Here is a 57,671-nt window from a genome sequence, read left to right as displayed (position 1 = left end):
GTTCAACACCAAATATAGATGAATTTCAAAAAAATGTGCTACGCAGCTTTGAACAAGCACAAGGTGGATGTATTTATTTACATGGCATAGATGCACTATCTCTATCTCAGCAAAATTTTTTAACTGAACTTTTATCAGCAAGCACAATCCCAGGAGTCGCCGGCCATACAGTAAAAAGTGTTAATAACATTAGATTATTGGTATCAACAACAATCCCACTGTGCAAACTAGTTGAAAACAAACTATTCGCCAATGAGCTATATAAACATTTCAACTTTTTGAATGTAAAAATCCCTCCCCTATCAAAAAGAAAAGAAGATATTCCCCATATTTTAGAAAAACTAATAAAAAAATACGGCTTATTCGAGGAACAAGGTTTTGATGAGCAGGCAACTAAAGCATTATGTGATTATCATTGGCCTGAAAATTACGCTGAACTTGAACGGATCGTAACCCAATTATTGACCTTAGCAGCATCTAACCCTATAAAATTAGCAGATATAGAAAACCATACTCCAGAGATTTTAACAAAAGAGAATCTGCTAACAGCCGATAACAACACCAGCCCTTGTGCCAGTGCAAATTACTTTGATTTAAAAGACAGTTTAATAAACAAAGATTATCAAAAATTTAATCACCTTCATCTGGGGTTACAAAAGGCTTTACACTATTTAGCCGAAAATTATACTGAAAGTATAAGCCTGACCTTACTCGCTAAAAATGTATTTATTAGTCCATCTCACCTGTCATACCTATTTAAACATTACCTAAAAAAAACCTTTAAGCAGATCCTATCTGAATTAAGAATTGAGCGAGCCAAACAAATATTTGCCGCCACACCACTTATTCGTATCACAGATGTATCGTTAGATGTTGGCTTTGGTGATTTAAGTCACTTCGAAAAAATATTCAAACGCTATACCAAAATGACACCAAGAGAATATAAAAGCCGTTATAAAATCAGCTACTGATTGTTTGCTGCTAAGAACTATTTCTAAAAAACTAAAGTATATGCATTTAGGCAGGTTTACAGCATTTATCCGTAATCTACCCCGATAAATACTTAAAAAATATTTATACCATAGCAACACATTAAAGAGATAAAGGTAATCACTTGAGTCAACAAACATCAACAAGCCAATGCAATGCACTTATTGCGCAATATGCCCCAACCATATCTCGTTCAATGTTGGTGCAAGCTACGGCTCAGGCACTAAGTAACGCTGCACATAATGGCACTTTTATTCAACAACAACAAAATATAGTTAGCAACACTAATACCGCATTAAGCACCGCTATGCTCCACTCTATTGGCGCTGCTTATTCAAAAAAATAATTCCGGGTCTTTGTTCATCTCTTTAGCTAAATAGCTGCTGAGATGACCCCCAGAATAACAAGCAAGTTGTTAGCAGTAAGACAACTTAATTTTATCAAAACAAAAAGGAATAAATTATGGCAGCTACAGCAGCAGCTACAGCAGCACCAGGCTCAGCAGTGAATTCACAGGTAACAGATTCTGTTACCGCAGTGAATACCAGCGTTGTTGGTGGTACACCGGCAATGGCTTTGGGTAATTTAATGATGTCCACAAGTCAGGCATTAGGTACTTCTGCGCATAATGCCACAGGAGCCAATCAACAAGCATCAATCACTATGCATGCCGCCACTGTACAAGGCATCAATTCATTGATGGCCATCGGCGGTTCAGTAATAGGCCGAGGTGCAGAAGGTATCTTAGAAAAAGGTTAAAACCAGCATGAACTTAAACGTACATGTTAATCAAGTAATTAACTCACAAAAGTAACTTTAAGGATAAATTATGTCAGTCAATGCACAAATTACCGACTCAATCACTCAGGTTAATACCAAAGTAGTTGGCGAAACACCAGCCATGGCCATGGGTAACCTGTTAATGAGTACCAGTCAGGCACTAAGCAACTCCGCCCATAATGCTACTGCTTCACAGCAGCAAGCACAGATCACCATGCAAGCAGCTACGGTACAAGGCGTAAATTCACTAATGGCCATTGGTAGCTCGGTCATAGGTCGAAGTGCAGAAGGAATTCTCGAAAAGGGCTAATGCCTGATTTGATATAACTAGGCAAGCAACCCTTGCCCTATTTTTAAAACTAAAAGGATATAACCATGGATACAGTAAACGCACAAATCACAGATTCCGTTACTCAAGTAAACACTAAAGTAGTAGGTGAAACACCTGCAATGGCAATGGGTAACTTATTAATGAGTACCAGTCAGGCATTGAGTAATTCAGCTCATAACGCCACGGCTGCACAGCAACAAGCACAAATAACTATGCAAGCGGCAACAGTGCAAGGTGTTAACTCACTTATGTCTATTGGCAGCTCAGTTATTGGTCGCAGTGCCGAAGCCATTATTGAAAAAGGCTAAGCCATTATTAGATGTGACGTGATTTTCACGCCACATCTAATTTCAACAAGATAAGGATAAAAATTATGTCAGGTGTAAATGCACAAATTACAGATTCTATCACCCAAGTAAATACTAAAGTTGTTGGTGAAACCCCGGCTATGGCCATGGGTAACTTATTGATGTCTACCAACCAGGCATTGAGTAACTCAGCTCATAACTCAACGTCTGCACAACAACAAGCATCAATCACCATGCAAGCAGCAACGGTACAAGGTATTAACTCATTAATGTCTATCGGCAGCTCGGTCATCGGACGCAGTGCAGAGAACATTATCGAAAAAGACGACTAAGTAAAGCCCATGCTCCACAGCCAAGTCGTTATTTAGCTTTTATCAGTAAATAACGATTTTTTTGGCTCATGGTTGCACTCCTTAACTATAAATCATGACACTCTGGAACAGGAACAATACTTATGAATGACACCAATACAGCAGCGGAGCCAACTCACTCAGCGATAAATACCGCACAACAGTCTATCGCCCAGTCAACGGCCATTGCATTGTCTGATGCCACCGATAACTTACGAAATCTCAACACGTTAAGCACTACAGCTATAGGAGTAGCCCTTTCTCAATATCTGGAAACAGGTGATGCCAAGTTCAGTAATATTATTGCCGAAGCACAAAATGTGGTAACTCGTGGCGCCGAAAACTTCAGCTCTGTGGGTGAAAAAATAGTCACTGTTTTACACGAAAATGACTAATCGCTCATACTCACAGCGAACGGTCAGGTTTCATTACTGAAAACCCATACCTGGCCATCCTCAGCGCTACTACTATTCATTTATATCTCTGTCACCATATTGCTAAAGTAGACATCAACATTATATCAATAGTCACTTCACCTACTCGTTACCGACAAGATAGGTAAAGGGCTATCACTCTGTCTTTCGTTAACAAATAGTTTCACTTCCTCTGCTGTATTTCCCCGTATTAACCGTAAGTTACGCCGATAAATTAACTTTTTGAAAGAGTATTCTAGTTATTAATTGTTTCAATGACGACAAAGCTATAAAAATCGTCATAGCATTAACACACTGAGGATCAAAATATGAGTGATATCAATGGCGATACGCCTGCAGCGGCTAATCAACAGTTACCAACTGCAACTAATAATCCATTTTCAAATCAACCGACAGGGCTGGTTGAAACAACATTTGCAGAAACCTTAGGCTTATCTATGCATAACGCCATAACCAATCAACAAAGCTCTCAAATGACCACCTCTGCATCCGTTACCAATGCCTGCGCTCGGTTATTGCAAACGCCAACACACATTTCCAGAGCAACTTCTCCCGCGGTAACCGAAAAAGTCGTACCGGTGGCGGTTACAGAAGAAATAGAGCCTGAGAAAAATGTTGAGGATGCGCCGCCAGCAAAGAAGCGATTTAATATTATGGCCATGTTCAAACGAAAAAAAGTAAAACCTAAGCTCGAGGAGTAATAATGAGTAACAAAAAATCAGATAGCTGCTCGCATGAAGAGCAAATGAAAAAAATACTAAGCTTTACTCAGAAACAGCAAGACAAAGCTTCGCAGTTAATCAAAGAAGCAAAGGATAAAATGGCTGATTTTACACCACCCGAGCAGGAGAATGATATTAATGAACAGGCCGATGCCCTAATGAAACGGGTAGATAATGAACTTGATCAAGCCATGGCCGAAGTAAACCGACAAATGGATTTAATTATTACTCAATAACATCAACCTGAGCCTGTGAATACAGGCTCTTAATCATAGCTACACATTAAAGGAAAACAAAATGGCTAACAAAAAAGCAACCGTAAATGAACAAATTACCGACTCAATAACTCAGGTAAATACCAAGGTACTAGGTGATGCGCCAGCGATGGCGATGGGGAACTTTTACACCTCCATGGGACTGGCTCTCGCCAATGCCAATAATAATGCCACCACGTCTCAGCAACAGGCATCAATTACTATGCAGGCGGCAACTGTACAGGGCGTTAATGCATTAGGGGCAATTGGTAGTGCGGTCATAGGCAGGGCCGCTGAAGGCATAGTCGAAAAAGATTAATACCAATAGGATTAATTAATGGTTCAAATTTTAATGAGAGTAAGTTTTCAAGAACAAGGCGCTTAATTGAGCAATAGCTGGCTATTGGGATTGAAAGCAACGATGTTATTGGATAGTTAGGCCATTTAAAAAGATCACTTAGTTAATCTGATTGGTATAAGACCTACGATAGCAACGTTACCAAACAGGAAACACAGCAACTGTTTCCTGTTTGGCCATCTTAAATTATATTTTCACAAGAGAGTAAATTCATGGCTGATAAAGAACTGAAAGAAGTTACTCAAATTATCACCCAATTGAGTGAAGCGGCTATGGCCGATACAGTTGGTCTGCTAATGCAAAATGCCATAACCATCCAGCAAGGCATGCAAACAGTAACCAATGCCTCTGTTTCTTCGTCCTGTGCACTTATTCTTGCTCAGGGTGGTAGTTAATATGCTAAACATCCATGCATTAGCTCCTAGGTAGTGATACTACCATGGCCAACAATGAGGCATTTAGTAAAGCGCAGCAATCAGTAGCACAGTCTTCTGCCATTGCCATACAAGATGCAACCGATAATCTGCGTAACCTAAGCACCATCACGACTACAGCAATAGGTGTTGCCTTATCGCAACTACTGGCTACCGGTGATCCTAAATATATAAAGGTTATCGAAGAAGCTCAAAAAGTTCTAGCAAAAGGCACTGAAAATTTTGCTGATGTCGGAAAAAAATCATCAAAAATTCTAGAAGACTTTCCAAAGTAGTAAAGCCTCAATATTTAACTAACAAATAATCATATCCTTCGCTCTTTAATTACTACGTTAGCCCAAGTTTAGCTGCAACTTTTACCTTACGCTATAGCCTAGAAACCCCAGTTTCTGGGGATATAAACCCATATAAAGCTACACCTACAAATCCATTTAACCGGTGTATTTTTATTATAATTATTTAACAGGAGTTAACTATGTTTCCCATTTTATTTTCTAGAATGCCAATCATTGACAGCAAAACCACTGAAGTATTTGGTTATGAAGTATTGTTACGTAGAGCTGGGGAGTTAACCTTATCAGCTTTTAATAAACAGCCCGCGCTATTCATCAATCATCATAAGCAATTAATAGCTGCTTTACAGAGCCTAGATGAAGAAAATAAAATACGAGAAAAAGGTCAACAGCTCTTTATTAACCTACTGCCTGATCAGTTAATATCACAACAGGGCATAAGCACTGTTGAAGCTTTACAACTAAAGCCCGACTACCCATTAATAATAGAGATCACCGAAACTAGCTTAACTCACAGTCATAGTGAACTTAATGACAGATTGCAGCAGCTGATAGAAAATGGTTGTCAATTGGCCATTGACGACTTTGGCTGCGCCAACTCAAACTTTCTCAGAGTACTGGCACTATCGCCGCACTATATTAAGCTAGATCAGTCTTTTATCCAGAGTAACAACGGCGAATACACAGAGCGTAATAAACTAAAACAGCTGGTAACTTTTTTCCATAATTTAGGAACAAAGGTGATTGTAGAAGGAGTAGAAACAGAACAGCAATACAAACTGGTACAAGGAATCAATGCTGATTACGTACAAGGCTTTTACTTTGGTTACCCAGAGCCTATTTAATACGGCGTAACATAAACGATCTATTGGCGTGTAATAAGGTAAACAATACCAGGCGATACATAAATAAAAAATCCGGCCTGGGTTGGGAGCTCAGGCCGGACAAACACCCTTGAGTTGTCCTTATGCATTGCATATCTCATGAGGCGGCAAGTTATTCGAATTGGGGTATTCAATACTTACCGCACTACTATAGAGTAAGCAATGAAGCCTAACTCGGGCTAAACCTCGAATAATTGATTGCTATTAACGATCGCAGGAGAATATAGGTTTACTGTCAATCAACATTTAATGTCTTTGTATCATTACTAGAAATACACTTCTAGGCGCAGACTTGCTAATAAAACATCTGTAAACTTTGCATCTTCATTTGAAGTGGCATAACCAGCACTTAACCACTGCAATGCAGGAGTTAAAAACATATGCTGATTAAGGTTAATGCGATAATAAGCCTCCCAATTACGGCTGGTATCAACATTATCCCTTTGATACTTACTCAAGTTAAAACCTAAGCCAAAAACGCCCCTAGTTAGCTCTTTATGAAAAGCAATGCCATAAAACTGCCCAACACTTTTTGGATCTACAGTTGAGGTATCTACCTTAGTTATGTTCCTGCCTAACCTAATGTTGAAATCACCGAGCTGCGTAGTCATATCTATACCCGCATAAATACCTGACTGTGTTGGCGCTTCATTGGTATTCTGCCAGACCCCTAAGTTAGCTTGATAACCGTCGTCTTTAGTCACTAGCTCTAAAGCACTAAATGCGCCCTTATGGGAAGCAGAAACCAACAACAAATCCTGGTAATACCCTTCTACTTCCTCCATACCTGCACCACTACTTAGCAGCAATCGATAGCCGGTATTGCCAAAAGCATTTAAGTCTTGAATACGCGCAGATACCGCATAATCAGGAAACATTATTGTCTGGTTATTAATTAGGCCTGCCGATAAAAACTGACTCACCTCATTATTGGCTATCGTACTGGTATCAATCAAGGTAGAAACTTCAGCCAAACCCAACTGCCAATTTCCACCCTCATCGGTAAGTTGGCCATAAACATAGAACTCAGATACCTGGGTACGTTTAGTGGTAGTTCCTGCATCTGAATTTAGCTGAGGAAAGGTCTTACTAACGCCTGAATCTACTGCTGAGCTATTATGCTCCAGCAACATAATTAAGCCCAAGTCATTCAATTGATACTCTAATTCGATATCAATTGAATACAAGGTTTCGGAGGATTCAGTGAGCCTGTCTATTTCATCGTATTTAGCATGATTAACCGACTGGTGGGTGACCGTTAATACCGGCGTTACAGTTAAACCTGAAGCGGCGATACTAGCTTGTTCAGCAACCTTATCTTCTGTAAGTTGTTTTTCTGAGGCAAGCGCAGTAAAAGCCAGCAACTCGAGGCAGAAAATAGCCATTAAAGTGATTCGAATATTTAACACTTAGTTATCCTTAAATTAGTTTAAAAGAATAACTATGTGTTTTTTATCGACAATTCACTTGGTGGTTTTGCTGATAATATGCCGCAAAAGCCTGTATTTATGTTTTACCATGTTGTTGAAGTTTTAACTGTGGGGCTTAATCGCTATTTATCTGCAGTTTATTTTCCTAGGTACAGGTACAGATACAGCTCCATGCACGGAGCTGTACTGTGCAATAAAGGTTAAAATAGTTTAAGAGGTGCAATTTGAAATTACTAGATTAAATGTGCAATGGCCCGATTCAATGTCGAAAAATGAGCCCCCTATTAAACTCAGACTATGTCAGTCACTTAGACAAACAGTGAATTACTACACACCATATTCATTGCTTAACAAACGCCAAAATTATAATGCTACAGGTGATCACCATACTGACAAACTGACTGATACACATCATAAAATTACGATGTTTTACCGCAAAAAGGGCCCCACATACCTGCAAGCTTAAAAATAAAAACCACATTGATATCGCAATCGCCTCAGCGCTTGTTGCCATAAATAATACCCAAAGTTGCGGTAATAACGCCAAGGGGTTAGCAATTGAGCTTGAGCCGATAAAGGCATCAAATCGCTTGTGATGTATTACCGGACTAAGCCATTGATTAAAATAATATAAACAACGTTTACTAAAAGCTTGTTCCGCTGATTTATTAATATAGCCCCTCACATTGTCTGAAACAGAATATAAATCGGCCCCTAGGCCATCAACCTCAGTGCTTAACCACTTGCACGCGCTAATACGTTGCCGACCATAAAGTAATAAATCATCATCTTGCTGGCTTTCTTGCCAGTGATGCGTTTTATTCAGCCATTGGGTATGAGGCGTTAAATGTTCTAGGCTCGTGCTCAGGTAAGTTATTACGGCGTTTAAGTTTGCATCTTTCGTTAAATCAATATGAAAACTAGCATTCATATCTACAAATAACGATGTCTCTGTTGCTTGTTCTATCTGTTGTTCTACAGGCAGGGCATGTTCAAATAAAAAAATAATATTTTTACCCAGTAAACGTGCAAACTCTAGTTCACGTAAACAATATTCAGAGTGTGCAGCATGAGCAGAAAAAATAAAAATAAAGCAGTGGCATTGACGAATAATTTGGTTTATTTGTGCTAAAAAGGCAATTTCTTGGGGAATAGCGGCATTGTCATACCATACGCTATAGTGTTTTTTGGTTAAGCTATCACTCACATGTTTGGCTAAGGTTTTACTGTCATTACGGCCATAAGAAATATAAACGTCATGATGTTTATCAATCACAGGGCTATTTTCAAAAGATTTTTTCCTTTGGTCATTATTCAATAAGTTGACTACACCATCAAGCGAACGACAATTGTAACCGCCATTACCTGCGACTTGCTCACCTATGGTAGTCAGTATTTTACAATCGTTATCACTAAAGGTATCTCCACCGTCTTCACTTAAAAAACAATAAATAGTGCGATCAGGTCGTTTTATACTGTCGTCGATCACTTCGGCCAAAGCATAAAACCCGGTGAGTTTAGGTGTGATCACATACAAACAAAAGTCACTATGACGACGTTCGTAAAGTTCACGATCTAATGCCGCCTCGCTCCAAACTTTCACGACGGGATTAAAATAAGCGATATTAAGTCGAGGAATAACATAACTACGCCAAGATGAGCCATTGACTGTACCACCAAGAAATACTTTCATTATATGGTTCCATTACCCAGTACAGTTTGCCAATCGGCTGCGTTTATAGGTAAATTTTCTAGCCAGTTAGCACCATTAGCACTTACCATTTGGCCTATGGCTTTAAGTGACTTAATTTGATGCGAAGTAAAAAACTGTTCACCTGTTTGTGCTACAAAACAAAATAAAGTTTGTTGCGGACGTTTATTTGAGTCTTCAATAAGTTGTGGAATACAGGCGGGAATTTGCTGATCTTCCCTAGGGCTTATTACATAAAAATGATAATCAATGCCCTGCTCCGTTTTAGGCTTACCGCTAGCTTTAGACATATCAACTTCAGCACTATCACTTTCTGAAGTATTACCTGTAAACAAGTCACCTTCATACTGCCAGTTCACCACTGTCTGCTCATTGAACATTTTTTTTATCTCGCTATTAAGGCTATCAGCAATAAGCATGATATTCATCTTGGCCATCCTAGCTTACTCCCCCTGAATGACTGTCACACAAAGCCGTTTGCAAGTAAGGTTTAAGTAAATTAGCATTTGCTTGCACATAAGGGGCTTGCAGCATTTCATTATGGCTACCTTGTCCCTTCAGTTGTGTTAGCTGTCCGTTGGTACTTTCCGCCCATGTTGGTACAAAAATAGCTTTCATTATTGGATCGGCAGTTAACTGCGCAACCAAATCATTCTTTGGTGAGTTTAAAGTGATCAAATTGGCGTTAATGGCGGTTTTAATCGCCGGCTGTGCCAGCCAATGATGATGGTAATAGGCCATTACCCTCTCATTTATGGTATGTGGTTTCAACCCTTTATTTGTCAACTCTGTTATCGTATTGGCAATCATTTGTTGTTGTAATTCAACAATGTCGGCAGGTAATGTTGCTAAGCGATCACTGAGTTTGAATGCATCTATCATGATAATCTGCACCACAGTATGGCCCAACGATTCAAGTTTATGCGCTACAGCTATAGCTAAATTTCCGCCGCCTGAATAACCCATTAAGGTAATAGGCTTATTTTTACTATGCGATATTATATGTTGGCAATATAAAGCCACCACATCATCACAGTGTTCCGGAAAATGATAAGCAATAAAGCAAAATTCCTTAAGTACTTTTGCTAATTCATGATAGGCATAACCAAAACTACTGGCTGGTGGAAAGCAATACAGAGTTTGCTTTAGTTGTGCATTGTAAGTTACAAAGAGATTGGAAAAATCACCGTTATTGCTCTTGTTATTTACGCTATAGTCTACCAGCTGAGCAAGAGTTGAATTAACGTTGAGTTTATCTAGGGAAACGTCCCAGTTAAGTTGGCACTTCAACTCACTGACTAAATGAATAATACTAATAGAATCAACGCCAAGCTCAAATAAAGTGTCATCCTCACTAGGTAGTTCGGTTAGTGATAGTACCGTTTTTATAATCTGCAATAAAGGCTGATGTTTAGTATTTCCTGCTGAATTAACTTGCAAATTCATCCCTAACTTGGTTAAGGCTTGCCGATCTATCTTACCATTAGCGCTTAACGGTATTTCTTGCAGCAAGTTAATGATATTTGGCACCAAGTACGGCGGTAAAATAGTTAATAACTGTTGCTTTAATTGACTGGGAGTTAACCCCGCATGCTTCATTGCCTCTTGCTGCACATAAGCCACCAACCTTGTTTCCCGCCCTTGTTTTTCTGCTGTTACAATGGCTTGATTAGAGGGAATAAAACGATGGAATGCTTGATCAATTTCACCTAGTTCAATACGATGTCCATGAACTTTTACTTGATGATCTTCGCGACCACAGAAGTGCAATAAACCGGCTTGGTCGACATAGCCCCTATCACCGGTTAAATAAAGTCGACAGTGTGGTTTTTCTTCTTGGTTGATAAATTTATCGTCAGTTTGTTGCCGATCATTAATATAGCCGCGGGCTAAGCCGACGCCAGTAATGGCTATTTGACCGATATCGCCTTGAGGACAAATACGCTTATGCTGGTCGAGAATAAAAACAGGGGTTTCTTGATAAGCTTTACCGATAGAAATCTCAGCTAAATTGGCTGATGACGGCACAACAAACTCGCTCACCAAAATACTTGCTTCTGAGGGACCATAACCATTAATTAACTCAATACCGTAAGGTTGATGTAATAAACGGTCAAATAAAGCAACGATATCGGGCCTTAAAATATCACCGGCAGAAAGAATACTATTAAGACCTTTCAGTTTATAACTTAACTGATATTGCTCAATGTAGCTTAGAAATGCATGTAATAATGAAGGAGCAAATATGAGTTCAGCCACCTGGTAATTTTGCACATATTGGCATATAGCTTCAGGAGCAGCTTGTTTGCCCAAAGGCATAATCGTTAAGCTTCCTTGTGCATAAATCCAGCCTAATAGCTCAAATATCACCAGATCAAAGGTAAGTTCGGTCATTAATAACATGCTCTGGTTGGCAGCAATGGGTCTATTGATTTGTTTGCTCTGCAAACGGTGCTGAATACCAAAATTTTCCAACATCACGCCTTTGGGGCGTCCGGTTGAACCGGAAGTAAACAATACGGTAAATAACCCCGCAGGAGATCGCACTATATTGAGGTTTTCATCACACAGCTTCGGTCCTGAACAAGCTGTGTTTAGTAGTTCCGTGAAACAAATTTGCTTAGCCGACAATTGATCAACATGCTGTTCGTCGGTGATCAATAAACTGGTTTGGGTATCATCAAGGCAGTCTTGATTACGCAATTTAGGCGCATTCAGCGACAACGGCATGTAAGCTGCTGAAGTTTTTAGTATGGCTAATACACAAGTTAGCCAGTCAATTCCTGGCGGCATAAGTATAGCAATAATAGTGTCTGTTCTTACCGAAAAATCATGCTGTAATACATGAGCGATACGGTTGGCTTTGTTGTTTAGTTGCCGATAAGTTATTGTTTTATCAGGTTCATATACCGCTACTTTTTCTGGTTGTAATTGCGCAGTATGTTCAAAAGCTTCAACAATACTCATGTCAATAACTTGTTTTATAGCTGGCGTTGTTACATTATTTCCCGTAAAAGATGGCCAAGCTTTGACATGATTTCTAAGTTGTTTTTTATCTATTTTTCCAGAGTCGAGGTAAGCGAAGGAACTGATCATAATAAATTGATGAGGAATCAAATATGAAGCAAGTGTTTGAGCTAAGTGCTGCTGTATGTGTTTTTGTGTCAGTGCTTGTTCTAATATAGCTGACTGGTGAATATAAGCAGTAATAACATGCCCTTGTGCCGATTTATCATAACTGAGCACAACTAATGAAGGTTTAACCAAAGGTGAAAATGCTTGTTGTATCTCTGGTAATTCAAAGCGATGGCCATTAATTTTTATCTGTTCGTCAATACGGCCGTGATAATACAGATATCCATTTTCAGCGAGATGTACTAAGTCGCCAGTTTTATAACTGCGCTGTCCTGTTTCAACATGGTGATAAAATCGGCTATTATCTTTTATTGAAGTATTCAGGTAACCGTTAGCTACTTGTGTACCCCGAACATGTAGTTCACCCATTTCACCATTACGCACTGGTCGATTTTTTTCATCACAAATAACGAGGGAACCTGGATAAATAGCCTTACCTATAGGCACCCTATTATCATCACTTAAGGTCAGGTCGTTACAATTAAAGTGAGTAATTTCAATGGTGGTTTCCGTTGGCCCATAGGCATTAATCAACTCAATATTTTGTTGTTTAAATAATTTCTTAAAAGTACTAACTGTGTTGATCGTCAATACTTCACCACCCACGATAATACGCTTAAGACTAAACAGTTGTTCAGAAACACTAAAAGCATCAATATAAGCTAACAAAGCATCCAATAAACAAGGCACCATACTCAGTTCTTCACATTGGTATTGTTCAATGACACGGCAAATAACCTGAGGATTGCCTTCGTCACCTTCAGGGATAATGCACAACGTGTTTCCAGAGTGGATCCAGCCCAATAGTTCCCGTATTGATACATCAAAACTTAACGGTACTTTTTGTAGTTCAACACCTCCTTGTTTGACCGGGTAACATTCATTTTTCCATTTTAGATGACGATTCAACGCTTGATGGCTAATTTTTACGCCTTTGGGCACACCTGTGGTACCTGAGGTAAATAATACATAAGCAATATCATCCACCTGATAACATTTTGCTAACGGTCGCAGGCTATTGGTTGACTGATATTGCTGATTAATCTCAATGAATTTTATCTTTGAATTGACGATCATTTTAGCGGAATTAGCGATTACCGCGTTGATCTGCCCCTGAGTGATTTTTTGCCGATTTTTTTGTTCGCTAACCTTAATGCCTAAAGGAACAAATATCGCGTTCAAGTTAAAAATGGCCAACATAGCAACAACTAAGTCAATTGAACGAGGTAAATGAGTCGCAACAGATTGTTGGCTGGTAACCCCTTGTTGCTGCATGTGCTCACTAAGAGCCAATGCCCGTTGACATAATTGCTGGTAGGTGATCTGCTCGTTACCACAGATCACCGCGGTTTTATCCCCATGATGTTTGGTATGATATAAAAACGTATTAAAAAAATTGTCTATATTTTTTTCCATAATGATCTCTTTAAATTAAAATTGGTGGGTGAGCGATAACTGGAGCTGTCTACCTGAAGCTGGAAAACCTTGCTTGAGTGACTTGTTGTTCAAGGTAATTGGATAACGGTATTGGCTATCGAACAGGTTTTTAATGCCAAACTGAATATCGACTGGCCAGTTTAGCCAGTGCTTGCTACTGATCATGCTATCAAGCAGCCAAATAGAATTAGTATGTACTGAACCGTTATCGATGTAGGTACATTTGCCACCATCAGAACATTCAGCATCGTTATATATTTTGTCGATATAGCGGAGTGAAAAACTGAAAGCAACAGCGTTTGATACTTGCTGGCTAAATTTAATATACGCCAAGGATTTTGGTGATAAGGGGACCGCCCCTTTCATGTTCTCTGCTTTTGAATGTTGATGACTAAACGCAAATGAAGCGCCGCTATTTTGGTAGCTTAATTCCACACTAACTTCAATACCGGTAGTGCTGCCACTTTTGGTATCACTATGATAATCATCATCTGAATAACGAAAAACAAGTCCCTTTAATTGATTGTGAAAGAGGCTTATTTGACTATTTAATGCCAGGTCTGTGTCTTCATTTTGGTATTGATTAAGATAAATAAGCTCAACAGCATTTATTTTTTCATGCTTTAGGCTACCATCCTCGCTTGCCAGAGCATCACTAACCTGCCCTAACGGAGGTTGCCTTAACCCTTTACTATACAATAACTTAGCTACATTATTCTGATTTAACGAATATAACAAAGCGAATCGAGGTATATAAGTGATACCGGGATTAGTGTATTGCTTGTCAAACTCTTCAGGCGCAGCAGCATCTTCTGTAGAATATTGTCCAGAGCCAAAAATAATACGGTAATCATGGCCTTTTTCGATTCGTACTCCGGCAATCAATAAGAGGTTATCTTGCCATTGATAGTCGACTTGGCCATAAACCGATTGTAGGCGCATCGTATCTTTAGGGTGCAGACGAATATAACGGTTATCATTATTGCTGATTGCGGGTAAGTCAAAGGTGGTATGTAGATCAACGGCTAAACGCTGCATATAACCAAAAGATAGCTCGAGGGGCTGTTGCCAAAGTAAATTGCCATCAACAAAGGTGTCGAATTCGAGTTGATAGGCCGAAGAGCGGTAAGTAGTAAAACCATATAAAGCGTGGCCAGAGCTATAATCTTGTGCTGAAGTATGACTAACATAACTGATACTACTTTTTGTTCTTATGGCATGATCAAGCCAAAAGCTTTGTTGAGCAACATTAAAGTTAATACCTTGCATTAAGGTTTGTTGGCGATTAACGAGTGTCCGATCAAAGACCAATAGGTTGCCTTTATCCGCTTTGGAAATATTGGCATCAAATGTTAAGCGGTCTTTATAGTTTCCTGAGATACTTAAATAAAGTTTGTTATAGTGCAGTGCGTCTTGCGCATCAATGCGGCTATCATCTGTATAATTCAATGCCCGTAAATTAAAGTCAGCTTCATTGCCTTGTTCAAATGAAGCGATAATGGTTTGTTTTAATACCCCGTCTGAGACTAGTTTTATTGATACTTTTTTAAGCCCTTGGCTCATCGACATCAAGGTGACTGCACTGTTTTTTGTTGATGTTGTAGCAGTATTATCCGAGCGAGTAATAATATTTATCGCCCCCATTAAAGCCCCACTACCATAAACAACCGACATAGGGCCACGGACAATTTCAATACGCTCAATGGTTTCAACAGGTACATTAATACGCGATAGCGGATAAGAGCCCCAATAGTCCTCATATTGGTTAATTCCATTAACCATAATCATCATAGAGTTATTGATACCACTGGTTAAAAACCCCCGTACGCCAATGTTACTGCCGGCCGCTATCCAATCGTATTCTTCAATGGCATATAAACCCGGCACGTGCCGTAATATTTCTTCAATACTGGCATACCCAAAGCTAGCAATTTGCTGCTTAGTGACCACTACCACGCTGGCGGGTATTTGACTGATTTTTTGCTTGGTGCGACCCGCAGTTGACAGTAGGGTGTCTAAAGGGGCAACAGTATCAATAAATTCAAGCTCTAACTGGGCATATATAATACGGCTAGCATCTACTGTTACCGATAAAGGAGCGAACCCTTGCTTTTCAAAGAGTAGTTCTTCACCGGCCATCGCCTTAATATTAAATAAGCCATAACTATCAGAATATACCGGCTCAATGTCAGTACCTCTCACCAACGATACTTTTACACCTGCGAGGGCATTTAATGTCATTTCAGCGGTAACTTTGCCTATGGTTGCAGCCAACGAAACCTGACCATAAAAAAGTAACGTTAAAAATACTAATCGTCTATTTTTCATAGTGCTTCCTTCAAGTTATTGGCAGCTAAAAACTCTATACCGTGATCAATAAGGGAATCAATCTGCCCAGGATATAGCTTGATATCGCCACTTTCAGTACCGGCAAAAATGAAGGTATATTCACCGATAGCAGCCAAGGTCAGACTATGTATCCACTGGCTATGAGTAAATTGAATAGGGCTGTGTTTCGATAAAGCTTTGCCCGGTTGCCATAGCTTTATCGTGCCGTTAAGACTTGCACTGATGATACTATTGCTCTGCGATGAGAATATACTGGCAACTAATTGATGATCATGAGCCCGGAAAATATCTGCCTTGTTTTCATCCTTGGCTGTTATCGGATATTGATAAAACCAACCTTGTTCGTCGCCAGCAATTATGACGTGGTGTTTTTGTACAAAAATAACCTGAGAAATTAACGATTTTTGTGGCACTGACCAATAAGACTTAAAAGGATCGAACAGCGAGTCTCGACGCCACAACTTGACGATACCTTGATGTTGAGTAACTACTTCGTTTGCGTCTTTATTTAGAAATACCAGGGTGCTTTTGTTGACCTCTATCGCTTGTTTCTGCCAGTTTTGTTCAATAACATCATATTGATATAAATGCTTCTCGCCTTGTAACCACAAATTATCGTTATTCAGTAAACTGATACGGTCCACTTTAAAATTCAAGTTTTCAAACTGAGTAATTTCACTTTTGGGCTCGAGCGACCAGTGAAAAAGTTGGCCTGATTGGCTAAGTAATAACAACTTTATGTTATGCCTGTCATGTAAGTTAAGGGCTATTTGTTTAACCACAAACGACAGTTTATTTTGATAAATAGGTTTAATATTACGGGCAGTGCTGACTTGCCATAAATACAAGGTATTGTTGACATCTATACTTATAAGTTGTTGTTTATTCTTCTCAAACGCCAGATATTTAACACTACTTTGATGACCTTTAAGTACAGCTAAACCATTTTTTTGTTGCTGGTATAACAAATTAAACAAAATGTTATTATTGGTATTACCACCGTTTTGTTTTAAAACATGATAAGCATTTAAGGCCATGGTTAACTGCTGGCGCGGCTCTTGATGCATTTTTGCCTGATATACCAGAGCCTCCGCCTCTGCAATTGATTGTAAACGTTGTGCTTTTTCTTGTTCAACCTTAGCAATCAAGGCCGATTGATCCGCTTGCTCTTTATTTTTTATTGCACGTTTTTCTTGCTGCTTAGCGTTGTCCCGCTCTTTTTGCGCGATATACTCCTGTGCCATCGCATTATCACGTTCTTTTTGGGCAAGTTCGCCTTGCTTCACCGCGTTATCACGTTCTATTTGCGCGAGATGTTCTTGTTTGAGTGCATTGGCACGTTCGTGTTTGGCTATTTTGGTTTCTTGTGCCAAGCGATTACTTTGTGTATAAAGATTAAACAATAGAATTAACGACAAGCCACATAAAAATGATGACAAAATAGAGAACGTTTTCAATCTTTGTTGATTTCTTTTTCCCTTAGCAAGAGTAGCGCTAACATATTGCTGACTGGCGTTAATAAACTCAACTTGAGTGCCGGTTGGTGCTGGCTCGTGATCATGACTTATCGCCGTTTCTAACCATTTACTGGCAAACAAGGACTCTTTACTGCCAAGCAAGAACTCACTATTACTATTATTTTGTTGCCATAATTGTTTTTTCTGTAACCAATAACGATGAGACTCTAGATGCTCATCATTGGTATTAAGGGCATTTACTATTTCTGCCATGCTAAATTCAAGTAGCTCATCAACCACAATGGTCTGTGCATGATATTTTTGATATTCAGCGGCATAATTGAGGTTTGAAAAGCGTTCTAGCCGTAAAGGAATAATATGCTTACCTAAATTTTCGGCCGCCGCTAACCATGATGAAACCACCTTGCATGCTTGGCGAGGCACAATAAAAAATACAAACTTGGCATTGGCTATTTCATTTTTTACCGCCTCGCTGACTTCATCGCTATCAGTGGTTGCAACATAATAACCATAAGAGGTTTTATTCAGTTCTCGTAACCGTCTACTCAGACGCCTAACAAAGTTGTTATCTTCTTGAGAAAAACAAATATAAATATCGATATTGTTGTGGTTGCCAGTTTCCTGCCGATGCTCGCCACTGATGCTAATAAACTCAGTTAATTTTGCAGGTGCCCCTAGTACCCCTTTATTGGCAGATAAGGTGAGAAAGTCGCTATATTCACCACTCTCTTGAAGGGTTAATAAAGCGGCATCGGTTTGAAATTCAAACCATTGTATTGCCCGACAATAAAGATCATTTCGTAAACATAAATAATCGTGATCAATAGTTAAATGTTCAATCAGCGCATCGACTAACGCTGAAGTTTCATCGTTAGTCGCAAGCTTGATGACGGTATTAAAGTCTGAACCGTTACCTGTAGCATTGCTGTTTGTGCTAATTAAGGTGAAGTAACGTTTTTGTTGTTGCTCAATAAAAGCTTGAATTTGTTGCCAAATATTACCAACAGTCTGTTCTGGCAACATTAAAACTATGTTGACTGATTTTTTCAGCATAGTTTCGGTTTGTTTTTCCAAAGTAACATTGGGGCCAGTATCAATAACGTTACTGCAAACAATAAAACCACAACAAATAAGCTGATATTCCAGCTCTTGCTGCCTTTGCTTGAAATTACTCGCATACACAATACAAACCTGGGCTTGTGTATCTACACTGAAATACTGCGAAGCATTAATAAACTGGGTGTGCTCTGCTAAAGGCACTATTTCAACATCACGGCGCTGGCTAATATTTTGCAGCCACGAGGTTGCGGCAGCCATTTCCTCCCCATAAAGCAGCAATTCAGAATTTTTTCCTGCGTTTTGCCATTGGTCAGCCTGAAATAATAACTGGCAATGTGGATTCACCAAAGTTTTGTCTTGCTCCAGCATATTCACAAACTGATTAAGCATAGGGTCAAATAACTCAGTTTGATCGAACAACAGCCAGTTGAGACGCATAATATCTGCCGGTATATCGTCAAAGCTGTCGCCCATATCGACATGGTGAATAGGAATGATGCGTTTGTTAAATTCTTTGGCTTTATTTAGCTCTTTACGGCAATATTCAGAATGCACTGCATGAGGTGAAATAATGAAACAAAAGTTGGCTGCATGACGAATGCCTTCATCAATTTGTTGTTGAAAATCTACGGCTAAGGCTATGTTTTCTTTATCTAACCAAACAGAATAGCCTTTTCGAATTAACGCTTCACGTAACTGCACCGCAAAGTTTTTACTGTGGCGTCGACCATAAGAAATAAAAACATCAAAGGTGTCTTGTTTGAACGGTAAGAGTTGTGGTGAAACATCAGCGTTAAAAAAATCACGTATCTGCTCAAGAGAATGGAACCACAGAGAGCCATTGGCTTCAATGGTTTCACCAATGGTTTGCAATACCGTCAACTGCTGCTTGTTAAAGCGCAAGCCTTCGTCTTCATCTAAAATACAAAATATGGTGCGATCGGTATGTTTATAGGAAGTATCGACCACCTCAGCCAGAGAATAATAACCTTCTATTTTTGGCGTAAGCACAAACAACCAAAAGTCAGCCGCTTGCTTAGCCTCTAACTCCCTTGCTAAACAATCTTCATGCCACTGGGTGACAACGGGATTAAAATAATCAACCGTTAACTGCGGCATTAACCACTCGCGCCAGCGTGAGTTATTGCAGGTTCCGCCCAAAAAAACATTCACGACGATTTCTCCTTGTCACTGTTACCGTGATTATCCTGTTGCATGTTAGCCACCCATTGATTGTTTTCATCTGCCAGAGTGCTCTCAACCTGGGCAACAAATTGGCGAAATGCGCTTTTATGACTGTAGGGCCCTGCTTTAGTTAAGAACAAAAACTTTTCTTTAGACAAAGCCTGTGCTACAGCTCGGCTTAGCAGCCAGTTTTCCTGATATTTATTGAGAGACTCCATCGCCTCACAAACCGCAATTAACAAGCCCAAAAGACCTATTAGCCAATGCACATAGGGCAATGAATCTATATTGCCGGCCAACAGCGGAATCAAACCTGCAGACAAAACCTCTATCGCCTTAGTGCGCTTATAATAACTTTGATTTTTTTGACTTTTTTTATCGTAATAGCCCATTTGATCTTCAAGGCGTTGAGTTAAATATTCTTCTTCATTCATTGGTAAATTTAACTCCCATCTTCAGAGCCGTAGGTCATTAAGCCAAGGGCTATTTGCCATCACTTTTCATTAGCCCAAAGGATATTGTCACTGGCTAAGTAGATATCTTTTATTAATACCTAATGTATTGCTTCAGCCACATAATGACTCGGTCAAATCAGCCTTATTGATACTAGATAAGTCCGCGTTTTATCTTGTGAAGCTCGCTATATCTACTTCTTTAGGTATTTAACAAGGTGAATAATGCCTGAAGGGAAAATTAACCCACTCAGCAAAATGGCCTTAACGTTCAGTAAACATGACTGCAAAAATCATTGTAATTATTCATCGACTAAGAAGAAAAAGACGAAATCAACCCAAAAACAACTCAGTTTAATTGAGATGTTAAAATAAAAATTAAGGATGTAAAAAAGAGACTAATGACACCGGATAAGTGATTAACTGTGGTACTTAAACTCAATCAAGAATTAAGTGTAATCTTGATCACCAAACAGTTATTCGAGTCAGCTTAAAAATTGAAAAGGGACAGAAAAAATTTACCAATCATCATGGTATGAAGTAACCTTCCTGTCAGAGTGGGTATAGGCTATTTTTGGTTAGTTAAAACGTGGTGTACTTGAAACGTTAATTAGGATAAATCTGCATAAGTTATTATGCGTAACATAATAACTCGTTGAACGATATAACTTGGAAGTACAGAGTTTCCACTTATTTAGACTGAATATTCACTGTTCATATTAATGATATGTTCTACAGTCGTACTGTCTGCATCATCGGCCATTATGAGCCCCTTAGTTTTCATATTATTTTCTTGTAATAGTATGTTTACTCCTTCTCCTGAAGACCATGGTTGATACCTTAAATTTGAATAGCTCAAATGATTTATGCCTAAAAGTTTAGTATCTTTATTAACATCGATTACTGCTGCAGCTTTAAAAACAGCAAACTTTTTAATATTATCTTTGGTCAGCGTTTCAAAACCTGACTCTTTTGATATACCTTTATATTTATCTTGTAAATATACGGTTACGCCACTGTCAGTATTGAGTTCTATCCCTTCACTATTATCTCCATCCGTCAACCAAGACCGCACATCAATAGCATCATCTATAGGTGATCTCATACGGTTCATCACAATAACCTTATTTCTTACTTCCCCACACGTCGGCCATTCTTGCATAGCAGGGTTTGACTCTAGGAGTTTGTCTCCAAAATGCTGTTTCAGGCTAGTCGACACCCCTTTTGAAATGTCATCACGGCTAGAAAATTTTCCCTGCTGCTGGAATATCAGTATTAAAAATTCTTTGGGGTTTTTATCAAGCCATTTTCGTACTGTAATTAACACTTCATTAAGTGTTAAGTTTAAATAAATAGGCCCATGATACATACCGATAAAACTGGTAAGACCGAGGTGATGTATATTTGATGCGCAACCAACGCGTAAATCAAACGCACGAACTCCCATTTCAAGCTGCTCTTCAATACTCTTTCTTTGAGCCCACGCACCGGGAATTCCTGGAAAATTTTCATGGTGCGTCCATGCTGATGAATCATGAGTCCCTGGTATTGCAATTTGATTAATCCTAGTTTCATCTTTTAATTTTTCGCACCAATTCATATAGCCTTCCTCTTTGTAATGTAAATAATAGAAAAGTTGCAATAGAACACTGTAATTAACGCATAACCACTTAATTACACGCTATTATTTTTTAATCGCAGCAGGTTGCCATTTGAACTCTGGATGTTCTTCTGCCCATTTTTGGCACCACTTGTAGTGTATATCGGCAGCTAGTTGCATATAATGTAAAGTGCTATTAGCTTCAACATTTATATTGCCATATCGCGTTTGGGCCAAGCCATCAATCAAGCCCAAGCTTTTGTACATAGGTTCTGTAAACACGCACTTATTATTATTCCAACGTTCATTGAGCTTAAACTTTTTACCTAGCTCTGTTGATTGCCAAGTTTTCTCGCTCTCAAACACGGCAGATAACTTGGTATTATCTAAGGTATGTTTTTTACAAATGGCATCATTAATATCTGCCGGAATGGTGAGTTTTTGGCTTTGTCCGCCAGTGTTAGAGTTAGTCTTTAAAGGGTTGTCACTTACTTTAGAACTAGCTGTTTTTATACCTAAACAGCTAGCCATCACAGTACTTAACCAAGACCATGCTTCATTGTATTCAGTCGGATTATTCCTAAGAATATAGCCATTACTTGGGTGCCATGCAGCTGGATATATATAGCTCAACCAAGAGTAGTCAGGAAAGTGTCCTACTTGGCCATGGCCTCGGCAGGCAGATGAACCAGGAATAAAAGCTGGCGCTGCTGCACAATCGGTATCGGAATGCAGTGCCCAAGCGGTACCCGTCCAATCAGTCAAACTTAAGACATTACTATCTTTTTCACTGGCATAAACACTGTTGAGTGTGCCTGCGCCATTAATATTTTTGCTCGCTTCACCAGTAAAATCTTGATGTGCCCAGGTATCAGCAAAAACATGCATGCGGATCCCTAATAAAATAAGTGCTAATTTTTCTCGGTCATCTACCGAATAATTACCAGAGTTACCTGTATAAGTATTTATCAAAGTGGTTAGGTCATTTTTGCCATCATTAAGTTCTCTGAATTTATTTATGCTGTCTTTGGCCATATCTAACGCAAACACACTATATGGCCGACATAATTTAGGCACTTCTGCATTAGATAATGACGACGCTGTTGACCTTATTTTCAATCTTGATTTAAAGTTTTGCTCCCACTCATAGGAGTTAATATTTGATGCCTGGCTATGGCTAAGGTTACCGGGAGGAAAATGAAATGCATTCCACAGATCACTGTTGTAATCTACTGCCATTTTTGCCCCGATGGTTTGACAAGTGAGTTGCGGGTATGTGATGGCCTGTACAATATTCGTATTATCTTTAATGTTCCAGTTTGACCAAAAATCAGAATTAAAAAAATCAACATATTCCGCAGCATTAGCAATAAGATTAGCTTGCTTAAGGTTAAAGCCGGCATTAAGGGCTGCGGTTCCAGTACCATAAAAATGAAAGTCAGTATCCATCGTATTATCCAAAATTTAAGTGTTAAGCGAAATAAAGTAATTTAAAGAGTAATGTATGAATTCAAACCTTTAAATCATTCGAAAAAAAAGAGACTCCGATTGTTATTAACAGCCTAGGTGAGCAGCCTTCCCGTATACAGTTCACGACTTTAACTTCCTCTACAATTTCAGACTCGGCCAAAACGACTAAATTAACTGTGCAAATTAACGATAAGCTCTTTAGGACATATATGTCCCATCTTGTTTCACTCATTGGTTTACTTGAGCGGGCATTATCAAAAGGATCTTGCCCATTCTACCCAGCCGCTGTACACCCGACTGCCGGAACCAAGTGGCGTGTCTTGCTTGGCCGCAATGGATGCATCCGGCACTAAAAAGGTGTAACTCCAATTGCTCGGGTTACCGGAGGTCTGCAAAGAGCAACCGATAAAGTACCATGTGCCCTTGCCTTGTCCTGGTCTTAATTCCTTCACTTCAATCGCAGTGTTTCTCAATTTGATGTTGGCAGAACAGGCTGCTGGGTAACCGCCCTTGAAGCTCTCGGTAAACCTGTTGATGAAATTATTGATTTCACCGGCTTCAAACCAGACACCACTGTAGTTTTCATGGGTATTTGCAGCGAGTTGTGGCTTGATAAGTTCAATCGATTGTCTGTCGGGATAACGCTGCACTGGAACCCAGCCATCCTCAGTTAGCATTTCAATAAACTCAGGCGGGATCGCTAATGGAGTATTGGTGGCGTCACCCTGCATGAAATCACCAAATTGAGCATCCCTGCCGATACTGGCAGGTATTAAAAAGCGCAGTGCAACCGGACTCATCCCATCAATTTTCTCTGTAAGCATATCTCGGCTGTCGGAGAATTGTATAATGTATGGCCGCAATGCAGTCGGACAGGTGGCAAAAGCGTTAACGTTTTCTGAAGTCTGATCAGAGCCTATCTGTTGATCAGCGGTATTAGTCTTGGTTGAACCGCCACGGTTTCTCGGTTGCAGCCCGGTTTCGGCTATGCCATTGAGATAAAATTTGCGGGTGATGTGCAGACCATACAGATTGTTTTTTGTATCTCCTCGGGTTGTTTCATCTCTATCTTCAGGAACTAGGAAGGCCCTTACATTCCATTTAGCTAATATCTGCATCCTCTGAGTTACAAATTCCCACCACAATTCCGTTGGAGGACGCTGCACTTCGCCATTTTTTTGTTCAAACTGCTGTTTCGCTTCAGTAAAATCCTGTCTTAATCCGTCTACGTTATCATGCGCCATAATAGCACTGCTCTCTTCATATTCCAGCTGGATATAGTGCTCGATCAATTGTTCGAAAGCTTGTCCGATTGTTAATTCAGACCAGCGACCTTCCATACAGCCTGTTAGAAAAACCTGCCTGACCAGCGGGATATTTTCCACCTTTGCTATATATTCCCTGTACGCTAAGAGCTCTTTACCTTGCCGCCAGAAGTCAGCCCAGGAAATGCAGCCAAGTGTTTTACTTGCATCGTAAATTTGATCAGTGCCGACCAATGGGGGATTGAGTTTTTGCTTCTGGAGCTCCCCCTTCAGGGAGTTTAATGAATATAATTTCCCGTTACTGCACAGCTTATTGAATACTTTAACCATTAATGCGTTTAAACGCAGAAATCCACCGCAATCGGCGGTCAATACTGATATTTCATTGCGGTGAGCGATAACATCGAGAAAGTATCCATTATCGAACGGATACCCAGCCATAAGGTAACATATCAGCTCCGCAGGGCTTTTCAATTCAGCAACGGTACAGCCCGACTCACTTCTTATCCTCAACTGCTGTGTTGTTACATTGAATTCCTGCTCCTTTCCTGCCTGCCTGTTCAGCGGGCTGCCTGGCTTTTGCGCTTCGGTTTGACTCAGGTAATACTCAATATAGATTTTTTGCTGGTGATTGGTTGATTCCATAGGTCCGCCTGTTTTTGGTTGGTTAGCTAACATAGCGGTAAAGATATTAAATAAGTCCAAACATTACTCGGGTGATTCAAGGATATCTGACCAGATTATTGCCTTGAGCAAGCAGGTGAATCGAAACGACCACAATGGGGTCAGGTCCGAATGGAGGAGGAAGTAGAGGAAATAGGACATCCATCATTTGTTTTCCCCCAAAAAAACATCACAAATAATTTATCAAATACAAAGCAAGTTAATCCCACAGGCGTTAATTACCGCAGCGTATGCTTTCAAACGGTAATTGGACGTTGTTTTGATGAATTTGGTAAATCGCAGACAAACATATCTAGCAGCGTTGTCAGCCATTAATTCAAGGAGTGAGGTGTGATATCAGTTAAAAATTGCAGATTGCTGTCGCTGCCCTGTGATCCATTGCTTATTGGTGTGTAAAACAAATTGCGATAACTCAGCTAAAGTGCCAACGGCTTGATGATATTGTTTCCCGAAGTGCTGAGCAAGGTCTACCCAATCATCACCCGTAACACCAAGTTCAAGCAATAAAGGAAAACTGCTTTCATCAATACTACCCGTTTTATCAGACCTTGTTACCCGGCCGGTCGCTTCTATTAAAGAGAAGTAATCTAATCGAATTAACTATGCAATTAACCAATTAACTATGCAACCAATTAACTATGCCCCCCATAATAATTGCGAATTATAATGGGCCTTTATTTTGGTCTTTATAATCCAAATAAAAAACCTAAGCCTGAAATAAATAAGCTTTTATTAACCCTGTAACATTAATATTTACCAAATTTATGAACTTTCAGCTGAGTTAAATTAATCACACTAAAAACTAGCGTGATTTCAAATTTACAGTGGATTAATAAACGGGATTATGCGCTATTCAAGCAGCTTTTTGCATTGGCTATACCGTGTGTTCGCTGCAAGCCAATATGCTCGCTAAATTCACATAAGTGCTCTGCTGTTCCAACGGCTCCTGTGAATATTCCCTCAAAATCGGTGGTAAGTTTTAACCAGCTTTCATCACTGATATGTAGCCTAGCTAGAACCTGCACTAAAATGTAGTAATCGCGACAACCAGTTTGGCAAACTCCGAAATGAAATAAATGTGAGAATTGTTATTATACAAAAGCTAAGACCCGCCTCCTAAGTTAAGTTGTTTAGAAAGGCTCTTAAACATAGCTGGGTAGTATTGTTTAAGAACCTTTTATTCCTTCAGAAAAGCAAGTAGTCAATATCAAAGTAGTACTATTGCAACAGCCCTAATTGTTTATGAATATTTAAAAAAAACGCCCGTGTTGTCGCCAATGATTGTAAGCTTTAATATATCTTTGATTTGAAACCTGATCTTGTTCCGGGTGATTGATTAGGTATTCTCTAACGTTAAACTGGTAAGACGCCTGCCTACCTTCCTTGATTCCAAAATTTCTCCAATGGTCATAAATAAGTTCATAGTTTTCTCCAAACGCAGTCATTAAGTCTGGATAGGTTTGAATATAATGCCTTGCATGAAAATCAGGTACAGCTTGACGAAGCTCTGACTTTCCGTGATTTATCCAGTGATGTAGTAATTGTTCATCATTAAATTGTGTTAAATCAGAGTTGTAATTTCTATAAAAGTTGACATCGAATTCAACCAGCACGGGGGCAAAGATTTGGCACTTGAATAAACTTGCGGTCGCAACTATGTTAGTTGGATGACTAGCTCCCCTTATATCGTATTGGTTTTCCGTAACGGTTGTTCGCCACTGCCATAAGTTATATGGGCACTCATATGTTGTAGTTTCTGTTTCAGTATACGAGAAACTATTTGTAGCGGTTGAAGTCTCTGATACAGAAAGCTTTGAAGTTATTGTGACCGAGCTAGAGCTTTCGCTGATTGGAGTTTTGAAACCACCAGATAGCGATATTTCTGAAGCGAGTGACTCTGTCCAAGAAGACGACTTAGCGGTACTAGTACCTTCTTTTATACCATGTGTTACTTTATATGACGTGCTAGAACAACCATCACACCATGTTAAAGGGACCCAACGTCCTCTGATATTCGTGATACTCTTAGTATCCGTCTTTGCGCTACCGCATATTTTTTGAATCCAAGGGCTTGGATCATGATTAAAGGAACCAAGAGTGCAAGGCAAGTTTGTCCCACTGTAAGCTCGGTAGGTGAAATTATTACCTGATCCATATCTAATTACACTTGGAATATTTTCACTTCCTTGCGGTATATGACAAACTTGTCCTTCTGCGGCACAAGTTGTGAAATTCAGATTCATTGCCGAACTAGGTGAGTATTCACAATATTTTACAGTACCAAATTTGGGATCTAATTCAATATCATCGTATGCATTACAATTATGCCCTGAAGATGCCCAAGTATAGACCCAGTGACCTGGCACACCGAAACGAACTTTTACTGGAGTATCTTTCCCTGTACTAGTATCACATATTTCATTCTCATTGGCGCAATGAGTCCAATCAGTGAACCGTTGAAAGTCAGTCAGAACTCTTGTATAGCATTTTTTGTGCACACCTATATTGGGGTCGCCCATAACCCCCGATGTACATGAGACTCTATCCATACCTTCGACTTCAATAGTATAGTAAGCATCTTCCGCGCCATATGAGACTGCACTACGAGCTAAAGGTTGAGCAATGAGGCATGCTTCCCCCTCGTTTGCACATGGATAATCTTCCGATGCAATTAGTTGCTCTGAGAATAACAGGGTTGAGATAAATCCAGCAACACCAACTAAAGCGTGACAAATCCTCAATTTTCTAGTTAATCTTTTCATATATTATTGCTCCATCTGTGAATTGATATAATCCAATATCTTTTTCCTGAACAGGATAGGTCGAAGACCAATTCTTTTCTATTATTTATAAACAACCTAAAGAACGAAGTTGTTGAAAAATTCAAACAACCCCATTAATTAGAGCGGCTATAACTTCAAAATTATCAAAATAACTAACTCCATAAGTTACATTTAAAACATTAATAGAGAACGCTTTGAAATAATATTACACAATATTTCACTATCTCCTTTTACAAAATAAAAGCCTATCAAAGCAATTAGCTATGCGAAAAAGTTAACTATGAAATAAAATAATTATGAACTCAATGGACTCTAAATAGACTCTGCCACCCATAATAACTACAAAGAATTATGGGCTGTTTTTGTGACTATATAATCAAGTGAAACATTCAAATATAAAGTGCGTTAATCTCACGAGCGATAAGTACCGCTATTGGTATTTTCAATAACGTAATTAGATCACCCATCAATGCAATGCCCATCAATGCCAACCATATTAACTACAGGGAAGAAGGGGGACATCCATCATTATTGGACGTTGTTTTGATGAATAGGGTAAATTGCAGACAAGCATATCTAGCAGAGTTGTCAGCCATTAATTCAAGGTGTGAAAGGTGGTGATATCAGTTAAAAATTGCGGATTGCTGTCGCTGCCCGGTGATCCATTGCTTATTAGTGTGTAAAGCAAATTGCGATAACTCAGCTAAAGTACCAACGGCTTGATGATATTGTTTCCCGAAGTACTGAGCAAGATCTACCCAATCATCACCCGAAATACCAAGTTCAAGCAATAAAGGAAAACTGCTTTCATCAATACTACCCGTTTTATCAGCCCTTATTACCCGGCCGGTAGCCTCTATTAAAGAGAAGTAATCCAATAGCGAAAAAGCAATACCTGCTGGTTGGTTGTTATGCTCACTGCCAATAAACCCCAGTAAAGGTTTAACGGAAAATGGAAGGGTTTTCACATCATCTTGATAACTAGATTTACCCTGTGCCCTTTCAAAAATAGACGTGTATTGTGAGGTTTTAATACTGTTGGCCATACCAGCACGTATCGGGTTTAAGTCTACATACGCCATACATACCAAAAGTGCTTTTTCGTCTAACAAAGCTTGTGATTTAAAGCGACCTTCCCAGAAGCGCCCCTTACACTCATCTTCCTTGTTTGCTTTACGCGCAATATATTCATTGAGGCTACGCATAAACCAAGAAATATCGGTAAGTCTTTGCCGCCACTTTTCAATAACCTCCGACGCCTTATCAATTTCAGCAGCAGTTGTACAAGAGCCTGATAAATAGCGTTCTACTAAAGGATGAAGACCATAAAGTTGACACCAACGCTGGCACACCTCTTCATTAGACCAACCCTGCACCTGAGCTTCATTCACATGTACAACAATATGGTAATGGTTCGACATCACAGCGTATGCGGCAATATCAATAGCAAAAATGGATGAGAGAAAACGAATTCTATCAACCATCCATTGACGGCGATGTTCATAACTTTTGTGATCGTATTTATCAACACCGCAAAGAAAGGCACGCCGTACACAACGTGAAATCAAATGGTAATAACAAGTGTCTTGCAATGAAACCTGGCTACTTCTGGCTTGCGTCATAAGGCTAACCTCAATCATGCATCTAATACGTAATAGTAACTATAGTGTCATGATTGAAATTTAGCCAAGTCATGGGTGTCCCAACTTGTTCTCCCATCTTGTTCCATCTTGTTTTATGTTGATAAGTTATCAGTGGCTCATTTTAACCGGTTTAGCCGCGTTCCGATTTTCCACAGATATATTTTTAGAAATGCCGCATACAACCATTGTGGCTCCGTTTCCGTAGTCCACACTTTTTTGCAGCGGTAAAAAATTTTAGGTGAATTGCTGGGATCTTTATTAATTTCCTTTAATTCGAGCAGTAATTTGGTTTTGGCGTACTTAGAAAAATCGCTGTTACCATTATTGCGTATGTATTCCTCTATTTTTGATGCGGCGGTGCAAGCAGCGCTGCGTTCAATTTTGTTTTTATCTTGCAAAGGAGGGAAGAGTGCGGTGATTTTTTCAGCGACATCATCCGAGGCATCATTATGTGATTCGACCTTATACAGTTCCCACGTAATGCCCGCTGCTATCTCCAAATATTTTTTCATGCCGTCACTCATATTGTTCCCAACCTTCCAGTTGGACCCAGGGGAGCATTTATGGATTATCGCAGCATATATCAAGTTCACACCAAAGTTTTTACCTTGAATAGCACCAGATTCACTTGTCATTTTCACGAGCATATCAGAGATTTCAGTTTCGATTTTTGTCACTATCACGTTGTCAGCGTGATTTTGCGATTGCAAGGTTCGGGATCGTTCGTTGATCCAATTGACCAGATCAACCTCGACTTGGTTATTTATTTCTGTATTGTACTGATTATTGTCGTTTTGCTTGATGTTGATTTTCTTTAGCATTTCTTCCTTCACTTGATTGCAAACGTATTTCTGCGATCCTATCAGCGCAGTGGCGGCGACGTCTGTTTGCGTTACATTCCATTCTATACCGTTTATCTCGTCTTGGTCGTTTTCAGTCAAGGTGGTAAGACCTCCTTCGTTTTCGATTTCAAGTTTTATAAAGTTTGGTATCACGTTAATGATCGTTTCAGACAAGGTTATCGATGCAGCCATTTTAACAAGTTTAAGCATCAGTTTTGCTCCTACCAGGGTACGACTATCAGCCCAGAAGCAGATATCTTTTCGCACAAAGCAGTTAAGGTTTTGCAGTGCTTCGTCCACGCTCATTAAGTTCTTTTGATTATAGAAGCCAGCCATGTATAAGTTCATCATTGGTTTCAGTTCGTGTAGCAATTGGAACTCGTTCGCTATTGTGTTTCCATTTAAAGGAGGCTTGATGATGGTTATTTGGGGTGCCTTTTCTGTCATTCGGCATTCATTGTCGAGAATCCCTTCATCCACCATATTGTCAATGTAAGAGTCTAGAGAGTCCTGTTCTTTTTTGAAGTCATTTTCATTTTTCGTAGTTGACGATTTAGAGTTTTTTCCAATCATTATTTTATCCTCGTTAGCATTTATTTTGTTAGTTTATTGTTTATAGCCTACCTATCTACTCAGAGGTCGTGCAGATATGATTGGGTCTCGTGATTCAAACCATTTATACCAATTTCCCCGTCCAACATCGAACCACATTAACACCCACAATTGACGTATTCACATTCACCCAAGGGTCATTCGAAGCACCTCGCGCGTAATAGCACAAGTCAGCAAGTCAGGACATCCATAACTTGAATCACGAATTATACAAGTTAGGACCCATAACTTGACTCACGAATAAAAACCACCAGACACCCACTCAAAACTACAATCAAGGTGCCCAGCCATTTCCCTTATTCTCATCACCACTTTACCCAACCCCCTAGCCCCACACTCGGCCAAAAACACGCCTTTTTCCGCTTTTTCACTGAATCACTTTTCTGCTTTTTTGCTTTTTTTCTTTCACTAAATATCTACCTTTAGACCTTACTTACCCCCTTACCCAGCAGCTAACCCCTACCCTAAATCCCCCCGCCGCCTACTCCATCGCCTCGCTGACTTCTGATACCCCCTTAACAAACGACTTTTATACCCACAGCCACGTAAACACACCAAAAGATGGTCAATACAGTTATAACGCCAGATACAATATGGCTTAGGGCTTGAGGTTAATCGTGCCATCAGTTTATTTATCGTTGCCGGGCTTACCCGCCGGCCTAAGACTTGTCGGGCAATAATATTGCCCGCTGCCGGGGTTTTCTCCCTTAGGTAACCGTTAAAACCAAAACCATGACCCGCTTGCTGCTGCGTAGTATTATCTTGAATCATTAATAGGCCATGGCGACGCCACAACGGATGTCGCGGTGACAGGTTAAGCCGGTCACCGCCTCGTGAATAAATTATGATGGCAGTAAGGGTGTAGTATTTTTTGGGAACTACGTTCACTGAGCATTGTTTGTTCACTCAGCGTGTTGCTCTGCTGGCGCTATTTTATCTATGTTCGCTTTTAGTTTTCCTTGTATTGCCTTTTCTTGCATTAAAGCTGAATGGTATATTCTGCGGCGATTATCTGGTCTTCGCTTGGCTTTTGCCTTGACGTTTGCTTTGACTTTAGACATAACTTTCCTCATTAGCATGTGCTGTTCTCCTGATATATTTGCTGAAAGCATGCTGTTAACTGCTCGGTATTAACTGCTTGATGTTAACTGCTTAGTGTTAAGTCCCAGCTATTAACTAAAATGTCAGCGCCACAGCCTTTTCAATCGCTCTCGCTTGACGTTTAAAAAGTGTTTTACCCTGTTGCTCATTAAGCTGAATATCGGGATACTTTTTACCGTCTGCACACGGGTATGCGCCAATAACCTGCACCGTGATTGATTCGTTAACGCTTTGACCTAGGCTTTGCGCAAACAACACCACTTTGCTATTGGCTAAGTCGCCTTTGAAGCAGGTATAGGCATGTCCTAGCGGCGGTTGATGTTCTATCGCTGGTACGCCAATGCGTACTTGCCTGCCAGGATGTTGAAAGAGTGATTGTTGTTTTTGTGCAAGCTCACGCAAGCCAGTGGCCAGTGAATGTTTTAAACAAGGTTTCATCGCTTGCTGGTGACTTAATAAGTTGTATTCATTCACTGGTGGGCAAAGCGATTGAATGGCTGGCAGTAAATCAGCGTCATCTAAAGCATATACCTGCCAGTTTGTTTTTAACCAAGCAAGAATACGTACTCGAGCTGTTGCTTCATCTAGCGCAGTAATAGTAACTCTGGTATTTTCTTCTACTTTTCCTCCTGAGTTTGCTCCTGCTTTTTCTTCTACAACTTCTCCTGCCTCTTTTCCTGTAATGCCCTCAAAATGACCTTCGTCAGAATATTCCTGAAAAAGCTCATTTTGGGGCATAAACCAACCCGCTGGTGCTGCTGCTAATTGTGGAACTAACTGATGAACCATTGGCTGAGTAAGCTGCTGAGATAGCGCTTGGGTTAGCTGATGTAGACCCGCCACTTTATCAGACGGAATTAGCGAATATTGTTCTGGGGCTAAAGCCAGCAGGGCTGGCAATGGCGCGGCATTATCTTCTTTAGGTATTAGCAGAGCCACAACTAAAAAAAAGCTAATACATATAATGCTGGTACTTTTAACGGTTAACTGGTTTTTCAATGAGCGGTACATACTCGTTTGTCCTTAATGAAAAGAGCAAACTATAACCAGCCCCTTGTTCATGCACTCGGGGAAAACAGTGAAAAAGTCGGCCTTGTGCCGCTTATTGTTTATTGATAGTGCTTATTGACAGCATTAGTTGAAAACATTAATTGAAAGCGCTATAGCGCCAGTGTAAAAGATATAATGGCTTTACTGCTTGTGCTATCTGTGACGTTATCTGTGACGCCCTCACCTGAACCGATACTCACACCTTCATTAATGCCTTCATTTGTAGCAAAATTCACCTTTACCCTTGCGCTTGCAGATACGCTATTTATGGCATGGCAATCATCGTTATGAATAGTGTTGTTCACCTGAATAAAACCCAATTTTGTTAGTAATTTTTGTGAACAGATATTATCGGCATAGACATTTGCCAGAACAGAATCAATTCCCTGAGAAGTAAGACTGTTCAGTAATAACCCTAGCGCTTGCCAAGCATGACCTTGCCCTTGATAAACATGACCCAGCCAATAACTGATAGTCGCCTGGCGGTGTGAATTCACCCGGTTTTCTGAGCTCAACTGGCTTGGTGAACTTAGCTGGCTTTCTAACTGATGTTCTAGCTGATGTTCTAACTGATAGCCTAGGCTGCCGATCAAAATAGGGTTTGAGCCAGCGCAGTGATAAAAAATACCAAAACGTTTGTTATGACTCGAGCCCTCACCGTGTACAAAGGCAATGGCCTGCGCAAGATTGCTAACAGGCTCAATTGCCAATGATGAACATATCTGTGTTGTCAGTAAATGGAGTAAATAGGGTGCATGCTGCGCAGTTAACGGTTGTAAACTAATGACTGAACTCTTTTCTTGTGCATTTTGCTTAGCAATATTTCGTTTAATATTACCTTGTTTAATAACAATCTGTTTAATAACATTTTTCTTGAAAGCAGTGTGCTTTAAGCTTAATGGCCCAAACCTTGGTAACGGCATGGATGTTATGGGATTAGTTACCGGACTAGTGATAGGCATAAGATTTTGCTTATATTTTACAGAGCAATAAAGGGATAGCGAGATAGGTAAAAATCCCTCCTGCTCAAAGTTGAAGAAGAGCAGGACGGCCATAAGGCATTAGCGTGAGCCTTACAAAAGTAACCAAAAGCTGCTGAGCCGATAAAGTAGGGTAAATAGTTGGTAAAAGCTAAATCATCGCATCTAGCCAGAGTTTGAATAACGGATTTTTTAAGTATAAAACGATCAAAATTAAGCAGACGATAAATATCCAATCTAATAAGCGCATACATTTTCCTTTTTGTTAATATTCAGTGTGTTATGTCGAGTTGTTTTATTATGTTGAGCTAGGCTGGGTTTAAGCAGCTCCCCCCTAGGTATTTAACTTATCTGTTCTTAGCGCTAAACCAGATTCGCTATGCATTGGCGATAAACTAAAGTCGCCAAGCTACAGTCGCCAAATAGCGGCATCACCCAACGACTGGCTCGTATCAAAGTCAAATACTTGTTGATGTTTTAGCTGACATGCCAGCCAATTTGCATGATATTCAGCGGCCTTATTCAACTTAAAAAAATCACTTTGTTTAAAGCCAGTCAAAGATTTTATCTGTCGAGATTGAGCTGTTTTTGCCGCCAACATGGCTTGCTCCAGTAAGTGATTTTTCCGGTACCTAAGTCCCTGTTGCCAATTATCAGCAACTAGCGGTAACCCTTGTTGCTGGCAGGCCAGTAGCCTAGGTAAGTGAGTTAACCAGTGAATTTCCTGTTCAAATGGCTCCCCGGTAAAGTCAAACAACTGACTTAAGTGTTCGTCTATACTAGCGGTGTGCTCAGAGCTCAATTTGGCAAACCAGTGCCTTTTATTCTTTAATGGCGTAGCACGTAAGAAACACTCAATGGCATACAAGGTCCAATAAAAGGCATCTTTTAGCTGCTTAGCTTTATCACCGTTTTTTAAATTATGTCGCCAGGTTTGTTGATAGACAAATAACCGACAGCCCAGTAGTTGTAGCTCCATGTCTTTAACTTCAGAGCGATAACGAGATTTATAAATAATATCGTTGAGCATCTCCCGAGAAAAATCACTATTGGCTACACAGGCAAGTAACGGCTCATAATTACTATTACAGTTGCTATTACTATTGCTATGCACGGCTTGCTGGCTACTGCCGTTAAAAAACACCTTATCAATATCTATGACATCAACGTCTGTTTCTTCAATGCCTGCCTCATCAATGCCTTCATGACCTGCTAACTGACTCGACTTTTTGCTCTGAATAGTTTTGCCGCCACAAGCGCTATGTTCAGCAATGTAGTCACTTGCTTGGTACCTAGTTTGCTCGCCCCGTAATGAGGCCTGATGTTTACCGGCCAACTTTTGACTAAAACTTTGTTTAAAGTTACCTCCGCGTTGCCAATCAATATCAGTTAACGGATTATAATGTTGACTGGTAATACAGCTATCGAGTGGCTGACTAGCAGCTAACTTAGCCAAGGGATTTTGCTGTTGTCGCCAGTTATCATTTATACGACTACCCGATGCATTGGTGGTGAAACCCTTTTTATGCCGATAGTGTTGTGCTTCAAACTTTGGCTTAATTTCATCGGTAACTGCACTGTCTGTAGTATTATCTGCTGCATTAGCTACTGCATTAGCTACGGCGCCACTTACCGAGCTACTTCCCACACTACTTACCACACTATTGACTTCGCCAGCATGATTTACCGCTACTGTTTGTATTGATAAAGCAGGAAAACATCGAAAGGCCAGTTCAGCGTTAAGCGTGCCAAAACCAGACTCTTCTTGATGGATTTTCTGCTCATCTTGCGGGTAAAGCCAGATGTTATCTAAGTAGCTATTTACTGTTGATAATTCATCTTCAACACCATCACCAGCTTTAGCATTGACTCCGGTTATACAAGGAGAAAATTTCTCTCTTTGATTTTCTCCTTGGCTTTCGCCCTGATAATGCCAAGGCAGTACCATAGATAAGCCGGCGCCTAACTCATCCATGGTTTGACAACAGTAAGCTAGTTGCTGTGCTTTGTCTGACTCCATGCCAGCCCACCGCGCCGCTAAATAGGTCGCGTAATAATGAAAATACCTATCCATTTAGCCATCCTTTTTTTGTTGTATCCTGGCTCTGTTCTCATTCACAGTTAACTCGCTTGTGGCGCCGCCAGCGTTTTAATATCACCGTTGAGACGTTTTACCATTTCAACAAACCTGTCGATTGCTTGTTTGGCTGCACCTTCATCAACTACCGATTCGGCCACATAAGGGTCGAGGTCAGTGCGAATATGACCACCTATCAAATTATCTTTTTTACGTTGAACAACGATGGCGTTAATGCTTTGACAAAAAGCAAAGGCTTCGGTTTTACAATAAATTCGGTGCTGCATTGATACTTGTGCACCTGTTTTATAGCGGGGAGCAGCATAAGAAACCATATAGGGCTGAACGCTAGGATCGTCGCCAACAATATCGGCACAGGAAAACAGCACAAAATCTGTCGACTTATGTAATTCCATCACCTCGTTACACATAGGTAAGTCACCCTCTACCCCAAGGTTATAGTCACAAAACAGCACATCAATACCTTTGATCAAGCCAGCCACCATATTAGTAAATGCACTTTGCACTTCACTGGGTATTTCATCGGTATCAGGTAGCAAGGTAAATGCTTCCGAACTGACAGTAAATTCCTTGTTCCAATGCGCGAGGAGTTCAGGATTATTACTACCATCTCGGTCTTTATATGCCACTTTATAGCCATTATCGAAACACTCTTCGACTTCAGGTTGATCGGTTAAGAATGCAAACTTACGCCCGTCAGCCGCTTCACATGAGCGAAATAGGATTTTTTTCATTTAGTTAAACTCCATTGTTGCTGTTTTTAGAATGAATGCTTGATAGCTATACCAGTTCCATTAATTATGGTGAGCTATCTTAAACGTAGAAAAAATTACAAAATACAAGGCGTTTACTTTTATAACTAGTTGTTCTAATTATTAAATAAATAACGAAGTAGTTTGTGATTTTAGTAAGTAGAAGTGATCACATAGTTAGTGGAATTGGTATTATCTTACTGATAATGAGAAAGTTAAACTTGGCGAAACCTCGGCCTTATACAGGTAAAACAACGCTCACTTTATAATATATACCCAAGCGACCTCAATATGCAGGATTCAGCTGGAATTAGAAACGTCTTTAGGCAAGGCATTGATTGAAGAGAATAATTATTCTATTGTCGAAACCAATAACGATGGATAAAGCGTTTCTAAGCCAGCCATTCTGGGACGTCTGAGAAAATCATGTTCATCGTTGATTAATTAATTAAGGGAACAACCATTAATGAAATACACGCCTTGATCATGAATCGCTCAGACGTCCTGAAACGAGCATATTGAAGTAGCTTGGGTATAGGTAGCAATACTCATGAGCTCTGCAGAGCGGCACTACTGACAAATTCACCAAAGGGAATATCCGCCTTTACCTGCCACTCTTTAAGACCCTGGGCTAGCTTATTTTCAAGTCCGATAAGTAATGATTTTTTCGCCCTATCATCGGCTTGAAAGACAAGTAAATGCACTAGTTCATCTGTTGCAACATTGAGATTAGGCAAGATTGCTGGCTTTTTTATATCTGAACTAAATGAAGAACTAAATGAAGAACTAAGACGAGCAATAAAGTCAGCTTTACTGACCACAACAGGTTTGTCTTTACCATTAGATAAACACACCTGTGTCGCGCCTATTTCTACATAACAACTTAGCTTGGCAAGGGTAATTTTATATATACGATTAACGGGCGCCTGATTAAGATATTCGGCTAAATTATCTAAGGTCACGCTAGTTTTATGCACCAAAATAAGCCAAGGGTGTAAGCAATCTAACCAATTTAATTTAGGGGTTAATTGTTTAACCTTACAGGCTTCCTTCAGGAAACTGTCGGTAGCTAAGTCGTTCAGTGACTGTTTAGGTAATGAAATATACACTCGAGCAATGGCCGATAATTCAGCACTGGCGACCAATTCGGCCATGGACGATACCGATGTTAAACTCATAATGAACTCAGCTAGTGTCAACTTGTGTTTATTGGCTAGGTTCAGTACATCTAAATGAAAGAAGCTATGCTCTACTGAGCGAGTAGTTGCTTGCTGATCATGCCTATTGTCCTTAATAACTCGAGGATAATGACCGCCATAACGAATTTTTCGGCCGCTATGTCCGGGGAGTCCTAACCACGGAAAAGCACGAGGCATTACTGATGATATTACTGATGGCATTAAACGAGCTAACAGTAAGTTACTTTGAGTACCTGCTTGTGTGCGCCACTGCAACCAGTTTTGCTGTTTTGTTAAGCTTATATCAAGACTTAATTCAGGGCTTTCATCGGTATGATTTAATAAGGCATGTTCACTGCCGGGCTTAACCTGACACAATATTCGCGGCTTGGCTTTGGTCGTTATTGCCACAGTTGATTCAGCTTGTTCTAGCTTAGCAAAATCAGCTCTAGCTACTTCTTGCCTATCTCGCTTTATTTTTTTTAGCTCTGACTTGTCTAGCTCAGCCTTACTTAGTTCAAGCCCATGTTGTTCAGACTCATTTAGCATAAACTGACTAGAATTAAACGGAGTAAACCTATCTGTTTTACTAATATCATTATCATCTGTAGTTAGTTGTTGTTCAGACTCATCCTGCGCTACTAGGCTAGCTTCGTTTTGCTTATTTGAGTTTGGCTCATGCAGCAGGTTGGGAATACTATTCAGCATAAGAGGTAACTGACTAACCAAATAAGCATAGGGGTCTTTACCTTTTTCAAAGTAAGCCAAAGGTTCATCATCAACTTCTAAGTCAGACGCTAATAGGTCCGTTTGCTGAGTCTGCAGTAAATCATCAATAACACCTTGTGTTATATGCTGTTCTTCCTTTGATTCAATTGGTGATTCTATTGGCGCTTTTATTTGCACTTTGACTGAGGCTTTACTGATAAAATCACAAGATCGAAATACACGCCTGCGTCGGTAGCGGATACGCTTTATATATTTAGCCATAAGTTCTGACATTTAAGGAGACAATAGCAGCAGATTAGCAAGTTAATTTAAATAAAACCCGGTGTAAGCTACTTAAATATATGACTAAGTTATTATTAGGTTATGTTTTAGATATGCTTTTAATTTGATTACTTATGCCGAGTTATAACTAGGTTAAGTTTGATTAGATTATGTTGATGCAAAAACGTTATTTCACCTTTAGGTTAAATAACGTTACCTGTGCAATTAAATAGCCGCAGCCACCGCCTTAGTGAGTACATCCATAGCACCATTAACGGCCTTTTGTACTGCCGCTTTACTCGCTATTTCTAAGGCAATCATTTCAGCTTCTACAATCAACTGTTCTCGTGCCAGCTCATTTGCAAAATCTTCATCATTAATTTCACTATCTACCCTAGCTTGGGCTAGTTCAGCAAGAGACTGTTTATTGTTATTTAATACCTTAGAGATACCTGAGCCAATTGCAGCTCCACCTTCTTCAAGGCTTTGCCCAGCAACTTGCGCCATATCACTAAATGTTTGACCGATATCTATACTCATTTTATACTTCCTTATTCACGGATTTAAGTAGTTACGAATGTTTTTATATTAAGCTCGGATCACGAATCCAGGCGTTTTTCTTTTGCTTCTTCACCTTTTATCATTGCCAGAAACAAGCGTTTGTACTGACTGCGATAGCGCTTAAGCATAAAATCAGAGAAGCTATTTTGACGTTCATGACGTTTTCGGTCTTGAGCCCACAAGCCAATAGCAATACCAAGCTGCTCGATGGTTAGCTCATTCATTATCCTACTTTCCTGACGCATTTTTAGCGCATTGAGTTTTACTTCCACCGATAGATATTTGGGCGCATTTGATTTGTAATCCCTGCGGTCTGGAGGCATATACAGCAGCTGGGTAAATAAGTGATCAACCTCTTGCGCTAACTCTTCCATCTGTTGCAATGACACTTCATCTCGCTCGGCCAGCAGTTGTAAGGAACAACCATAAAACATGCTAGTAAAAAATAGCACCAGCAATAAACCACCAAATTTTTTATTCATAGCGTTCATATTATTCATAGAGATCACCTATCCTTCGTTGTTATTAGTAATTGAAATTCTGCCAAATGTTTATGTAATTCAAGCTTACTAAGCTCTGGCTCGATAATTAACTTCTGTTGTAATACATTGAGTTCACTACTTAATTCAGTCATCCACTGAAGTTTTTCCTGTTGAAACTGATTTTGCAGTGATTGTTTTAATATTTCAGGGTCTGCTGCTACAGGTGGAGAAATAAAGGAGGAAACCGTTTCAACAATGCGGTCTAAAATGGTGTAGACCAAGTGGGCGGAGAAGCCCCCCACTAGAGCCATGGTAATGCGCAATGCGGCATGACTGACTCCTGAAGCTGCAGAGCCGCTTGCATTGCCTGCCGCCTCTGCCACAGCATCGAGGTTAACGGGTATTAGTTGAGTTAAAATAATACCCGCGATCAGACCAACAACAAAACGTACCCAATAAGAGCTTTCATATTTAGGGTCGTAGGAGCCAGCGGTCACATAGGTATTAGCTTTAAATAATGCCGAAAAAGAAGCACCAATTGCAGCAGCAGCCAATAAAATGGTTTGCACATAGAGTAGCCGAGTACCCTCCATATCAAACATACTAGTAACCATATTTTCATTATTAATATACTGCGATAAACTCAAGCTAATCAGGGCAATTAAAGAAATAATGGCCACCAGCATCATTTTACGAATAAGTGGCACTCGCCCTAAAAACAAAAAAATAGAGCCTTTTTCAGTCTCATCGTCCATGAGCAATATAGTTTCTGGTTTAGCTGGAGCGACAAGCTCAGCCAGATTGTTATGAGCAAAAGTGAGCTTTTCAGCCTTAAGCTCATGGTCGATATTTTGTTTTTGCTGCTGCAAGGTTTTGATTACTTTAATAGGTACATTTACTCCCTTGGCAAACGCATGTTTTACCATGACCTCACACTCTCGCTCGATGCGTAGCCAAATATCCTCTTTATCATTTTTTTGTTCGATATCTACTGCTTTTTTTTCTGTCACTGCAACTCTCTCATCCGCTCTTTAGTTAACTTTATTAAAAGCGCTACGCAGATAAAAAACTCGGGGGAACTTGGGGGATTTTATTTATTATGATTGGCCGATTTACCCGTGTTTAGTTATATATACCCGTCACAATTCAAGATGCATGTTTCAGAATGCTTGAGTAATTTTAATTCAAAGCACTGTGATGAAAGAATGGTAACGGGTATACACAGCGATATAACTGTCATTAATTAATAGGGAGTAAGTGATGAGTGAAGAAAAAATATCCCCAACAAGTAAGAAGGCATTAGCTTCACTTGATGCCGCGTTGAAGGTACTTAACAAACATGGAAAAAAAGCTAAACTAACAGCCAAACAATTTAGTTTGCAAGCTCAGGTAAAAATAAAGATAAAAGGCGTTAAAAAAGGCTTCGTCAGCCCAGACAAGCTACTTGAGGCTTTAAATAACTTGAATGCCGAGCTAAAAACCACCTTTAAGCTTTAGCTTGTCCTTGGGCACTTTTACTCTCGCCAGGCTTGTCTATTGCCTGCTTGAGACTATCGATAATTTTATCCATCAAAGAAAACAGCACATCAACGTTATAACCCATTAAAAATGCCAGCGCCATCGGTGATAATGATGCCAATGCAGTTGCCTCTTCTGGCTTTAAAAACCAGCCAATAATCATCCCGCCTAAGGCACCTAAAGTTAGTCTTAATCGATAGCGGATTTCACTGCTAAAGGTGTAAGTAATAGATTTTATTTCTTTTAATAAACTACGTAAGACAAAGATAAAGGCCCCTAACAAGCCATACATAAGCGGTAATATATAGCCTTGTAAAACCTTTAACACCGAGTTTGCAGATAAGACATTTTCAAAAAACACCATACGGGCTTGATGCAAGCTTCGGTTTAGCTCTAAGTTATCCAGTTGACTTTGATTGACCACCCGATCCCGGTATATGGCTTTTTTCTGCATTTCATATTTAGTTTGAAAATACGTGGGCATGCTGCCGCTAAAAGTACCACCAAATGACCATAACTTATTCCAATGCATTAACAGCTTATAGTTAGCATCAAGCTGTTGATTTAGCCTGGCAAGTTGTATTGACAAAGGTGCGCCTTCTTCTTTTGGAATGACTTCTTTATCGAGCTGAATTTGTATTTTTTCTCTTTGTTCAAAAATACTATGGAGATTACTACTGAGCTCTTTACCAAACAGATAATAAATTTGCGTTGTTAACAATAATAACAATGCCAATAGGGTATAGCGGCGGTACCAGGAAACCGCATACGCCGCTTTGGTTGGTTTGCTGCTTTTACCTGTTAACACTGGTATTACAGCATTCACACTCTCAATAGTCACTGGATACACTATTTTGGCCAACTTATCATAATTAAGCAAAAATACAGTTTCGACTTCAGCGCTCCATTCGTCTCTAAGCAATTTATATTTAGCATCAACTATAATTTGAGTCACATCTGCAGATAATTCTGCACCGCCATTTCTAGCGATATAAGCAATTAACCTTTGCCCGTCACTTATCACCTGCGCTATTTCGGGTGATACTGGGCCTATGCTTTCATTATTTTTTCTACTCACTTATGCCTCCTATCACCCGAAAAAACCGATTTAACACTTAGCTAAATTAGTTACCGGCACTAACCAGTGACTAATTGATTACCATAGCGATACTCAGAAACTACTCTGCCCTTATAGTCGGTTAAAATACCAATATCACCACGGTTGTTCCAGATAGCACTTTTACTATTGAAAGAGAAACCACCTGTACTTTCATCGATATGGTTGGTATAAATTCTGATGCTGCCCCAGGGTTTTAACTGCGAATTTTCTGGGAAAATAAATTGCTGATTCTTACCCGCACTGAGCTGCCAATTTGATAGGTCAACCCAGCTATCACCGGTATTTGATACTTCAATATATTCATCTGCTTCGGTATACTTTTCATTACCGTCAAAACAAATATGACTAATTGAAAGCAAAGAATGTGCTGTATCACCATACCGCCAAGAGGAAATCAGTTCCCCTTTGTGATCATATATAGCGACAAGGTCACCATCTTGATTCCATAAAGGTTTGGAGTTAGCTACCTTTTTCAGCAGTAGATGGTCTGAATAGATACGCGTTTTCGAATAGGGTTTGAGCTGCTCCTCATGAAAGAAATCAGAGTTCTGATTACTCGAGCGAAGCGTCCAGTCAGTAAGCTCTATTATTGAAGGTCCGGTATTATGAATTTCAATATAGTTATTTACTTCTTTATCATCTCGGCTATTGTCAAATTGAACAGCACTAATAATAATTTGCCGTGGCTGTAATAGTTCAAAGCAGCTTTCCCACCAATCCTGAAAAGCGGATCCACTATTACAACTATCTATACGTTTTTGATGCTTAACGCCCGCATATTCATCAACCCCCTTACCTAAGGTAAGCCAAGTTTTCTGTACATCAGTAGAGTTTTGTAATCGCGTTAGTTGCTCTATGATTTCCATCTTCTTTTTATTTTCCATTATTTTGTCCTAATAAATAAGTGATGTTTAAAGGTAATAGTGCTAAAGATGTTTTATCAGATCACATTCAGTACTTCTTTAGCGCGATTTAGAAAGGCGATTCGCTCTTCTAAACCATGATAACCACCATTGATTTTTCGAGTAACTAGTCTGATATCATCTTGATCAGCTGGTCCATTTAGCTTATTTGACTGCCAATACCAACAAGCTGCAGCAACGGCAGTCTCTGCGTCTTTGGCCAACAATTCGGGCTCCGCTTCAATATTCAAACCTATATCTGAGCCGCAACGGGTGTAATTATTACGACCAGTAAGCTGGATCAAGCCTCGGCCCCGGTAACGCCAGCCATCACCTGAGTCACTATCGCCATTGCCCATACGGTTTGCGTAGACGATATTGGCAATACTCTCGGGATTGCGGGCATGTTTCTCAGCCATTTCGTCGGAGGGAAAGTATTTACCAAACACTGCTCGCAACGCTTTAGCGCTGTAATTTAAATTTTCTCGGCGATATTTAAAACTGCCACTTTCATGGGCAATTTGGGCGATAAAGTGCGCAACTTGCATATTTGAAATGATTTGGTAGTCACTTAGTTGGTTATTGAGTGCTGTTAAATAGAACTCAATATTTTCAACTTTAGCTGCAGGCATAATAGCTTGTAGCTGCTCTTTGCTTAAAACGATAGTCATACGATGTCCTTTTATATGTTTCTGAGGGGTCATTTAAAAACAATAATAGGATGGCATTGCATGCCAGTGCTTACACGGGGGAAGTTAGGGGGAATTGCTGTAAATCAATGATAAGTAGCTAAAAAACATGACGAGAAATTTTACTTTTATACTTGTTTTAGAAGCTCAAATACAGTGGTTAAAATGTTTTACAGCTTTGATGAATGAGAAGGTATTGATCTGCTGTACAGGCTGGCTATTAATGAAACAGTATTTCAAATTAGATCACATTATCTGGGGTCGATAAAATCAAATAAGCCACTAACAACTTAGTACAAAGCTGTTAGTGGCTTTAAACAATACTGAGAACAAAATATTGCTGTCTGTTTGCATGTATTAGCGCACGGTACAGTTCAGCTTAAAAAATAAAACTTAAAGTTAAAGTTAAATAACTTGTTTACCCGCTTGATATAGAGCTGATAACGGATTTACGCCAAACTGATAACATAACTCTGCTGGTTGGTCTATGTTCCAAAGTGCAATATCAGCATCAAAGCCAACGGCCAACTGACCTTTAGACATGTCTAATCCTAGGGCTTTTGCACCATAACAAGTAATACCTGCTAAAGCCTCGCTTGGCGTTAATTTAAATAATGTACACGCCATATTTAACATTAGGTGAATATTATGTATTGGTGATGTACCTGGGTTAGCATCGGTTGCTATTGCCATAGGCACTTGATATTGACGCAGTAAGTCGATTGGTGGTAATTGCGTCTCACGCAAGAAGTAAAAAGCGCCAGGTAATAATACCGCGGTCATGCCTGATTTTTTCATTGCCTTAATGCCCGCTTCATCTAAAAATTCAATATGATCAGAAGATAAAGCATCATAATTAGCTGCCAGCTCAGAAGCGCCAAGATTCGATAATTGTTCTGCATGTACTTTAATCGGTAGGTTATAAGATGCTGCTGCCTCAAAAACACGCTTAGTTTGTGCCAGGCTAAAACCTATACCTTCACAAAACACATCAACCGCGTCGGCTAAGTTTTCATTAACCACCTGTGGCAGCATTTCATTGCAAACAATATCAAGGTAGCCATCAGCATCATCTTTATATTCAGTTGGTAAAGCATGGGCGCCGAGAAAAGTACGCTTGATAGTTACCGGCAATTCATCAGCTAACAGACCAGCCACTTTAAGCATTTTAATTTCATTAACAGTATCTAAACCATAACCTGATTTAATTTCAACGGTAGTTACACCTTGCTGGTGTAACGCGGTTAGTCTAGGTAAAGCGCTTGCCAGTAATTCTTGCTCACTAGCCTTTCGAGTCGCTGTAACAGTAGAAACAATACCGCCGCCCGCATTAGCAATTTCTTGATAGCTTTTACCTTGCAAGCGCATTTCAAATTCGTTGGCGCGATTGCCCCCATAAACCAGATGGGTATGACAATCGATTAGGCCCGGCGATAACCACTGACTCTTACCATCAATCACCTTAACCTTGCTTGCATCATAACTGGGTAGATCGGCTTCTTTTCCTAACCAGACAATTTTCCCTTCAGCTATCGCTAGTGCACCTTGATTAACTTCACCATAGCTATTGCCCCCGTCAGTCATAGTAGCTAAATTAACGTTAATATAAAGGGTTTGCCAAGAATGTGAATTAGTCATAAAAGTGCCTGATAATCGTGATAAAATAGTTGTCACTTGAGTATTAAAGACCAGCATCAACTTATTTTATAGAAGCTATTGCTAAGATAAAGATAGTTATAGTCTTTATTCGCCAAGTTTGCTCTCTGGTAAGCCAAACTTACCTATTTAATATAAATTCTACCTTTTATCCTATCAACACACAACTTGTATATACAACCCTTGCCTTTTCCTGAAATTTATGCGACCTTATCATTAAGTTAACTTCAGAGCCCGCCTAAATACGGCAGAAAAGACAATGGCAACTAATAGCGATAATACAGTAAATAAATCAGCTAAACCGGCTAAATATACAGTGATAAAACAGTATATTTGCGAAAACATTGAGTCTGGTGAATGGCCACAGAATGCCAAGGTACCTTCTGAAAATGAATTAACTCAAAAATTCGATGTTAGCCGTATGACCGCAAGACGCGCTTTACAAGATTTAACCGAGCAAGGAATCTTAGTACGATCACAAGGCGCAGGCACCTTTGTCGCTACCTTTAAATCGCAATCGTCGCTGTTAGAAATTCGTAATATTAGTGATGAAATTAGTGAACGTGGTCATCAACATAAAGCCAAACAGTTAATACTCAGATCTATTGCTGTTAGTGAAGAGTTAGCCATTTTATTAAATTTGAAAAATAATGAACACGTTTATTATTCAGAGATTTTACATCTTGAAAATGACGAAGCTATTCAATTAGAACAACGTTATGTTAATGCCAGTTTAGTGCCTGAATATTTATTACAAGACTTTACCCAAATTACTCCACATGAATACCTTTCATCGGTGGCACCTTTAACAGAAGCAACTCACGAAATAGAAGCGGTATTAGCAAGTCCTGAAGTTTGTCAGCATTTAGAGATCGAAACGAATATCCCCTGCTTACAAGTAAAACGTCGTACTTGGTCTAAACAAGGTGTAGTCAGTTTCGCTATTTTAACATCGCCAGGTAATAAATATCGCTTAGGTAGCCACTTAGTTGTCTAGTGTTGCTAAAAATAGAAACTTTAATACAGAATTTAACGTAAAAATAGATGAGTAACTAATATTACTCAGTAGTAATAAGTAGCATAAGAGTCTGGGGATTTCTCAGGAATGAATGCGGAGCTATGCCAATATCTACGAAATAGCTCTGCTAGTCTAGAGGCTATTCCTATCTAAAAGGAATAGCCTCTAATCTTTTACAGTGATAAGTTATTTAAAATATCGTCATCAACTAGGTTCGCTAAGGTAACTTTAAGTTTAGGCGTTCTGGCCATTTCGCGCTTTATTGCAAAATTAGCTTCTTCATTTCTCGCCCAACTGCGACGTGCAATGCCATTGTTAACATCAAATAACAGCATAGACTTTAGCTTACGCTCTGCATCATCAGTACCATCAAGTAACATACCAAAACCACCGTTGGTTACTTCACCCCAACCAACGCCGCCGCCATTATGGATAGAAACCCAAGTAGCACCACGGAAACTGTCGCCAATTACATTGTGGATTGCCATATCAGCGGTAAAGCGACTGCCATCATAAATATTAGACGTTTCGCGGTATGGTGAATCGGTACCACTGACATCATGGTGATCACGACCTAGTACTATAGGACCAATTTCACCACTATTAATGGCATCATTAAAGGCTTTAGCAATTTCCATTCTGCCTTGTGCATCAGCATAAAGAATGCGAGCTTGTGAGCCAACAACTAAGTTGTTTTGCTTGGCGTCTTTAATCCAGGTAATGTTGTCTTGCATTTGTTGCTGAATTTCTTCAGGCGATTCTTGCATGATTCTTTCAAGCACACTTGCTGCAATAGCATCGGTTTTATCTAGATCTTCAGGTTTACCAGAAGCACATACCCAACGGAATGGTCCAAAGCCATAGTCAAAACACATTGGCCCAAGAATATCCTGAACATATGAAGGATATTTAAAGTCGATGCCATTTTCAGCCATTACATCACCACCAGCACGAGAAGCTTCTAATAAGAAAGCGTTGCCGTAGTCGAAGAAGTAAGTGCCTTTAGCTGTATGTTTATTTACTGCATCGGCATGGCGCCTAAGTGTTTCTTGTACTTTTACTTTGAACACTTCTGGTTCTTCTCGAATTAATCGATTCGATTCTTCATAGCTAATGTCTACTGGGTAATAACCGCCTGACCAAGGGTTGTGCAATGACGTTTGGTCTGAGCCTAAATGAATGAAAACTTCTTTTTCATAAAAACGTTCCCATACATCAACGATATTCCCGATGTAAGCAATTGATACGACTTCTTCACTAGCTTGTGCTTCTTTGACACGCGCAACAAGCTCATCCATGTCATCAATTAACTCGTCAACCCAACCTTGCTGATGGCGTTTAGTCGCGGCATTAGCATTAACTTCTGCGCATACTGTAATGCAATTAGCTATGTTACCTGCTTTAGGTTGCGCACCACTCATGCCACCTAAGCCAGCTGTTAGGAATACTTTACCTTTAGATGTTTCGCCCTTCTTTCCACCGGTATTAAGCACTTTACGGAAGGCATTCATCACCGTAATAGTGGTGCCATGAACAATGCCTTGTGGGCCAATGTACATGAATGACCCCGCAGTCATTTGCCCATATTGCGTTACACCTAAGGCATTAAACTTTTCCCAATCATCTGGTTTAGAATAATTAGGGATCATCATGCCATTGGTTACTACAACACGTGGCGCTTCTGAAGATGACGGGAATAATCCCATCGGGTGACCAGAGTATAAATGCAAGGTTTGATCGTTTTCCATCTCACTTAAGTACTTCATCGTCAACAAGTATTGTGCCCAGTTTTGAAAAACTGCACCATTGCCGCCATAAGTAATTAACTCTTCAGGGTGTTGTGCAACAGCAGGGTCTAGGTTGTTTTCAACCATTAACATGATAGCTGCAGCTTGCTGACATTTTGCCGGATAATCAGCGATTGAACGAGCTTTCATATGGTAGCTAGGCTTAAAGCGGTACATATAAATACGACCGAAGTATTTTAGCTCTTGAGCAAACTCAGTAGCTAATTCCTGATGCCATTCTTTAGGGAAGTAACGCAACGCATTTCTTAACGCTAACTGTTTTTCATCGCTATTAAGAATATCTTTACGTTTCGGAGCACGATTGGCATCAGCAGGGTAAGCCTTTGCTTGTGGCAATACGCTTGGAATGCCTTGCTGAATCTCTTCTTTAAAAAGCGTTAGGTCTTTTAAATTCATCGTTGTATTCATGGTAATTGGCTCCCCTAATTATTTGCTGTCATCAACGTTTAAACTAACGGTAAACGCTTGTGACTTAACTAATCTGATCATGGCATCAATGTCAGGTTTTAATAATCTATCTTCTTCAAGTTTAGCGACTTTTGCTCTAATGATTTGGTGGTTTAGTTCAATAATATCAGAGCATTTGTTAGGGCGTCTAAATTCAAGAGCTTGTGCCGCATACATTAATTCGATAGCCAGTATTTTCTCTAAATTACCTAAAATTTGATTTAATTGTCTGCCAGAAATACTGCCCATGGAGACATGATCTTCCTGACCCATCGAGGTAGGTACACTATCAGCAGAGGGTGGGAAACAAAGCGATTTGTTCTCGGTTACCAGTGCCGCTGTTGCATATTGCGGGATCATCATGCCTGAGTTTAAGCCACCTGCAGAGGTCAATAATCTTGGTAAACCGTGAATACCTTCTAATAATAGGTAACAACGTCTGTCTGAAATGTTGCCCAACTCTGATGCGGCAATCGAAGCATAATCAAGCACCATTGCCAACGGTTGGCCATGGAAACTACCACCTGAAATTGCTTCTTCGCTACTGATAACAATTGGGTTATCAGTAACAGAATTCATTTCAATTTCAACTAACTCTTCTAAATGATAATAGGCATTACGTGATGCGCCATGCACTTGTGGAATACAGCGCAATGAATAAGGGTCTTGCACACGATCACACTCTTCATGATCAGCCATGTTTTGTGAATCTTTAAAGAACTCTCTCATGCGCGCAGCAACAACAAGGTTACCTTTAAATGCACGTGTTTGATGTAACTCGTCTCTAAATGGAGATTCGCTACCTTGCATACCTTCGATACTCATTGCACCTGTCATATCTGCTAGGTCTAATAAGTAACGCATTTTAGTTAATGCTGTGATGCCGTGAGATAATATAAATTGTGTGCCATTAATTAACGCCAAGCCTTCTTTTGCTTGCAGGTCCATCACGTCTAGACCATGTTCGCGAAGTAGCGGTGCAGCCGGCACTATTTCTCTATTTTTCCCCTCTTCACCTTGCCAGAACTCACCTTCACCAAGTAATGGTAAAAATAAGTGAGAAAGTGGTGCTAAATCACCTGATGCACCCACTGAACCTTGTTCAGGCACCACGGGGATCAAATCAAGTTTGATAAACGCTAACATACGTTCTACTACTTCAAGGCGAATACCTGAAAATCCTTGACTAAGTGCGTGTACTTTAGTGATCAACATCAGCTTTGAAATTGCTTTTTCAATTGGCTCACCAACACCTACGGCATGAGTGATTAGCAGGTTTTTTTGTAATAAATTAGTATCTTCAGGAGAAATTTGGGTATCGCATAACGGACCAAAACCCGTATTGATACCATAGACTGCTTTATCTGAAGCGGCCATTTTATCTACTCTTTGGCGACTTGTATTGATTTTATCTATCGCTTCTTGGCAAAGCTCAGCTTGAATACTGCCGTTAGCAATACCATTTACGATATCAAGATTTAAACGGTCTATACCATATTTAAACGTCATCTGAATTCTCCTAAATATTTATACCAACCGGACTAATTTATTGCTCACTTAGCGAGAATTAAAAGGTTTAGAGGCAAGGCATTGATTAAAGAGAATGGTTATTCCCTTGTCAAAATCAATAACGCTGCATATAGACCTTTTAAACTCGCCCTTCGGGAGTTCATTAGCAAACTGATAACATCACAAAATGAATGAAATATAGAGGAACTATGTTTAACTCATTTTATTTGTTTTAAGTTCGCTAATGTAACTCTAAGTTGACCAAGAAATTAATCCGTTTGGTATTAGTTGTTTTGTGCACAACGTGCGACTAATGAAATTATTTTAACTTGCTCTATATGTTTTATAAATACATAATAATCGTAATTCATTCCGATTATATCGAACTAATGAGAATATAAAAATGCAAGTTCATGACGTTGATTTACGTTTACTGAGAATATTCGTCGCCATCGTTGAGTGTGGCGGTTTATCAGCGGCAGAGTCCCGTTTAAATATAGGTCGTTCTACCATTAGTTCCCACTTATCTGACTTAGAAGTGCGTTTAGGTATCAAGTTATGTAAACGTGGCCGTAGTGGCTTTGAGATAACAGAATCTGGTCGCGTGACTTATCAAGCTTCATTAGAATTACTACAACAATGTGAAGCGTTTGCTAGTACTGTCGCCAGCTCTAAAAATGAACTTTCAGGCCGAGTAACTATTGCGACCATAGATACTTTAGTCAGTGATCCTCGTTGCGGTGTTGCCCGTACCATTCGTGCATTGAAAGCAAAAAGTAATAATATTCAGTTTGATATTAATGTTTGTGAAGCACGAGAAGTTGAAACATCTGTAGTCAATGGTCGTTCTTTGGTGGGAATTGGCGTAAGTAGACACCACTTACGCGGCTTAGACTATTATCCTTTACACAATGAAAATAATTACTTGTATTGTGCTGTCGACCACCCTTTATTTGATTGCAAACCTTCAGAAATCAATAAACTGCTACAAGATGCCGAAGTGATAACCAGTAACTATATGCGTGATAAAGAAAGTAGGAATGACGGTTTAAATTATCAAACCAGCGCCATTGCTTATCACGATGAAGGCATAGCCCACTTAATATTATCTGGAGAATTTATCGGTTATTTACCCGACCATTATGCAAATTATTGGGTCGAAAAAGGGCTATTCAAGGCAATTTTACCTGAGAAATATTCTTATCAAATACCTGTCGTCTTAATCTCCTCAAAAAATAACATCATCTCACCGTTAGCAAATGCACTGATAGAAGAAATCAAACGCTGTCATTCTTTTGGCTAATGCTTGTATTGGCAGGTGAAGGAATTAAAAATTAAAGGAAAATAACCTGAACTCTGGATAATGAGTACTTGATGCTTAAGTAAAAAATACTGCTTACGATTGTTAAGAAAAAAACTTACTAGATGAAGTAGATATATACTCTATCGATGTTTCAATTTCTTCAATTATCAAGGCAAAACGTTTATGAATAATAGGTTATTTATCGACGTTTTAACGCCGATAATTGGATAAAGGGGAATATTGAGCAAGTGCTGCTTATCCAGCGCTCAGGTTAAATAAAAACACAAAAAAGGGCAACATATGTCGCCCTTGCTAACGCTTCCGAGCTACATTTAAAGCGCAGCTTTAATCTCTTCTGCCGTTTTTAATCGTCGAATATCGACAAATAGCTCATCTGCTTGTTGATAATGATTTTTTAAATATTTCAGCCATTGCTTGATACGATTACAGTAATACTTACTCTTGTCGCCGTGAGTTTCAAATTCTGTATAAGCAGATAATATAGCTAGCACTTCTAACCACGGCATAATATTACTTTCTTGTTTAATGACCTGCCCTAGGTTCGGAATAGTCAGTGCGCCACGACCAACCATAAGATCTTTACAGCCAGAAACTTCTCGACATTTGATGGCATCTGCTAAATTCCAAATTTCGCCATTAGCGATAACGGGAATATTAATGGCATTTTTAATTTTAGCAATCCACTGCCAATGCGCAGGTGGTTTATAACCTTCTAATTTAGTACGGGCATGTACAGTAAGTTCATTGGCCCCTGCTGCCTCAACCGCTTGCGCATTTTCTATGGCGAGGGTTTTATCTTCATAACCCAAACGAATTTTAGCACTGACAATGGTCTCGTTAGGTACCGCTTCTTTAACGGCTTTTATTATTTGATAAAGATTTTCAGGATCTTTTAATAAAATAGAACCGCCACGACTTTTATTAACCGTTTTAGAGGGGCAACCAAAATTCAAATCGATACCACTGGAACCAAGCTCAATCACTTTAGCGGCATTTTCAGCCATATACTCAGGATATTGTCCTAATAACTGTACACGAACAGGTGTGCCCGCTTTAGTGCAGCTACCGTAAACATCAGCACCAATTAACTCGGGGCAGTAACGATGAAAAACACGATCGGGAAGCACTTGGTCAACCACACGAATAAACTCAGTGACACAGAGATCATAACTACCTACTTGGGTAAGTAAATCACGCATTCTGTAATCTAACACGCCTTCCATTGGGGCAAGTACAACACGCATTAATATGCAGCACTTTCATTAGCTAACAATATTTTCGAGGTTTTTCGCGTCCGGTAATACGTCATTAACTTTATCAGCATAAAGTAAAAAACTAAGGTTAAAGAGGCAACTGTTAGGTGAGTAATGATGGTGAATAACTGTAAACTCTCTTGCCAAAAAAAGATCGGGCCTGAATAAGTAACATAGCAAAGATCCAAAATAGTGACATGGCCCCAAACCACAATAAACAGTAGTTTAGCTTGATGGCGAGTAATAAAGTTTGTTGGCAGTAAATTCAAAAGACGACTCAGTAATAAATATCGGCGCTAGTATATCAAAGTACTGCCTTGCAGTATAAGGATCACTGCCAGTGAAAACGATAAGCTGCTTATAAAACAGATAACCTAGTTACCTTGATCAAGCCATTTGAGTAAATCGGCATAGACAAAATGATAGTTTAACACCGCTTTCGTTTTGCTACCTGAGACTATCTTAGGCTCATCACCTGATAACATCTCATCCTCTTCAAAAACCGGAGCAGGTAATTGTAAGGCTGTAGCTGCTGCCTGATAATATTGCTTTTTAGTTACTTGAGTTGAGCTAACACCATTAAAAATCCCACCAACGAGGTTACTTGTTAATATTGCCTGAATAAGGCCAACTGCATCTTGTTGATGAATCAAGTTCACAATGGCTTGTGGACTTTTTAACATACGACCATTTAACAAAAACTTGCCTGGATGACGATTAGGTCCAACTAAACCCGATAACCTCAGTACATAACCATTACGATTAACTAGGCCATCATTTGACTCATTAAAGCTTTGTTTACCATAACGATGCTCATTAAATAGAAGCACAGCTTGCTCAGCTTGACTTAATAGCGATACTTTATCAGCGGATAAATCCAATTTAATGTTTTCATCAACTAATCCTGATAAACCGTTATAAACTGCACTACTGCTCAGTAGAATAATTTTCTCGACACAGTTACTCGCTTTAGCTGCAGCAACTAACTGCTGAACTTTTTGTGCATAATCTACTCGGCCCTGTCGAAATTGTGGCGTAATGGCGATGACTAAACATTGTCGATTAAAAATGGGGTGCTTATTTAACAACGTTTGCTCTGTAGGTAAACATAAGACTTCAGCAGTGAGACCTTCACTTTTTAACTGCTCGACATTTTCAGCATTGCTACGGGTTGCCAGTACTTCGATATTTTGTTTTTTCAACTGATGCGCTAATGCGGTGCCCAACCAACCACAACCGACTATGCCTACTGAACTACCTAACAATAGGTTAACTTTATTTTTCATTGATTATTATTCTTTTCATAAGATTTAATTTGTGTCACCAGCGCTTTAGCTAAACCATTAGGCATTGGGATTGATAGATTATATTGGGAAATTTTCCAGCCTTGAGCGGTTTTAATTAATATCCCTGAGCCACGACAACTACCATAGCTTTCACTAAATAATAATTCATCAAAAAAGGCTACCTGCCCAGCTTGAATAATACTGATGTTACGCTCTGTTGGTATGTAGAGCCAGCCTGTACCTTTTGAAAAATATGGCACAACAAAATCTTTATACTGCTCTTTACTCCAGCGCTCGCTGGCATCGGTCCCAAGAAAAATAGCATCTTCGCTAAGTAAGTCGAAATAGGGCTTAGCCTTTGCACTCGCAGCAGCTTGATGAAAGCTATTTAATACTTTGGCTATATTTTTCTCATCCGTAGCGGCAAGTGCCTTAAAGCTAAACAAGCCAGAAGCTATAGCTAACACTATCGCTATAACGGCTAAAGAATACTTTTTCATTATTTTCTCACTTATGAACTTTCAAAATTAGTTTCTGGTTTAGTTTTATGTTTATGCTTATGCTCGAATTTTACTAAGGCTTAGCGGCTAAAACAGCATAACTACCGGTAAAGGTTGCCGCAATATTATCACCATTATAAATATGCGCGGTTAACTTAATACGAGCATTTTTACCTAATGTTAATCGACTGAAGTCACCTGATACTGACGCTGCAGAAACTTTTGCGTAACCAAGTCCTGCTATCGGCGCATGATATTCGATATTAGCTTTTGCTAAGACAATGTCACCTTTTATCTGCTGTTGTTGTAGTTGCAAATATACCCAGCCCCAGCCAGATAATGTTGCCAAGGTATAAATACTGCCAGCAAACATAGTGTTATGTAAGTTTTTATTAAAGCTAGCGTCACAATGAGTGATAAGCTCTTGACCATCAAAATAACTAATTTTAATGTTCATCGCTTTGCTGAGCGGAATAGTATCATGCCAAACATCTTGCAGTGCAGTTGACGATATAAGCTGGTGATTATTAGCATGAGTACAGGTTTTACTCATCGAAAAATGTTTAATTTCATCAAATAATAGGTGTGAAAAACCGTGAGACTGGTAACCGAGCTTCAGGTAAAAAGCCATAGCACTTTCCCTAGCGTTTAAACTCAACTCAGTAATACCTAACTTTTGTGCTGCTAGCTCTAGCGCTTTGATAATTATCTGACCAAGACCTTGTCCTTGCGCTTTTGAGCTTACAGCCATAAAGCGAATTTTAGCGCTGAACTGGCTAGATTTTTCTAGTCGACCAACCGCTAATACAGTATTATTTTCATCGATAATCATGCGATGGAAACTTTCTTGCTCTAGACTATCTCGTTCACTACCCAGTGCCTGGCCCCATGGCTTGCGTAACACTTGCCAACGTAATTGGTAATATTGCTCAAACTCTACAGCTGTTTTTGGTGACCTACAGACATTCATTGGCTATCCTTACGCTTATTCAAGATTATTAACAGTAAATTTAGGAATTGGTTAATGCAGTTGACAAAACATTTAGCCCAAGGTCGCTTAGTGTATTTAAGCCAACAACAAGATGCAATAACGGTTAGTGAAAACGACTATTATCGCTGGATGGCATTTAGTGACATAGTGCAAAGTGTTATGCACAGACGTAAGCCTTGGCAATTAACCCTACCCCATCAAATTGCGCTGATGTTACCACTGCTTTTTTTTCGGCCAAAACGCATCATTGAATTGGGCTTGGGTGGTGGTAACCTGACTCGATTTTTACAACATTTATCAAGCGAGATAAAGTTAACGACAATCGATCATAGTCAAGGTGTTATCGACAGTTTCGAGCAATATTTTAACCCTGAGCAGGCTAAACTAGACATTGCCTGTGCTGATGGCATGAGCTGGTTAGCACAGCAAAGTGCTGTTGAACTTGATTGGATTATTTGTGATGTCTATCAGTCGCAAGAGTTTGGCTTTGATGCCATCGTCAAGCAACTTGAAACGCTAACGGCTAAGTTGAATTCGCAAGCCTGTTTATCCATTAACTTACCTGACATTAGCGATAGCGATATTAACTTATGTCTAACCATATTGCAGCAGCTACAACCAGAGCATCATATAACTTATTTTAATATTCCTAATTACCTGAATATTGTTATTCACTTAACACCTAAAGATTGGCCACTGCACCGTTTAATAAAGCGTAATAAACAAAGTTATCTTCCATTAGTAACAATGAAGCGCTGGCGAAAATTTTGGCCTCATGGCTTACAACTGAATTAACCCCTGTTACCGCTTTTATTTCAATCATTTCTGCTTCACTGTGCTTGTTAAGACAAACGTCCTAAATTTCAGGCAATAAAAAAGCATGCCGAAGCATGCTTTTATCAAAATAATTATTGTTTAACTATTTTCTAGCAGCGTCTTTAGCTATTTTAGCCGCTTTAACTTCTGCAATAACAGTTTCGCACCGTTATTAGGACAAGGCACCTGTATTGTTAGCTGAGATAATTCAGTTGGAATTTTCTTCATGCCTTAAACGCTTAGTTATCAAATTTAAGACACAAAAAAGCCTACCGAAGTAGGCTTTTAAATTAACAATTAAGTGTTAACTATTTTCTAGCAGCGTCTTTAGCTATTTTAGCCGCTTTAACTTCTGCAATAACAGTTTCA

The 57,671-nt window shown here is 39.6% G+C and carries 51 protein-coding genes (1 of these 51 running past the window's edge); 17 read left to right on the top strand and 34 right to left on the bottom strand.

The window, feature by feature from the left end:
• From GAB14E_RS02435 to GAB14E_RS02495, 13 genes are all read left to right on the top strand, one after another.
• On the top strand, nt 1-971 hold the 3' portion of the coding sequence (locus GAB14E_RS02435) for an AraC family transcriptional regulator (protein WP_033084214.1). The gene continues 580 nt to the left of window position 1, outside the view; only the last 971 of its 1,551 coding nucleotides appear in the window; its start codon lies off the left edge, out of view; its stop codon occupies nt 969-971.
• A 143-nt stretch (nt 972-1,114) separates the two neighbouring features.
• A complete protein-coding gene (locus tag GAB14E_RS02440; protein ID WP_033084213.1) occupies nt 1,115-1,336 on the top strand; it encodes a RebB family R body protein in 222 nt (73 codons plus the stop codon).
• A 116-nt stretch (nt 1,337-1,452) separates the two neighbouring features.
• Nucleotides 1,453-1,749 carry a RebB family R body protein gene (locus GAB14E_RS02445; protein WP_052094071.1) on the top strand — a complete coding sequence of 99 codons (297 nt, stop codon included), beginning with the start codon at nt 1,453-1,455 and terminating at the stop codon, nt 1,747-1,749.
• Between the two features lie 70 nt (nt 1,750-1,819).
• On the top strand, nt 1,820-2,080 hold the full coding sequence (locus GAB14E_RS02450) for a RebB family R body protein (RefSeq protein WP_033084212.1): 261 nt from the start codon (nt 1,820-1,822) through the stop codon (nt 2,078-2,080).
• A gap of 65 nt (nt 2,081-2,145) precedes the next feature.
• Entirely contained in the window at nt 2,146-2,409 is a 264-nt protein-coding gene (locus GAB14E_RS02455; RefSeq protein ID WP_033084211.1) for a RebB family R body protein, read from the top strand.
• A gap of 65 nt (nt 2,410-2,474) precedes the next feature.
• A complete protein-coding gene (locus GAB14E_RS02460) occupies nt 2,475-2,741 on the top strand; it encodes a RebB family R body protein (RefSeq protein WP_033084210.1) in 267 nt (88 codons plus the stop codon).
• 122 nt (nt 2,742-2,863) lie between these two features.
• Complete coding sequence (locus GAB14E_RS02465; RefSeq protein WP_033084209.1) at nt 2,864-3,154, top strand: hypothetical protein; 291 nt, start codon at nt 2,864-2,866, stop codon at nt 3,152-3,154.
• A 347-nt stretch (nt 3,155-3,501) separates the two neighbouring features.
• Nucleotides 3,502-3,894 (top strand): RebB family R body protein, encoded by a 393-nt coding sequence (locus GAB14E_RS24625; protein ID WP_081967911.1) that lies wholly within the window; start codon nt 3,502-3,504, stop codon nt 3,892-3,894.
• Between the two features lie 2 nt (nt 3,895-3,896).
• A complete protein-coding gene (locus GAB14E_RS02475; RefSeq protein WP_033084208.1) occupies nt 3,897-4,151 on the top strand; it encodes a hypothetical protein in 255 nt (84 codons plus the stop codon).
• 61 nt (nt 4,152-4,212) lie between these two features.
• Nucleotides 4,213-4,488, top strand: a complete 276-nt coding sequence (locus GAB14E_RS02480; RefSeq protein WP_033084207.1) for a RebB family R body protein — start codon at nt 4,213-4,215, stop codon at nt 4,486-4,488.
• Nucleotides 4,489-4,739: 251 nt separating this feature from the next.
• The gene (locus tag GAB14E_RS02485; protein WP_033084206.1) at nt 4,740-4,922 is read left to right on the top strand and encodes a RebB family R body protein; all 183 of its coding nucleotides are present in this window, start codon (nt 4,740-4,742) and stop codon (nt 4,920-4,922) included.
• 44 nt (nt 4,923-4,966) lie between these two features.
• The gene (locus tag GAB14E_RS02490) at nt 4,967-5,236 is read left to right on the top strand and encodes a hypothetical protein (protein WP_033084205.1); all 270 of its coding nucleotides are present in this window, start codon (nt 4,967-4,969) and stop codon (nt 5,234-5,236) included.
• A 200-nt stretch (nt 5,237-5,436) separates the two neighbouring features.
• Complete coding sequence (locus GAB14E_RS02495; RefSeq protein WP_033084204.1) at nt 5,437-6,099, top strand: EAL domain-containing protein; 663 nt, start codon at nt 5,437-5,439, stop codon at nt 6,097-6,099.
• Between the two features lie 305 nt (nt 6,100-6,404).
• Here the strand turns inward: GAB14E_RS02495 and GAB14E_RS02500 are convergent, their stop codons facing one another.
• The 24 genes from GAB14E_RS02500 to GAB14E_RS02590 all read right to left on the bottom strand — a co-directional run bounded on the left by GAB14E_RS02500 (nt 6,405) and on the right by GAB14E_RS02590 (nt 41,475).
• Nucleotides 6,405-7,547: a hypothetical protein gene (locus GAB14E_RS02500; protein WP_033084203.1), complete on the bottom strand. Its 1,143-nt coding sequence runs from the start codon at nt 7,545-7,547 to the stop codon at nt 6,405-6,407.
• Nucleotides 7,548-7,908: 361 nt separating this feature from the next.
• On the bottom strand, nt 7,909-9,261 hold the full coding sequence (locus tag GAB14E_RS25165; protein ID WP_197061246.1) for a toll/interleukin-1 receptor domain-containing protein: 1,353 nt from the start codon (nt 9,259-9,261) through the stop codon (nt 7,909-7,911).
• Nucleotides 9,261-9,707, bottom strand: a complete 447-nt coding sequence (locus GAB14E_RS24300; RefSeq protein WP_052094070.1) for a hypothetical protein — start codon at nt 9,705-9,707, stop codon at nt 9,261-9,263. The genes GAB14E_RS25165 and GAB14E_RS24300 overlap by 1 nt, the downstream gene beginning before the upstream one ends.
• Before the next feature lie 10 nt (nt 9,708-9,717).
• Nucleotides 9,718-13,830, bottom strand: coding sequence for a D-alanine--poly(phosphoribitol) ligase subunit DltA (gene dltA / locus GAB14E_RS02505; protein ID WP_033084202.1), 4,113 nt, complete (start codon nt 13,828-13,830; stop codon nt 9,718-9,720).
• A gap of 15 nt (nt 13,831-13,845) precedes the next feature.
• The gene (locus tag GAB14E_RS02510) at nt 13,846-16,179 is read right to left on the bottom strand and encodes a TonB-dependent receptor plug domain-containing protein (protein ID WP_033084201.1); all 2,334 of its coding nucleotides are present in this window, start codon (nt 16,177-16,179) and stop codon (nt 13,846-13,848) included.
• On the bottom strand, nt 16,176-19,910 hold the full coding sequence (locus GAB14E_RS02515) for a TIR domain-containing protein (protein WP_033084200.1): 3,735 nt from the start codon (nt 19,908-19,910) through the stop codon (nt 16,176-16,178). Before GAB14E_RS02515 ends, GAB14E_RS02510 begins: the two co-directional genes overlap by 4 nt.
• Nucleotides 19,907-20,356, bottom strand: coding sequence for a DUF4231 domain-containing protein (locus GAB14E_RS02520; RefSeq protein ID WP_033084199.1), 450 nt, complete (start codon nt 20,354-20,356; stop codon nt 19,907-19,909). Before GAB14E_RS02520 ends, GAB14E_RS02515 begins: the two co-directional genes overlap by 4 nt.
• Before the next feature lie 712 nt (nt 20,357-21,068).
• Nucleotides 21,069-21,974 carry a phosphatidylinositol-specific phospholipase C domain-containing protein gene (locus tag GAB14E_RS02525; protein WP_033084198.1) on the bottom strand — a complete coding sequence of 302 codons (906 nt, stop codon included), beginning with the start codon at nt 21,972-21,974 and terminating at the stop codon, nt 21,069-21,071.
• An 84-nt stretch (nt 21,975-22,058) separates the two neighbouring features.
• Entirely contained in the window at nt 22,059-23,423 is a 1,365-nt protein-coding gene (locus GAB14E_RS02530; protein WP_033084197.1) for a DUF6765 family protein, read from the bottom strand.
• Nucleotides 23,424-23,698: 275 nt separating this feature from the next.
• On the bottom strand, nt 23,699-25,354 hold the full coding sequence (locus tag GAB14E_RS02535) for a hypothetical protein (RefSeq protein WP_033084196.1): 1,656 nt from the start codon (nt 25,352-25,354) through the stop codon (nt 23,699-23,701).
• Between the two features lie 375 nt (nt 25,355-25,729).
• Nucleotides 25,730-25,897, bottom strand: coding sequence for a hypothetical protein (locus tag GAB14E_RS24960; RefSeq protein ID WP_156115795.1), 168 nt, complete (start codon nt 25,895-25,897; stop codon nt 25,730-25,732).
• Nucleotides 25,898-26,643: 746 nt separating this feature from the next.
• Nucleotides 26,644-28,155, bottom strand: a complete 1,512-nt coding sequence (locus tag GAB14E_RS02540; protein ID WP_033084195.1) for a hypothetical protein — start codon at nt 28,153-28,155, stop codon at nt 26,644-26,646.
• Nucleotides 28,156-28,799: 644 nt separating this feature from the next.
• Nucleotides 28,800-29,798, bottom strand: a complete 999-nt coding sequence (locus tag GAB14E_RS02545; protein ID WP_033084194.1) for a transposase — start codon at nt 29,796-29,798, stop codon at nt 28,800-28,802.
• A gap of 137 nt (nt 29,799-29,935) precedes the next feature.
• Nucleotides 29,936-31,234 carry a hypothetical protein gene (locus tag GAB14E_RS02550; RefSeq protein ID WP_033084193.1) on the bottom strand — a complete coding sequence of 433 codons (1,299 nt, stop codon included), beginning with the start codon at nt 31,232-31,234 and terminating at the stop codon, nt 29,936-29,938.
• Nucleotides 31,235-31,732: 498 nt separating this feature from the next.
• The gene (locus GAB14E_RS24955; protein ID WP_156115794.1) at nt 31,733-32,044 is read right to left on the bottom strand and encodes a hypothetical protein; all 312 of its coding nucleotides are present in this window, start codon (nt 32,042-32,044) and stop codon (nt 31,733-31,735) included.
• A 131-nt stretch (nt 32,045-32,175) separates the two neighbouring features.
• Nucleotides 32,176-32,334: a hypothetical protein gene (locus GAB14E_RS24950; protein ID WP_156115793.1), complete on the bottom strand. Its 159-nt coding sequence runs from the start codon at nt 32,332-32,334 to the stop codon at nt 32,176-32,178.
• A gap of 115 nt (nt 32,335-32,449) precedes the next feature.
• Nucleotides 32,450-33,385, bottom strand: a complete 936-nt coding sequence (locus GAB14E_RS02555) for a hypothetical protein (protein ID WP_033084192.1) — start codon at nt 33,383-33,385, stop codon at nt 32,450-32,452.
• Nucleotides 33,386-33,534: 149 nt separating this feature from the next.
• Nucleotides 33,535-34,386 (bottom strand): GNAT family N-acetyltransferase, encoded by an 852-nt coding sequence (locus GAB14E_RS02560; RefSeq protein ID WP_033084191.1) that lies wholly within the window; start codon nt 34,384-34,386, stop codon nt 33,535-33,537.
• A 427-nt stretch (nt 34,387-34,813) separates the two neighbouring features.
• The gene (locus tag GAB14E_RS02565; protein WP_033084190.1) at nt 34,814-36,478 is read right to left on the bottom strand and encodes a DUF6765 family protein; all 1,665 of its coding nucleotides are present in this window, start codon (nt 36,476-36,478) and stop codon (nt 34,814-34,816) included.
• Between the two features lie 47 nt (nt 36,479-36,525).
• Entirely contained in the window at nt 36,526-37,236 is a 711-nt protein-coding gene (locus GAB14E_RS02570) for a hypothetical protein (RefSeq protein WP_033084189.1), read from the bottom strand.
• Between the two features lie 566 nt (nt 37,237-37,802).
• Entirely contained in the window at nt 37,803-39,422 is a 1,620-nt protein-coding gene (locus GAB14E_RS02575) for a hypothetical protein (protein ID WP_033084188.1), read from the bottom strand.
• A 225-nt stretch (nt 39,423-39,647) separates the two neighbouring features.
• On the bottom strand, nt 39,648-39,962 hold the full coding sequence (locus GAB14E_RS02580) for a hypothetical protein (RefSeq protein WP_033084187.1): 315 nt from the start codon (nt 39,960-39,962) through the stop codon (nt 39,648-39,650).
• 59 nt (nt 39,963-40,021) lie between these two features.
• Complete coding sequence (locus tag GAB14E_RS02585) at nt 40,022-40,483, bottom strand: hypothetical protein (RefSeq protein ID WP_033084186.1); 462 nt, start codon at nt 40,481-40,483, stop codon at nt 40,022-40,024.
• A 5-nt stretch (nt 40,484-40,488) separates the two neighbouring features.
• Nucleotides 40,489-41,475: a hypothetical protein gene (locus GAB14E_RS02590; RefSeq protein WP_033084185.1), complete on the bottom strand. Its 987-nt coding sequence runs from the start codon at nt 41,473-41,475 to the stop codon at nt 40,489-40,491.
• A gap of 250 nt (nt 41,476-41,725) precedes the next feature.
• Here GAB14E_RS02590 and GAB14E_RS02595 point away from each other — a divergent pair, with 250 nt between their 5' ends.
• The gene (locus tag GAB14E_RS02595) at nt 41,726-41,962 is read left to right on the top strand and encodes a hypothetical protein (RefSeq protein WP_033084184.1); all 237 of its coding nucleotides are present in this window, start codon (nt 41,726-41,728) and stop codon (nt 41,960-41,962) included.
• Here the strand turns inward: GAB14E_RS02595 and GAB14E_RS02600 are convergent.
• From GAB14E_RS02600 to hutI, 4 genes are all read right to left on the bottom strand, one after another.
• Nucleotides 41,952-43,061: a hypothetical protein gene (locus GAB14E_RS02600; protein WP_052094068.1), complete on the bottom strand. Its 1,110-nt coding sequence runs from the start codon at nt 43,059-43,061 to the stop codon at nt 41,952-41,954. The genes GAB14E_RS02595 and GAB14E_RS02600 overlap by 11 nt on opposite strands.
• 59 nt (nt 43,062-43,120) lie before the next feature.
• The gene (locus tag GAB14E_RS24295) at nt 43,121-43,987 is read right to left on the bottom strand and encodes a lamin tail domain-containing protein (RefSeq protein ID WP_052094065.1); all 867 of its coding nucleotides are present in this window, start codon (nt 43,985-43,987) and stop codon (nt 43,121-43,123) included.
• Between the two features lie 56 nt (nt 43,988-44,043).
• On the bottom strand, nt 44,044-44,676 hold the full coding sequence (locus GAB14E_RS02605) for a glycoside hydrolase family 19 protein (RefSeq protein WP_033084183.1): 633 nt from the start codon (nt 44,674-44,676) through the stop codon (nt 44,044-44,046).
• Between the two features lie 423 nt (nt 44,677-45,099).
• On the bottom strand, nt 45,100-46,332 hold the full coding sequence (gene hutI / locus GAB14E_RS02610; protein ID WP_033084182.1) for an imidazolonepropionase: 1,233 nt from the start codon (nt 46,330-46,332) through the stop codon (nt 45,100-45,102).
• A gap of 277 nt (nt 46,333-46,609) precedes the next feature.
• On the opposite strand from hutI, the gene hutC reads away from it, so the two are divergent.
• The gene (gene hutC / locus GAB14E_RS02615) at nt 46,610-47,347 is read left to right on the top strand and encodes a histidine utilization repressor (RefSeq protein ID WP_052094063.1); all 738 of its coding nucleotides are present in this window, start codon (nt 46,610-46,612) and stop codon (nt 47,345-47,347) included.
• Nucleotides 47,348-47,541: 194 nt separating this feature from the next.
• On the opposite strand, the gene GAB14E_RS02620 is transcribed toward hutC, so the two are convergent.
• Nucleotides 47,542-49,584: a urocanate hydratase gene (locus GAB14E_RS02620; protein ID WP_052094062.1), complete on the bottom strand. Its 2,043-nt coding sequence runs from the start codon at nt 49,582-49,584 to the stop codon at nt 47,542-47,544.
• A gap of 18 nt (nt 49,585-49,602) precedes the next feature.
• A complete protein-coding gene (hutH, locus tag GAB14E_RS02625; RefSeq protein WP_033084181.1) occupies nt 49,603-51,132 on the bottom strand; it encodes a histidine ammonia-lyase in 1,530 nt (509 codons plus the stop codon).
• Between the two features lie 403 nt (nt 51,133-51,535).
• On the opposite strand from hutH, the gene GAB14E_RS02630 reads away from it, so the two are divergent.
• The gene (locus GAB14E_RS02630) at nt 51,536-52,435 is read left to right on the top strand and encodes a LysR family transcriptional regulator (RefSeq protein WP_033084180.1); all 900 of its coding nucleotides are present in this window, start codon (nt 51,536-51,538) and stop codon (nt 52,433-52,435) included.
• A gap of 332 nt (nt 52,436-52,767) precedes the next feature.
• Here GAB14E_RS02630 and dusC read toward each other — a convergent pair whose 3' ends face one another.
• From dusC to GAB14E_RS02650, 4 genes are all read right to left on the bottom strand, one after another.
• Complete coding sequence (dusC, locus tag GAB14E_RS02635) at nt 52,768-53,700, bottom strand: tRNA dihydrouridine(16) synthase DusC (protein ID WP_033084179.1); 933 nt, start codon at nt 53,698-53,700, stop codon at nt 52,768-52,770.
• A gap of 383 nt (nt 53,701-54,083) precedes the next feature.
• Entirely contained in the window at nt 54,084-54,995 is a 912-nt protein-coding gene (locus GAB14E_RS02640; RefSeq protein ID WP_033084177.1) for an SDR family oxidoreductase, read from the bottom strand.
• A complete protein-coding gene (locus GAB14E_RS02645) occupies nt 54,992-55,495 on the bottom strand; it encodes a nuclear transport factor 2 family protein (RefSeq protein ID WP_033084176.1) in 504 nt (167 codons plus the stop codon). The genes GAB14E_RS02640 and GAB14E_RS02645 overlap by 4 nt, the downstream gene beginning before the upstream one ends.
• Before the next feature lie 73 nt (nt 55,496-55,568).
• Entirely contained in the window at nt 55,569-56,465 is an 897-nt protein-coding gene (locus tag GAB14E_RS02650; RefSeq protein WP_033084175.1) for a bifunctional GNAT family N-acetyltransferase/hotdog fold thioesterase, read from the bottom strand.
• Between the two features lie 54 nt (nt 56,466-56,519).
• Between GAB14E_RS02650 and GAB14E_RS02655 the strand changes: the two genes are divergently transcribed.
• Nucleotides 56,520-57,281 (top strand): class I SAM-dependent methyltransferase, encoded by a 762-nt coding sequence (locus GAB14E_RS02655; protein ID WP_033084174.1) that lies wholly within the window; start codon nt 56,520-56,522, stop codon nt 57,279-57,281.
• Nucleotides 57,282-57,671: the final 390 nt, after the last annotated feature.

Source organism: Colwellia psychrerythraea, assembly GCF_000764185.1.
GTDB lineage: Bacteria > Pseudomonadota > Gammaproteobacteria > Enterobacterales > Alteromonadaceae > Colwellia > Colwellia psychrerythraea_B.
The sequence above is the reverse complement of the archived record's forward strand: the minus strand, read 5'-3'. Positions and strand labels throughout refer to the sequence as shown.

Bases quoted from the DNA above. Each gene is read 5' to 3' on its own strand.
- hutI (WP_033084182.1), bottom strand. From the start codon at position 46,332: ATGACTAATTCACATTCTTGGCAAACCCTTTATATTAACGTTAATTTA.
- GAB14E_RS02630 (WP_033084180.1), top strand. From the start codon at position 51,536: ATGCAAGTTCATGACGTTGATTTACGTTTACTGAGAATATTCGTCGCC.
- GAB14E_RS02560 (WP_033084191.1), bottom strand. From the start codon at position 34,386: ATGCCTATCACTAGTCCGGTAACTAATCCCATAACATCCATGCCGTTA.
- hutC (WP_052094063.1), top strand. From the start codon at position 46,610: ATGGCAACTAATAGCGATAATACAGTAAATAAATCAGCTAAACCGGCT.
- dusC (WP_033084179.1), bottom strand. From the start codon at position 53,700: ATGCGTGTTGTACTTGCCCCAATGGAAGGCGTGTTAGATTACAGAATG.
- GAB14E_RS02540 (WP_033084195.1), bottom strand. From the start codon at position 28,155: ATGAAAAGATTAACTAGAAAATTGAGGATTTGTCACGCTTTAGTTGGT.
- GAB14E_RS02480 (WP_033084207.1), top strand. From the start codon at position 4,213: ATGGCTAACAAAAAAGCAACCGTAAATGAACAAATTACCGACTCAATA.
- GAB14E_RS02475 (WP_033084208.1), top strand. From the start codon at position 3,897: ATGAGTAACAAAAAATCAGATAGCTGCTCGCATGAAGAGCAAATGAAA.
- GAB14E_RS02490 (WP_033084205.1), top strand. From the start codon at position 4,967: ATGGCCAACAATGAGGCATTTAGTAAAGCGCAGCAATCAGTAGCACAG.
- GAB14E_RS24625 (WP_081967911.1), top strand. From the start codon at position 3,502: ATGAGTGATATCAATGGCGATACGCCTGCAGCGGCTAATCAACAGTTA.
- GAB14E_RS02645 (WP_033084176.1), bottom strand. From the start codon at position 55,495: ATGAAAAAGTATTCTTTAGCCGTTATAGCGATAGTGTTAGCTATAGCT.
- GAB14E_RS02535 (WP_033084196.1), bottom strand. From the start codon at position 25,354: ATGGAATCAACCAATCACCAGCAAAAAATCTATATTGAGTATTACCTG.
- GAB14E_RS02530 (WP_033084197.1), bottom strand. From the start codon at position 23,423: ATGGATACTGACTTTCATTTTTATGGTACTGGAACCGCAGCCCTTAAT.
- GAB14E_RS02460 (WP_033084210.1), top strand. From the start codon at position 2,475: ATGTCAGGTGTAAATGCACAAATTACAGATTCTATCACCCAAGTAAAT.
- dltA (WP_033084202.1), bottom strand. From the start codon at position 13,830: ATGGAAAAAAATATAGACAATTTTTTTAATACGTTTTTATATCATACC.
- GAB14E_RS02510 (WP_033084201.1), bottom strand. From the start codon at position 16,179: ATGAAAAATAGACGATTAGTATTTTTAACGTTACTTTTTTATGGTCAG.
- hutH (WP_033084181.1), bottom strand. From the start codon at position 51,132: ATGACGTTTAAATATGGTATAGACCGTTTAAATCTTGATATCGTAAAT.
- GAB14E_RS02465 (WP_033084209.1), top strand. From the start codon at position 2,864: ATGAATGACACCAATACAGCAGCGGAGCCAACTCACTCAGCGATAAAT.
- GAB14E_RS02570 (WP_033084189.1), bottom strand. From the start codon at position 37,236: ATGAAAAAAATCCTATTTCGCTCATGTGAAGCGGCTGACGGGCGTAAG.
- GAB14E_RS24955 (WP_156115794.1), bottom strand. From the start codon at position 32,044: ATGATTCAAGATAATACTACGCAGCAGCAAGCGGGTCATGGTTTTGGT.
- GAB14E_RS02495 (WP_033084204.1), top strand. From the start codon at position 5,437: ATGTTTCCCATTTTATTTTCTAGAATGCCAATCATTGACAGCAAAACC.
- GAB14E_RS02525 (WP_033084198.1), bottom strand. From the start codon at position 21,974: ATGAATTGGTGCGAAAAATTAAAAGATGAAACTAGGATTAATCAAATT.
- GAB14E_RS24950 (WP_156115793.1), bottom strand. From the start codon at position 32,334: ATGTCTAAAGTCAAAGCAAACGTCAAGGCAAAAGCCAAGCGAAGACCA.
- GAB14E_RS02550 (WP_033084193.1), bottom strand. From the start codon at position 31,234: ATGATTGGAAAAAACTCTAAATCGTCAACTACGAAAAATGAAAATGAC.
- GAB14E_RS02545 (WP_033084194.1), bottom strand. From the start codon at position 29,798: ATGACGCAAGCCAGAAGTAGCCAGGTTTCATTGCAAGACACTTGTTAT.
- GAB14E_RS02575 (WP_033084188.1), bottom strand. From the start codon at position 39,422: ATGGCTAAATATATAAAGCGTATCCGCTACCGACGCAGGCGTGTATTT.
- GAB14E_RS02605 (WP_033084183.1), bottom strand. From the start codon at position 44,676: ATGACTATCGTTTTAAGCAAAGAGCAGCTACAAGCTATTATGCCTGCA.
- GAB14E_RS02655 (WP_033084174.1), top strand. From the start codon at position 56,520: ATGCAGTTGACAAAACATTTAGCCCAAGGTCGCTTAGTGTATTTAAGC.
- GAB14E_RS02520 (WP_033084199.1), bottom strand. From the start codon at position 20,356: ATGAATGAAGAAGAATATTTAACTCAACGCCTTGAAGATCAAATGGGC.
- GAB14E_RS02455 (WP_033084211.1), top strand. From the start codon at position 2,146: ATGGATACAGTAAACGCACAAATCACAGATTCCGTTACTCAAGTAAAC.
- GAB14E_RS02485 (WP_033084206.1), top strand. From the start codon at position 4,740: ATGGCTGATAAAGAACTGAAAGAAGTTACTCAAATTATCACCCAATTG.
- GAB14E_RS24295 (WP_052094065.1), bottom strand. From the start codon at position 43,987: ATGGAAAATAAAAAGAAGATGGAAATCATAGAGCAACTAACGCGATTA.
- GAB14E_RS02640 (WP_033084177.1), bottom strand. From the start codon at position 54,995: ATGAAAAATAAAGTTAACCTATTGTTAGGTAGTTCAGTAGGCATAGTC.
- GAB14E_RS25165 (WP_197061246.1), bottom strand. From the start codon at position 9,261: ATGAAAGTATTTCTTGGTGGTACAGTCAATGGCTCATCTTGGCGTAGT.
- GAB14E_RS02595 (WP_033084184.1), top strand. From the start codon at position 41,726: ATGAGTGAAGAAAAAATATCCCCAACAAGTAAGAAGGCATTAGCTTCA.
- GAB14E_RS02650 (WP_033084175.1), bottom strand. From the start codon at position 56,465: ATGAATGTCTGTAGGTCACCAAAAACAGCTGTAGAGTTTGAGCAATAT.
- GAB14E_RS02445 (WP_052094071.1), top strand. From the start codon at position 1,453: ATGGCAGCTACAGCAGCAGCTACAGCAGCACCAGGCTCAGCAGTGAAT.
- GAB14E_RS02620 (WP_052094062.1), bottom strand. From the start codon at position 49,584: ATGAATACAACGATGAATTTAAAAGACCTAACGCTTTTTAAAGAAGAG.
- GAB14E_RS02585 (WP_033084186.1), bottom strand. From the start codon at position 40,483: ATGAATAATATGAACGCTATGAATAAAAAATTTGGTGGTTTATTGCTG.
- GAB14E_RS02450 (WP_033084212.1), top strand. From the start codon at position 1,820: ATGTCAGTCAATGCACAAATTACCGACTCAATCACTCAGGTTAATACC.
- GAB14E_RS24300 (WP_052094070.1), bottom strand. From the start codon at position 9,707: ATGAATATCATGCTTATTGCTGATAGCCTTAATAGCGAGATAAAAAAA.
- GAB14E_RS02555 (WP_033084192.1), bottom strand. From the start codon at position 33,385: ATGTACCGCTCATTGAAAAACCAGTTAACCGTTAAAAGTACCAGCATT.
- GAB14E_RS02565 (WP_033084190.1), bottom strand. From the start codon at position 36,478: ATGGATAGGTATTTTCATTATTACGCGACCTATTTAGCGGCGCGGTGG.
- GAB14E_RS02580 (WP_033084187.1), bottom strand. From the start codon at position 39,962: ATGAGTATAGATATCGGTCAAACATTTAGTGATATGGCGCAAGTTGCT.